51 protein-coding genes and 1 tRNA gene (1 of these 52 running past the window's edge) are annotated in these 57,671 nt (G+C 71.9%); 37 read left to right on the top strand and 15 right to left on the bottom strand.

The window, feature by feature from the left end; all coding sequences use genetic code 11:
* From ACFY3L_RS52160 to ACFY3L_RS52170, 3 genes are all read left to right on the top strand, one after another.
* Positions 1-1,089: dolichyl-phosphate-mannose--protein mannosyltransferase (locus tag ACFY3L_RS52160; RefSeq protein ID WP_389342610.1), on the top strand; the 1,089-nt coding region annotated here is incomplete at its 5' end.
* 156 nt (positions 1,090-1,245) lie between these two features.
* On the top strand, positions 1,246-2,373 hold the full coding sequence (locus ACFY3L_RS52165; RefSeq protein ID WP_389342613.1) for a PP2C family protein-serine/threonine phosphatase: 1,128 nt from the start codon (positions 1,246-1,248) through the stop codon (positions 2,371-2,373).
* 24 nt (positions 2,374-2,397) lie between these two features.
* The gene (locus tag ACFY3L_RS52170; RefSeq protein ID WP_389342616.1) at positions 2,398-2,889 is read left to right on the top strand and encodes a MarR family winged helix-turn-helix transcriptional regulator; all 492 of its coding nucleotides are present in this window, start codon (positions 2,398-2,400) and stop codon (positions 2,887-2,889) included.
* A gap of 475 nt (positions 2,890-3,364) precedes the next feature.
* Here the strand turns inward: ACFY3L_RS52170 and ACFY3L_RS52175 are convergent, their stop codons facing one another.
* Both ACFY3L_RS52175 and ACFY3L_RS52180 read right to left on the bottom strand, forming a co-directional pair.
* A complete protein-coding gene (locus ACFY3L_RS52175; protein WP_389342619.1) occupies positions 3,365-4,414 on the bottom strand; it encodes an IS30 family transposase in 1,050 nt (349 codons plus the stop codon).
* Between the two features lie 443 nt (positions 4,415-4,857).
* On the bottom strand, positions 4,858-6,054 hold the full coding sequence (locus tag ACFY3L_RS52180; RefSeq protein ID WP_389342622.1) for a hypothetical protein: 1,197 nt from the start codon (positions 6,052-6,054) through the stop codon (positions 4,858-4,860).
* Positions 6,055-6,228: 174 nt separating this feature from the next.
* Here ACFY3L_RS52180 and ACFY3L_RS52185 point away from each other — a divergent pair, with 174 nt between their 5' ends.
* Genes ACFY3L_RS52185 through ACFY3L_RS52205 form a run of 5 tightly spaced genes read left to right on the top strand, consistent with a single transcriptional unit; the run spans position 6,229 to position 11,144 of the window.
* Positions 6,229-7,026, top strand: coding sequence for a TatD family hydrolase (locus ACFY3L_RS52185; RefSeq protein ID WP_389342625.1), 798 nt, complete (start codon positions 6,229-6,231; stop codon positions 7,024-7,026).
* On the top strand, positions 7,023-7,877 hold the full coding sequence (gene rsmA, locus ACFY3L_RS52190; protein WP_389342628.1) for a 16S rRNA (adenine(1518)-N(6)/adenine(1519)-N(6))-dimethyltransferase RsmA: 855 nt from the start codon (positions 7,023-7,025) through the stop codon (positions 7,875-7,877). Before ACFY3L_RS52185 ends, rsmA begins: the two co-directional genes overlap by 4 nt.
* A gap of 10 nt (positions 7,878-7,887) precedes the next feature.
* Positions 7,888-8,841, top strand: coding sequence for a 4-(cytidine 5'-diphospho)-2-C-methyl-D-erythritol kinase (locus tag ACFY3L_RS52195; RefSeq protein WP_389342631.1), 954 nt, complete (start codon positions 7,888-7,890; stop codon positions 8,839-8,841).
* Positions 8,842-10,653, top strand: a complete 1,812-nt coding sequence (locus ACFY3L_RS52200) for an ABC-F family ATP-binding cassette domain-containing protein (protein ID WP_389342634.1) — start codon at positions 8,842-8,844, stop codon at positions 10,651-10,653.
* 20 nt (positions 10,654-10,673) lie between these two features.
* Positions 10,674-11,144, top strand: a complete 471-nt coding sequence (locus ACFY3L_RS52205; RefSeq protein ID WP_389342637.1) for a DUF4383 domain-containing protein — start codon at positions 10,674-10,676, stop codon at positions 11,142-11,144.
* Between the two features lie 50 nt (positions 11,145-11,194).
* Here the strand turns inward: ACFY3L_RS52205 and ACFY3L_RS52210 are convergent, their stop codons facing one another.
* Both ACFY3L_RS52210 and ACFY3L_RS52215 read right to left on the bottom strand, forming a co-directional pair.
* Positions 11,195-11,797 (bottom strand): TetR family transcriptional regulator, encoded by a 603-nt coding sequence (locus ACFY3L_RS52210; RefSeq protein ID WP_389342757.1) that lies wholly within the window; start codon positions 11,795-11,797, stop codon positions 11,195-11,197.
* A gap of 88 nt (positions 11,798-11,885) precedes the next feature.
* The gene (locus ACFY3L_RS52215) at positions 11,886-12,848 is read right to left on the bottom strand and encodes an acyl-CoA desaturase (protein WP_389342640.1); all 963 of its coding nucleotides are present in this window, start codon (positions 12,846-12,848) and stop codon (positions 11,886-11,888) included.
* Between the two features lie 207 nt (positions 12,849-13,055).
* Here ACFY3L_RS52215 and ACFY3L_RS52220 point away from each other — a divergent pair.
* The 9 genes from ACFY3L_RS52220 (at position 13,056) to cysN (ending at position 23,398) form a co-directional block, all read left to right on the top strand.
* Positions 13,056-13,130, top strand: a tRNA-Gln gene (locus ACFY3L_RS52220).
* Positions 13,131-13,174: 44 nt separating this feature from the next.
* Positions 13,175-14,644, top strand: coding sequence for a bifunctional UDP-N-acetylglucosamine diphosphorylase/glucosamine-1-phosphate N-acetyltransferase GlmU (glmU, locus tag ACFY3L_RS52225; protein ID WP_389342643.1), 1,470 nt, complete (start codon positions 13,175-13,177; stop codon positions 14,642-14,644).
* A gap of 35 nt (positions 14,645-14,679) precedes the next feature.
* Positions 14,680-15,660, top strand: coding sequence for a ribose-phosphate diphosphokinase (locus tag ACFY3L_RS52230; RefSeq protein ID WP_344503867.1), 981 nt, complete (start codon positions 14,680-14,682; stop codon positions 15,658-15,660).
* A gap of 336 nt (positions 15,661-15,996) precedes the next feature.
* On the top strand, positions 15,997-16,644 hold the full coding sequence (locus ACFY3L_RS52235) for a 50S ribosomal protein L25/general stress protein Ctc (protein ID WP_389342646.1): 648 nt from the start codon (positions 15,997-15,999) through the stop codon (positions 16,642-16,644).
* A gap of 817 nt (positions 16,645-17,461) precedes the next feature.
* Positions 17,462-18,049 carry an aminoacyl-tRNA hydrolase gene (gene pth / locus ACFY3L_RS52240; protein WP_389342649.1) on the top strand — a complete coding sequence of 196 codons (588 nt, stop codon included), beginning with the start codon at positions 17,462-17,464 and terminating at the stop codon, positions 18,047-18,049.
* 134 nt (positions 18,050-18,183) lie between these two features.
* Entirely contained in the window at positions 18,184-20,340 is a 2,157-nt protein-coding gene (locus tag ACFY3L_RS52245; protein WP_389342652.1) for an exopolysaccharide biosynthesis polyprenyl glycosylphosphotransferase, read from the top strand.
* Positions 20,340-21,179 carry an inositol monophosphatase family protein gene (locus tag ACFY3L_RS52250; RefSeq protein WP_389342655.1) on the top strand — a complete coding sequence of 280 codons (840 nt, stop codon included), beginning with the start codon at positions 20,340-20,342 and terminating at the stop codon, positions 21,177-21,179. Before ACFY3L_RS52245 ends, ACFY3L_RS52250 begins: the two co-directional genes overlap by 1 nt.
* 19 nt (positions 21,180-21,198) lie before the next feature.
* Positions 21,199-22,107: a sulfate adenylyltransferase subunit CysD gene (gene cysD, locus ACFY3L_RS52255; protein ID WP_389342658.1), complete on the top strand. Its 909-nt coding sequence runs from the start codon at positions 21,199-21,201 to the stop codon at positions 22,105-22,107.
* A 1-nt stretch (position 22,108) separates the two neighbouring features.
* Positions 22,109-23,398: a sulfate adenylyltransferase subunit CysN gene (cysN, locus tag ACFY3L_RS52260; RefSeq protein WP_389342661.1), complete on the top strand. Its 1,290-nt coding sequence runs from the start codon at positions 22,109-22,111 to the stop codon at positions 23,396-23,398.
* A 15-nt stretch (positions 23,399-23,413) separates the two neighbouring features.
* On the opposite strand, the gene ACFY3L_RS52265 is transcribed toward cysN, so the two are convergent.
* Positions 23,414-24,196, bottom strand: coding sequence for a hemolysin family protein (locus ACFY3L_RS52265; protein WP_389342664.1), 783 nt, complete (start codon positions 24,194-24,196; stop codon positions 23,414-23,416).
* Between the two features lie 85 nt (positions 24,197-24,281).
* On the opposite strand from ACFY3L_RS52265, the gene galE reads away from it, so the two are divergent.
* On the top strand, positions 24,282-25,253 hold the full coding sequence (gene galE, locus ACFY3L_RS52270) for a UDP-glucose 4-epimerase GalE (protein ID WP_389342666.1): 972 nt from the start codon (positions 24,282-24,284) through the stop codon (positions 25,251-25,253).
* A gap of 13 nt (positions 25,254-25,266) precedes the next feature.
* On the opposite strand, the gene ACFY3L_RS52275 is transcribed toward galE, so the two are convergent.
* The 4 genes from ACFY3L_RS52275 to ACFY3L_RS52290 form a co-directional block, all read right to left on the bottom strand.
* Positions 25,267-26,448, bottom strand: coding sequence for a hypothetical protein (locus ACFY3L_RS52275; protein ID WP_389342668.1), 1,182 nt, complete (start codon positions 26,446-26,448; stop codon positions 25,267-25,269).
* On the bottom strand, positions 26,441-27,001 hold the full coding sequence (locus ACFY3L_RS52280; RefSeq protein ID WP_389342671.1) for an RNA polymerase sigma factor: 561 nt from the start codon (positions 26,999-27,001) through the stop codon (positions 26,441-26,443). Before ACFY3L_RS52280 ends, ACFY3L_RS52275 begins: the two co-directional genes overlap by 8 nt.
* 65 nt (positions 27,002-27,066) lie before the next feature.
* Positions 27,067-28,341: a hypothetical protein gene (locus ACFY3L_RS52285; protein WP_389342674.1), complete on the bottom strand. Its 1,275-nt coding sequence runs from the start codon at positions 28,339-28,341 to the stop codon at positions 27,067-27,069.
* On the bottom strand, positions 28,331-29,011 hold the full coding sequence (locus ACFY3L_RS52290) for an RNA polymerase sigma factor (protein WP_389342677.1): 681 nt from the start codon (positions 29,009-29,011) through the stop codon (positions 28,331-28,333). Before ACFY3L_RS52290 ends, ACFY3L_RS52285 begins: the two co-directional genes overlap by 11 nt.
* On the opposite strand from ACFY3L_RS52290, the gene trpS reads away from it, so the two are divergent.
* Genes trpS through ACFY3L_RS52310 form a run of 4 tightly spaced genes read left to right on the top strand, consistent with a single transcriptional unit; the run spans position 29,001 to position 32,160 of the window.
* Positions 29,001-30,041, top strand: coding sequence for a tryptophan--tRNA ligase (gene trpS, locus ACFY3L_RS52295; protein ID WP_389342680.1), 1,041 nt, complete (start codon positions 29,001-29,003; stop codon positions 30,039-30,041). The genes ACFY3L_RS52290 and trpS overlap by 11 nt on opposite strands.
* Positions 30,028-30,597 carry a 2'-5' RNA ligase family protein gene (locus tag ACFY3L_RS52300; protein ID WP_389342684.1) on the top strand — a complete coding sequence of 190 codons (570 nt, stop codon included), beginning with the start codon at positions 30,028-30,030 and terminating at the stop codon, positions 30,595-30,597. The genes trpS and ACFY3L_RS52300 overlap by 14 nt, the downstream gene beginning before the upstream one ends.
* Positions 30,598-30,601: 4 nt before the next feature.
* Positions 30,602-31,720 carry a YhjD/YihY/BrkB family envelope integrity protein gene (locus ACFY3L_RS52305; RefSeq protein ID WP_389342687.1) on the top strand — a complete coding sequence of 373 codons (1,119 nt, stop codon included), beginning with the start codon at positions 30,602-30,604 and terminating at the stop codon, positions 31,718-31,720.
* Positions 31,721-31,728: 8 nt separating this feature from the next.
* Entirely contained in the window at positions 31,729-32,160 is a 432-nt protein-coding gene (locus ACFY3L_RS52310) for a hypothetical protein (protein ID WP_389342690.1), read from the top strand.
* Between the two features lie 162 nt (positions 32,161-32,322).
* Here the strand turns inward: ACFY3L_RS52310 and ACFY3L_RS52315 are convergent, their stop codons facing one another.
* Together ACFY3L_RS52315 and ACFY3L_RS52320 are read right to left on the bottom strand one after the other, a co-directional pair.
* Positions 32,323-33,744, bottom strand: coding sequence for a glycoside hydrolase family 13 protein (locus ACFY3L_RS52315; RefSeq protein WP_389342692.1), 1,422 nt, complete (start codon positions 33,742-33,744; stop codon positions 32,323-32,325).
* Between the two features lie 4 nt (positions 33,745-33,748).
* Positions 33,749-34,684: a MerR family transcriptional regulator gene (locus tag ACFY3L_RS52320; RefSeq protein WP_389342695.1), complete on the bottom strand. Its 936-nt coding sequence runs from the start codon at positions 34,682-34,684 to the stop codon at positions 33,749-33,751.
* Between the two features lie 57 nt (positions 34,685-34,741).
* On the opposite strand from ACFY3L_RS52320, the gene ACFY3L_RS52325 reads away from it, so the two are divergent.
* The 9 genes from ACFY3L_RS52325 (at position 34,742) to ACFY3L_RS52365 (ending at position 43,428) form a co-directional block, all read left to right on the top strand.
* Entirely contained in the window at positions 34,742-35,083 is a 342-nt protein-coding gene (locus tag ACFY3L_RS52325) for a hypothetical protein (protein ID WP_389342698.1), read from the top strand.
* Positions 35,084-35,276: 193 nt separating this feature from the next.
* A complete protein-coding gene (locus ACFY3L_RS52330) occupies positions 35,277-36,341 on the top strand; it encodes a BMP family protein (RefSeq protein WP_389342701.1) in 1,065 nt (354 codons plus the stop codon).
* A gap of 69 nt (positions 36,342-36,410) precedes the next feature.
* Positions 36,411-37,931: an ABC transporter ATP-binding protein gene (locus ACFY3L_RS52335; protein WP_389342704.1), complete on the top strand. Its 1,521-nt coding sequence runs from the start codon at positions 36,411-36,413 to the stop codon at positions 37,929-37,931.
* On the top strand, positions 37,928-39,073 hold the full coding sequence (locus ACFY3L_RS52340; protein ID WP_389342707.1) for an ABC transporter permease: 1,146 nt from the start codon (positions 37,928-37,930) through the stop codon (positions 39,071-39,073). Before ACFY3L_RS52335 ends, ACFY3L_RS52340 begins: the two co-directional genes overlap by 4 nt.
* Positions 39,070-40,320 carry an ABC transporter permease gene (locus ACFY3L_RS52345; RefSeq protein WP_389342710.1) on the top strand — a complete coding sequence of 417 codons (1,251 nt, stop codon included), beginning with the start codon at positions 39,070-39,072 and terminating at the stop codon, positions 40,318-40,320. The genes ACFY3L_RS52340 and ACFY3L_RS52345 overlap by 4 nt, the downstream gene beginning before the upstream one ends.
* Positions 40,321-40,322: 2 nt before the next feature.
* A complete protein-coding gene (locus tag ACFY3L_RS52350; protein WP_389342712.1) occupies positions 40,323-41,027 on the top strand; it encodes a cytidine deaminase in 705 nt (234 codons plus the stop codon).
* Positions 41,024-42,301: a thymidine phosphorylase gene (locus tag ACFY3L_RS52355; protein WP_389342715.1), complete on the top strand. Its 1,278-nt coding sequence runs from the start codon at positions 41,024-41,026 to the stop codon at positions 42,299-42,301. Before ACFY3L_RS52350 ends, ACFY3L_RS52355 begins: the two co-directional genes overlap by 4 nt.
* Entirely contained in the window at positions 42,301-42,669 is a 369-nt protein-coding gene (locus ACFY3L_RS52360) for a cupin domain-containing protein (RefSeq protein WP_389342718.1), read from the top strand. Before ACFY3L_RS52355 ends, ACFY3L_RS52360 begins: the two co-directional genes overlap by 1 nt.
* 78 nt (positions 42,670-42,747) lie before the next feature.
* Complete coding sequence (locus ACFY3L_RS52365; protein WP_389342721.1) at positions 42,748-43,428, top strand: DUF4272 domain-containing protein; 681 nt, start codon at positions 42,748-42,750, stop codon at positions 43,426-43,428.
* Here the strand turns inward: ACFY3L_RS52365 and ACFY3L_RS52370 are convergent.
* Positions 43,417-44,241, bottom strand: a complete 825-nt coding sequence (locus ACFY3L_RS52370) for a putative RNA methyltransferase (RefSeq protein ID WP_389342724.1) — start codon at positions 44,239-44,241, stop codon at positions 43,417-43,419. The genes ACFY3L_RS52365 and ACFY3L_RS52370 overlap by 12 nt on opposite strands.
* Before the next feature lie 17 nt (positions 44,242-44,258).
* Between ACFY3L_RS52370 and ACFY3L_RS52375 the strand changes: the two genes are divergently transcribed.
* The 6 genes from ACFY3L_RS52375 (at position 44,259) to ACFY3L_RS52400 (ending at position 52,121) form a co-directional block, all read left to right on the top strand.
* Positions 44,259-45,329 (top strand): adenosine deaminase, encoded by a 1,071-nt coding sequence (locus ACFY3L_RS52375; RefSeq protein WP_389342727.1) that lies wholly within the window; start codon positions 44,259-44,261, stop codon positions 45,327-45,329.
* A 246-nt stretch (positions 45,330-45,575) separates the two neighbouring features.
* Positions 45,576-49,082 (top strand): nitrate- and nitrite sensing domain-containing protein, encoded by a 3,507-nt coding sequence (locus ACFY3L_RS52380; protein ID WP_389342730.1) that lies wholly within the window; start codon positions 45,576-45,578, stop codon positions 49,080-49,082.
* On the top strand, positions 49,079-49,483 hold the full coding sequence (locus tag ACFY3L_RS52385) for a roadblock/LC7 domain-containing protein (RefSeq protein ID WP_389342733.1): 405 nt from the start codon (positions 49,079-49,081) through the stop codon (positions 49,481-49,483). The genes ACFY3L_RS52380 and ACFY3L_RS52385 overlap by 4 nt, the downstream gene beginning before the upstream one ends.
* A 92-nt stretch (positions 49,484-49,575) precedes the next feature.
* Entirely contained in the window at positions 49,576-49,953 is a 378-nt protein-coding gene (locus tag ACFY3L_RS52390) for a DUF742 domain-containing protein (RefSeq protein ID WP_033358337.1), read from the top strand.
* Positions 49,934-50,536 (top strand): ATP/GTP-binding protein, encoded by a 603-nt coding sequence (locus ACFY3L_RS52395; protein WP_203848113.1) that lies wholly within the window; start codon positions 49,934-49,936, stop codon positions 50,534-50,536. The genes ACFY3L_RS52390 and ACFY3L_RS52395 overlap by 20 nt, the downstream gene beginning before the upstream one ends.
* A 1,150-nt stretch (positions 50,537-51,686) precedes the next feature.
* Positions 51,687-52,121: a hypothetical protein gene (locus tag ACFY3L_RS52400; RefSeq protein WP_389342736.1), complete on the top strand. Its 435-nt coding sequence runs from the start codon at positions 51,687-51,689 to the stop codon at positions 52,119-52,121.
* 249 nt (positions 52,122-52,370) lie between these two features.
* Here the strand turns inward: ACFY3L_RS52400 and ACFY3L_RS52405 are convergent, their stop codons facing one another.
* The 3 genes from ACFY3L_RS52405 to ACFY3L_RS52415 form a co-directional block, all read right to left on the bottom strand.
* The gene (locus tag ACFY3L_RS52405) at positions 52,371-55,916 is read right to left on the bottom strand and encodes a hypothetical protein (protein WP_389342739.1); all 3,546 of its coding nucleotides are present in this window, start codon (positions 55,914-55,916) and stop codon (positions 52,371-52,373) included.
* 235 nt (positions 55,917-56,151) lie between these two features.
* The gene (locus ACFY3L_RS52410) at positions 56,152-57,345 is read right to left on the bottom strand and encodes a DNA primase (RefSeq protein ID WP_389342742.1); all 1,194 of its coding nucleotides are present in this window, start codon (positions 57,343-57,345) and stop codon (positions 56,152-56,154) included.
* Between the two features lie 91 nt (positions 57,346-57,436).
* A protein-coding gene (locus tag ACFY3L_RS52415) for an aldehyde dehydrogenase family protein (protein WP_389342745.1) crosses the window boundary here: on the bottom strand, positions 57,437-57,671 show its final stretch. Its footprint extends 641 nt past the window's final position; 235 of the gene's 876 nt are visible here — the last part of the coding sequence; its start codon lies beyond the right edge, outside the window — the gene reads right to left on this strand; it ends in the stop codon at positions 57,437-57,439.

The raw sequence follows: 57,671 nt of genomic DNA on the forward strand, positions 1-57,671 counted from the left end.
GACGGCATGCACTTCGTCCTCTCGCGGGCGGCGCTGCTGGACATCTTCCTCATGTTCTGGATCGTGGTCGCCTTCTACTTCCTGGTCCTGGACCGCGAGCAGCGGCGTGCCAAGTGGCTGGCGGCGCTGGAGCGCGGCGTCGACCCGAGCCGCCCCGGCCCGGCCGACCGGCCCCGCCTCGGCGTCCCCTGGTACCGGCTGGCCAGCGCCGTCTCGCTCGGCCTTGCCTGCGGCGTCAAGTGGAGCGCGCTGTGGTACGTGCTGCTCTTCGTCGCGCTGACGCTGATCTTCGACATCAGCGCCCGCCGCGCGGCCGGGTCGCGGCACAGCGTCCGGGACGGCATCCTCGACGACGGCCGCTGGATGGTCGTCATGGTGGCGCTCGCGCTGGTGACGTACCTCGCGACCTGGACCGGCTGGTTCCTGTCCGACGACGGCTACTTCCGGCACTGGTACGCGCAGGCGAACGGCCGCCCGAGCGACCGGCCGATCATCGACCCGCTGCTCAACCTGTGGCACTACCACCACGAGGCGTACAAGTTCCACACCGGGCTGAGCTCGAAGCACCAGTACCAGTCGTGGCCGTGGATGTGGCTGCTGCTCGGCCGCCCCGTGGCGTTCTACTGGAACACCGACGGCCCGTGCGACGGGAGCAGCTGCGCGTCGGAGATCCTGCTGCTCGGCACGCCGGTGCTGTGGTGGTCGTTCCTGCCGGCGCTGCTGGCGCTCGGCTGGCTGGCGATCGCCCGCCGCGACGGCCGCGCCTGGCTGATCATGGTCTGCGCCCTGGCCGGCATCGTGCCGTGGTTCCAGTCGATGCCCGAGCACCGCACGATGTTCTACTTCTACGCGCTGCCCGCCGAGCCCTTCCTGGTCCTCGCCGTGGTGTACGTGCTGGGCGCGATCATCGGGCCGCCGCGGCACGTCAAGCCCTCCAGCGACCACCGGCTGCTCGGTTCGATCGTCGCAGGTGCGTACGTACTGCTCGTCGCGGCATGTTTCGCCTACTTCTATCCGATCTACAGTGGAATGGACATCACGTACACCGAGTGGTTCTCCCGGATGTGGCTCGGATCTCGCTGGGTGTAACCCTCCCGGGAGCCTGGGTACCACCTCACTCGACGGACTGCCTTATATTATTTGCCGCACGGCAAGCAAAGGCTTCGGTCGCGGATGGTGAAGGGTCGCATGTCCGGCGTTGGCTCCATCGAGAAGGCTTTGCGCACCGCCCCACCGGATCGGTTGGTGGAGGTGCTCGACGCACACCTGAGCGCGTCACACGGGACGAAGAGCAGCACCGTGTGGCTCGCCGACTACCGCTCCACCTCGCTGTCCCCCAGCGGCATCGAGCCTGACGGCACCGACGACCTGCTGGCCTCGGCCACCAGGGCGTTCGCCAGTCAGACGGTCATCGTGGACGCCCGCGAGGGGCAATCGCTCGCCCGGCTGCACCTGCCGATCACGGCGTGGGGCGAGCGCGTCGGCGTGCTCAGCGTGGTGCTGGACGCCGACCGGGCGCAGCAGGCGCGGGAGGGGCTGCGCGAGCTTGCCGGGATCTTCGCCGTGGCGCTGCAGGCGGTGTACCGGCGGACCGACCGCTACCACCTGGACCGGCGCCGCAACGGCAGGCTGACGATGGCCGCCGAGATGCAGTGGGACCTCCTGCCCGCCCGCGGCTACGAGCAGCCCGGTGTGAAGCTCGCCGGCCAGCTGGAGCCGGCGTACGCCGTCGGCGGCGACCACTTCGACTGGTCCGTCAACGGCGACTGGCTCACCGTCACCGCCCTCAACGGAATGGGCACCGGCCTGGACGCCGCGCTGCTCACCACCCTCGCCGTCAACGCGATGCGCAACGCCCGGCGATCCATCCCCACCGGCCTCAGAGCCCCCGGCGGCCTCGCCGACCAGGCCGTCCTCGCCGCCGACGCGATCTTCTCGCAGTACGGCGGCACCCGTCACGTCGCGACCCTCCTGCTGTCGCTCAACCTCGCCACCGGCGACCTGCGCATCATCGACGCCGGCTCGCCCCGCATGCTCCTGGTCCGTGGGGGCCAGGTCCGCGACATGGTCCTCGATCCGCAGCTGCCGCTCGGCATGTTCGGCGACACCCGGTACGTCGAGGAGCAGGAGCGCCTCCAGCCCAGTGACCGGATTTTCATCGTGAGTGACGGGGTGCATGCCGCCACCCGGCCGAACGAGCCCGCGTACGGTGAGCGGGAGTTGAGCCGTGCCATACGATCGACCCGGTTGCAACCACCGGCCGAGGCGATCAGCAGCGTCATGCGGAGCCTTCGTGACTATCACGCAGGCGCCGAGTTCGCCGACGATGCGCTGATCGTCTGCCTCGACTGGTCGCCCAGAGCCGACCCGTGATCCCCGCGAACCTCGGAGGACGACGTGCGGACCCGACCTTCACCGCACCCGGCTGGCAGTGACGACGCGGCCTCGGCGGCCGCTGTTCTGGTCGACGCCGCGGGCCAGGCGCTGGTGCTCGCCACCAGCGCCGCCAACGACAACTCCGGCGTCTCCGCCGCCCAGCTCCGCGTCCTGGGCGTCGTCGACCAGGCCGGCTCGATCAACCTGACCCAGCTGGCGATCGCGCTGCACACCGCCCCGTCGTCCGCCAGCCGCCTCTGCGACCGCCTCGAGGCCGCCGACCTGCTGCGCCGCACCAACGACGACCGCGACCGGCGCGAGGTCTGGCTGGTGCTCACCCCCACGGCCCGCCGCCTGCTCGACGGCCTGGGCCGCCAGCGCCAGGAGACGATCGCCGCCGTCCTGCGCCGCATGCCCCCGGACGACCGGGCCGCCCTGGTCCAGGGCCTCCAGTCCTTCTCCCACGCCGCCGGCACCCCGGTCGCCGACTCCTCCAAGGCCCAGGCCAGCTAGCGCGCTGTAATACCCCCACCGCTTCGCGGCGGGGCCCCGGCGGGGATTCTCACCCGCACCCCAATGCGCCGCTCCGCGGCGCACAGCCCGCGCTTGCGCGCGTGGCTGGGATTGCGCGTGCGCGCCGCACCCGGTGGCCGGTCGTCGTGAGTGCCGGTCGTCGTGAGTGCCTGGCGCTTGATCCAAGGACGGATGTGGTCGTGTGGGCGGCCAGGGTTGTCCTTGGATCACGTGGTCGGGATCGGTGTTGGTGCGTGCACGTGTGGGGGTGGGGCTGTGCGCGTGCGGCGTCTGGTGGCCGGCCGTCGTGAGTGCCCGGCGCTTGATCCAAGGACGGATGTGGTCGTGCGGGCGGCCACGGCTGTCCTTGGATCATGCGGGGGTGAGTCCGGTGATGGCGCTGTCACCTGCTCCGGGTGCTGGTGCTGCGTCCGGCGCGGTGATCCAGGGACGGATGTGGTCGTGTGGGGCGGTTTCAAGATCTGGTTGCAACACCGCTGGTGAGGAGTTCTTCGAGTTTCTCTGCCGGGGTTCGCCAGTTGAGTGTTGCACGGGGTCGTCGGTTGAGTTGGGCGGCGGTGGCGTCCAGATCGGTCTGGGTGGTGCTGGCGAAGTTGTGGATGCCTTTGGGGTAGTACTCCCGCAGGAGTCCGTTGGTGTTCTCGTTGCTGCCTCGCTGCCATGGGCTGTGCGGGTCGCAGAAGAACACCGGGCAGCCGGTCGCGACCGTGAACCGCGGATGCTGGGCCATCTCAGCGCCCTGGTCCCAGGTCAGCGACCGGCGCAACTGTTCGGGCAGTTGGGTCATCTTCGCGGTCAGCTGCGCGATGACGTGCTCGGAGACGCGGCTGTCCGGTAGAGCGACGAGGATCACGAACCGGGTCGTGCGTTCCACCAGTGTCGCGATCGCGGTCGTGCCGTTGCGGCCGATGAGCAGGTCACCCTCCCAGTGCCCGGGCACGGCCCGGTCCGCGGCCTCGGCGGGTCGGTCACTGATGTTCAGGCCGAGCCACGGCCGGTTGGAACGCACCGCGCCGGCCTCGGCCGGGCGGGGCCGCCGGTTGACCCGCCCGGACCGCAGTGCTTTCTGCCTGGTCAGCTCCGCTCGCAGGTTCCCGCGTGCCTGCAGGTAGATCGCCTGGTAGATCGTCTCGTGTGACACCCACATCGTCCTGTCATCCGGGTGGTCCTGCCGCAACCGTAAAGCGATCTGCTGCGGGGAGTGCCGGTCCTGCAGCCGGGCGATCACCTCGGTCCGCAGCCGCGACGGCGCGGTGAGCTTCCCCGCCCTGGACCGGGCCCGGTACGCGTCCGAGGACGCCTGCGCCCGCACCGCCCGATACACCAGACCCGGCTGACCCGGCCCGGACAACCGATGGTTCGAATGGTTCACGATCTCCCGGGACACCGTCGACGGCGCACGACCCAACCGCGCCGCGATCACCCGCACCGACTCACCCCGCTCCAACCCGATCGCAATCTCTTCCCGCTCCGCCAACGACAACCGTGACGCCACTAGCCGCACACACCCATCTATCGATCATGACTCGGGTGTTGCAACCACCCCTTGAACCCGCCTGGGCGGCCAGGGTTGTCCTTGGATCATGCGGGGTGAGTCCGGTGATGGCTGTCGCCTGGTCCGGGTGCTGTGTCCGGCGCTGTGATCCAGGGATGGGCGGGGCTGTGCGCGTGCGGCGTCTGGTGGCTGGTGGTCGTGAGTGCCCGGCGCTTGATCCAAGGACGGATCTGGTCGTGCGGGCGGCCAGGGTTGTCCTTGGATCATGTGGTCGGGATCGGCGCTGGTGCGTGCACGTGCGACCCTGGCGACCGCGGCGGCCGGGCATCGAGATGCGGCGGCACGCTGCTGGCGCTGCCTCGTGCCTCGGTGCGGGCAGTGCGCCGCGGAGCGGCGCACTGGGGTGCGGGTGAGAAGCCCCGCCGGGCCCCGCCGCGCCGGTGGTGGGGGAATTACAGCAGGTCGAACCAGTGGTCTTCCTCGCGGGCGTCGGTGACCTCGGCGGCGGGGGCCCAGGCCTCGTAGAGGCCGCGCTCCACGCAGTGGGCGCCCAGGCGGGCCACCGCGTCGCCGTCGGGGCGGCTCAGGCGCAGGCGGAGCCAGTCGCCCTCCTCGCGGATGACGGTGCAGGGCGCGTCGCGCCAGGTGGCGGAGGGGATGCGACGGGCCAGGGCGTCCAGCGGGTAGCGGGCGGCGCGGGTCTTCGCCGCGACCCGGAACTCGCCCGGCGGGTCGACGATCGCCTCGTACACGTTGTCGCGGTAGCGGCCGACGTACCGGCTCAGGGGAGTGGTGGTCGGGAAGTACTCCTGGTCGGCGGCGATCGTGCCGGGCAGGAGGTGGCGCCACTGCGGGCCGTGCATGCGGCTCCACGCGCGCTGCTCCGGCAGGTACGTGTAGAGCGTCACCTCGGTGCCGTCGCCGGTGTAGGCGACCAGCGACGTGTTCGCCGGGACGGGCAGCTCGGCGAGGTCGCGGGTCACGAACTCGGGCACGATGTGCCGGCCGCTCGGGGTGAAGCCCGTGCCGATGACGGGGGAGCCGAGGCGGTCGTGCGGCGGCATGGCGACCAGGCCGCCGTACGTGTCGGCGAGGGGCACCTCGTAGTCCCACGGGTCCACGGCCCGCCAGCGGATGGCGAAGACGACGTCGTCGGGGGAGGAGGAAGAGCTGAGGATCGCCAGGTCCTGCGGGGTCCGCAGGTGGGCGACGTCGAAGGCGCGGTAGCAGAAGCCGCTGATCGGCCAGCCGCGCAGGTGGCCGCCGAGCTGGCGGCCCGTCAGGAACTTGATCATGCGGGTGCCGCGGCGGATCGCGGCGGTGCGGCGGATCGGGGCGACCCACGTGGCGGCGGACGGGGTCTGGGTGAGCTTGTGCAGGCCGGTCCAGTCCAGCGTGCGGGTGACGGGCATCAGCAGCGGCTCGTCCTCGAACGTGGGCAGGCCGCCGGCGACGACCTCCGTGACGTGCACGAAGCGGCGGAACGGCCAGCGGGCGCCCGGCCGCGGGTTGGGCAGGAAGCCGGGAGCGGGCTGCGTCGCGTACACCTCGAACGCCGCGCCCTGCGCGATCTCCTCGGCGGGGTACGTGGTCCCGTCGAGCGTCACGCTGTGGGTCGCGGACCCTGCCGTATGCCCGATGACTGTCACCTTCGCGACGCTACGACCGCGTGGTGAACGAATCGTGAACGCGCAACCCGAGGTGGCATGCTTATGGCCGATGAGTGAGCGAAACGAGCGAACGATGTGGCGGTGCCTCGCGCCGTGAGTGGGAGAAAACACAGCCGGCAGGGGGAGTTCCCCCCTGCGCCGGAGCCGTTGCCGGTGGCGGTGCCGGACAGCCACACCCACATCGACATCACGCTTGAGGGCGACGGGCAGAACGGGCCGTCGACGGTCGCGGACGCGCTGGACCGGGCGAAAGCCGCCGGCGTCGACCGCCTCGTGCAGGTGGGTGTCGACGTGGAGTCGTCGCGGTGGGGTGTACGGGTGGCCGAGGAGCACCCGGACGTGGTGGCGACCGTCGCGCTGCACCCCAACGACGCGCCGCGGCAGAGCGACCTGGACGGCGCGCTGCGGGAGATCGAGCGGCTCGCCGCCCACCCGAGGGTCCGCGGGATCGGCGAGACCGGGCTGGACTACTTCCGGACCGGCGACGAGGGGCGCAAGGCCCAGCACGAAAGTTTCCGGGCGCACATCAGCATCGCCAAGCGGTATGGCAAGACCCTCGTCATCCACGACCGCGACGCGCACGACGACATCCTGCGGGTCCTCGACGAGGAAGGCCCGCCCGACCAGGTCGTCCTGCACTGCTACTCCGGTGACGAGGTGTTCGCGCGGGAGTGCCTCGACCGGGGGTACCTGCTGAGCTTCGCCGGCACGGTCACCTTCGGCAACGCGAAGGACCTGCGCGCCGCGGCCGCGATCACGCCGCTGGACGGGCTGCTGGTGGAGACCGACGCGCCGTTCCTGACCCCGGTGCCGTTCCGCGGCCGGCCCAACGCCAGCTACCTGATCCCGCTGATCGTCCGGGCCCTGGCCGAGGTGGCCGGGCACGACCTGGACACGCTGTGCGCCGCGATCTCGGCCAACGGCACCCGGGCGTTCGGCGAGTGGCGATGACGCTGCTCGGCCCGGCGGAGATCCGGGAGCTGGCCGCGGAGCTCGGCGTGCGGCCGACCAAGCAGCTCGGGCAGAACTTCGTCCACGACCCCAACACCGTCCGGCGGATCGTGCGCGCCGCCGAGCTGAGCGCCGACGACGTCGCGCTGGAGGTCGGGCCGGGGCTCGGCTCCCTCACGCTCGGCCTGCTGGAGGTGGCGGACAAGGTCTGTGCGGTGGAGATCGACCCGGTGCTGGCCAAGGCGCTTCCGGCCACCGCGCAGAAGTTCGCTCCCGAGCAGGCCGGGCGGCTGCACGTGATCGAGGGCGACGCGCTGCGGGTCGACGTCGACGAGAAGCCGACCGCGCTGGTGGCGAACCTGCCGTACAACGTCGCCGTGCCGGTCGTGCTGCACCTGCTGGCCACGCTGCCGTCGCTGCGCAAGGGCCTGGTCATGGTGCAGAAGGAGGTCGCCGACCGGCTCGTCGCCGGCCCGGGCAGCCGCGTCTACGGCGTCCCGAGCGTGAAGCTCGCCTGGTACGCGACGGCGAAGCAGGCCGGCAAGGTCCCGCCGAGCGTCTTCTGGCCGGTGCCCAACGTCGACTCGGGTCTCGTCGCGTTCACCCGGCGGGAAGCCCTCGGGACGGGCGACGCCGACAGGAAGGCGACCTTCGCGGTCGTGGACGCCGCCTTCGCGCAGCGCCGCAAGACGCTGCGGGCCGCCCTGGCGGGTTGGGCCGGCGGGCCGGACGCCGCCGAGCGGATCCTGCGGGCCGCCGGCGTCGACCCAGGCGCGCGGGGAGAGCAGCTCACGGTGCACGACTTCATCCGGATCGCGAGCCAGCGGCAGGCACAGCCATCGCACGGGTAGGGTGCACCACGTGACCGAGCCGCTCTTCTCCGAAGACGACGACGAGGAGTTCGACCGGCCGCGCGTGGCCACGCACGGACCGGTCCGGGTCCGCGTACCCGCGAAGATCAACCTGCACCTGCATGTCGGTGCCGCGCGCCCGGACGGGTTCCATGAGCTGACGACCGTGTATCACGCGATCGGGCTGTACGACGAGATCACCGCCCGCCGGGGCGACACGCTGACGCTCACCATGGAGGGCGAGGGCACCGGCCAGCTGTCGCTCGGCGAGGACAACCTCGTCATCCGGGCGGCACGGGCCCTGGCCGCCGAGACGGGCCACGACCCGCACGCCAGGCTGCACCTGAAGAAGCAGATCCCGATCGCCGCGGGCCTGGCCGGCGGCAGCGCCGACGCGGCCGCCGCGCTGGTCGCCTGCGACCAGCTGTGGGGGACCGGGCTGTCCCGCGACGACCTGGCCGGCATCGCCGGCACGCTGGGCTCCGACATCCCGTTCCTGGTCCTGGGCGGCACCGCGCTGGGCACCGGCCGCGGCGAGCTGGTCAGCCCGATCCTGACCGGCGGGCACGCGTGGCACTGGGTGCTCGCCGTCGCCGAGGAGGGCCTGTCGACCCCGACGGTCTACAAGGCGTTCGACGAGCTGGGCGCGCAGAGTGAGGCCGGGACGCCCGACGGGTTGCTCGCCGCGCTGCGGCAGAAGGACCCCGACGTGCTCGCCGAGCACCTGGCCAATGACCTGCAGGCCGCCGCGCTGCACCTGCGGCCCGAGCTGCGGGGTGTGCTGGACGCGGGGCTCGACGCCGGCGCCCTGGCCGGGCTCGTGTCCGGCTCCGGCCCGACCGTGGTCTTCCTGGCCGAGGACGCCCGGCACGCCGCGCTGCTCGCGGCCGACCTGGAGGCCGCCAACTGCTGCCGCGCGGTGCGCACCGCCGTCGGTCCCGTGCCCGGAGCGAGAGTGCTGTAGATGGCCAACATCATCAACCTGGACAAGGTCGGCAAGACGTACCCGGCGGGGCGGATCTTCGATGAGGTGTCCCTCGGCGTCGACGACGCCGACCGCATCGGTGTCGTCGGGCTCAACGGGGCCGGCAAGACGACCCTGCTGCGGATGCTGACCAAGGCGGAGGAGCCCGACGAGGGCCGCGTCACGCACCGGCGCGACCTGCGGGTGTCGGCGCTGCCGCAGAATCTCGACCTGCCGCCGACCGCGACGGTCCGGGACGTCATCATCGGCACCGCCTGGCTGCCGGCCGCGTTCGCCGCGGAGCACGAGTGGGCCGGCGACGCAGGCGTCCGCACCGTCCTCAACGGGCTCGGCATGCCGCATCTCGGCCTGGACGCGCCCGTCGGGCCGATGTCCGGTGGTGAGCGGCGCCGCATCGCGATCGCCGCGCTGCTGGTGCGCCCCGCCGACCTGCTGATCCTCGACGAGCCCACCAACCACCTCGACGTCGCCGGCATCGCCTGGCTGGCGCGGCACCTGCTGCAGCGCCGCGGCGCGCTCATGGTCGTCACCCACGACCGGTGGTTCCTCGACGCGGTCTGCACGACCACGTGGGAGGTCGCCGACGCGACGGTCCGCGCCTACGAGGGCGGCTACGCGGCCTGGACCCTGGCCCGGGCCGAGCGGCTGCGGGTCGCCGCCGAGGCAGAGTCCCGCCGGCAGAACCTGCTCCGCAAGGAGATCGCCTGGCTGCGGCGGGGCCCGCCGGCCCGCACCAGCAAGCCGAAGTTCCGCATCGACGCGGCCAACGCGCTCATCGCCGACGTGCCGCCCGCCCGCGACACGGTGTCGCTGCAGCGGCTCGCCGTCACGCGGCTGGGCAAGCAGGTCTACGAACTGTCCAAGGTGGACCTGCGGGCCGGGGAGCGGACCCTGCTGTCCGATGTGGACTGGCTGGTCGGGCCGGGCGACCGGATCGCGATCCTCGGCGCCAACGGAGCCGGCAAGACGACCCTGTTGCGGGTGTTGGCGGGGGTACGAGACCCCGACGGCGGGCGGCTCCTGCGGGGCAGCACCGTGCGGGCCGCGTTCCTGTCGCAGGAGCTCAAGGAGCTGCCGTCGGGCCTGCGGCTGCTGGAGGCGGTCGAGGAGGTCGCGAAGCGGGTCAAGCTCGGCGACCGGGAGCTGACCGCGGCGCAGCTCGCCGAGGTCTTCGGCTTCAGCGGCGCCCGGGTCTGGACGCCGGTCGCGGACCTGTCCGGCGGTGAGCGGCGGCGCCTGCAGCTGCTGCGCCTGCTCGCCACGGAGCCCAACGTGCTGCTGCTCGACGAGCCCACCAACGACCTCGACATCGACACCCTGGCGGCGCTGGAGGACCTGCTGGACTCGTGGCCGGGCACGATCGTGGTCGCCAGCCACGACCGGTACCTGGTCGAGCGGGTCGCCGACGTGGTCTACGGCATGTTCGGCGACGGGAACCTCGTCCACCTGCCCGGCGGCGTCGACGAGTACCTGGAGCGCATCGTCGGGGCGGCGGAGGGCTTCGGCACCGGCACCGCCGCCGGTGCGGGGACGGGGGCGGCCGGCAAGGAGAAGGCTTCGGACCTGCGGGCGTCGGACAAGGACGCCCGGGCCGCGAAGAAGGAGCTGTCGAAGCTGGAGCGCAGCATGGACCGGCTCGCGCAGAAGGAGGCGGCGCTGCACGCCCAGCTGGCGGAGCACGCGACCGACTACACCAGGATCACCGCTCTGGACGCCGAGCTGCGCGCGGTACAGGAGGAGAAAGCGCTCATCGAGGAGCAATGGCTCGCCCTCGCCGAGATCGCGGGATGACCCCGCTTTAGAATCTCGTCATGGCCGCTCACTTTCCGATCAACCACCACCTCCGGCCCCTGTACCGGCTGCTCTGCGTCGTCGCCGGTCTCTACATGCTGGTCTTCGGCGTGGTCGGATTCATCCAGACGTCGGGCAACCAGTTCACCGGTCTGGCCGGGGCCGAGTGGGTCATGGGGCTGCGCACCAACCCCGCATTCTCACTGCTGTCGCTGGTCGCCGGGGTCGTCGTCCTCGGCGCGAACCTCGTCGGGCGCAATCTGGCGCATCACATCAACCAGCTCGCCGGCATCGTGCTGACCGTGGTCGGCATGGCGTCGCTCGGGCTGCTGCAGACCGACGCCAACATCTTCGCGTTCTCGATGGTCAACGTGATCGTCACGTTCATCCTCGGGGGCATCACCGGCACCGCCAGCCTCTACGACCGGGTCGGCAGCGTCTCGTCGGCCGAGGCCGGGGAGCAGCTCCGGCACGGTCCCCGCACCGCCTGACCTTCTGACAGCGGCGGCGCCCCGGACACCTCCGGGGCACCGCCGCTGTGTCATTTGCCCTGGCCGGTGCCGAGGGTGGGCTTGCCCTCCATGTTCGACAGCCCGTTCCACGCCAGGTTGACCAGGTGCGCAGCGACGACCTCCTTGCGCGGCTTGCGCACCTCCAGCCACCAGCGGCCGGTGAGCGCCACCATCCCGACGAGCGCCTGCGAGTAGAGCTCGGCGAGCTTCGGGTCGAAGCCGCGGCGCTTGAACTCCGAGCCGAGGATGTGCTCGGCCTGGTGCGCCACGTCGTTGAGGACGCTCATGAAGTTGCCGGTCGGCGACATCACCGGCGACTCACGGACCAGGACCCGGAAGCCGTCGGTCTCGTGCTCGATGTAGTCGAGCAGGGCGAGGGCCGCCTGCTCGAGCAGCTCGTGCGGGTGGCCGCCGGTCAGCGCGTTGGTGAGCCGGTCCAGCAGGTTGCGGACCTCGCGGTCCACGACCACCGCGTACAGGCCCTCCTTGCCGCCGAAGTGCTCGTAGACGACGGGTTTGGAGACCTTCGCGCGCGACGCCACCTCCTCGATGGAGGTGGCGTCGAACCCCCGCTCCGCGAACAGGGCCCGCCCGATGGCGATCAGCTGCTCGCGGCGCTGGGCGGCGGACATCCGCACCCGTGACTTCGGCAGGGCCGGCGGCGGTGGCGGGCTCTTGCGCTGGACGTGCGGGACTTCCTCCGGAAGGTCGGTCACCCGCTCATCGTGCCAGCCGCTTGGCGTCCAGCCGGTCCCGCTTCGGCCAGCGCACGTCCGTGGCCCAGCCGAGCTTCTCGAAGAGCCAGATGAGCCGGGCGTTGATGTCGATCTGGCCCTTGTCGACCCCGTGCCGGGCGCAGGTCGGGTCGGCGTGGTGCAGGTTGTGCCAGCTCTCGCCGAACGACAGGATCGCCAGGGGCCAGAAGTTGCTGGCCTTGTCGCCCTCGCGGGTCTCGAACGGGCGCTCGCCGTACACGTGGCAGATCGAGTTGATCGACCAGGTGACGTGGTGCAGCAGGCCGATCCGCACGATCCCGGCCCAGAAGAACGCCGACAGCGCGCCCTGCCACGACCAGGTGACGAGGCCGGCGACGATCGCGGGCAGCGTCGCGGACAGCACGACGATCACCGGGAAGAGCTTGTCGATGCGGCGGATGTCCTTGTCGGCCAGCAGGTCGGGGGCGAAGCGCTCCCGGTTGGACAGCTCGCGGTGGAACAGCCAGCCCACGTGGGCGTAGAAGAGGCCCTTGACCAGGCCGCCGAACGACTCCCCGAAGCGCCACGGCGAGTGCGGGTCACCCTCCCGGTCGGAGAACGCGTGGTGGCGGCGGTGGTCGGCGACCCACTGGGTCGGGTTGCCCTCGATCGCCGTGCTGCCGGCGATGGTCAGCGCGATCCGCAGCCCGCGGTTGGCCTTGAAGGCGCCGTGGGTGAGGTACCGGTGGAAGCCCGAGCCGATGCCGAGCCCGCCGATCACGTAGAAGGCCGTGCCGAGCGCGACGTCGAGCCAGGTGAGTCCCCATCCCCAGGCGACGGGGACGGCCGCCAGCAGGGCGGCGAACGGCAGGACGACGAAACCCCAGAGGGCGATCAGGATCCCGGCGCTCTGGCGCCCCTCGGTCAGGGCTCTTGGCCCGCGCTCAGGGGTCTGACCAGGGACGGGATCGAGCAGTACAGCGGACATGCTACCTCTCAGGGATCGACGCTACGCCTACGTCACCGTAACTTACGGAAGCGTAGGTTCGCTAGATTGGCTCTGTGTCAAGCCGATTACCCGCGGTTTTATGTGATCTTCGTCCGCGAACATCGGCTGACCCGCCGAGAGGGTGAGGGGAACCGGCCTCGATACGAGCCGGATCGACGCGACCGGTAGGCTGCACTGGCAGATCTTTGGGGTGTGGGGTAACGGCAGCCCGCAGGCCTTTGGAGCCTCGCAGTCCAGGTTCGAATCCTGGCACCCCAGCCACCTGACTACGATGAGGCGCACCGACACCGTCGAGGAGCGCGCCCGTGCGAAACGTGATCATCCTGGCCGCCGGCGAGGGAAAGCGGATGAAGTCCGCCCTGCCCAAGGTGCTGCACCCGCTGCTCGGCCGGACCCTGGTGGGCCACGTGCTCGCCGCCGCCGAGGAGGCGATCGGTGGCGCCGCCACCGTGGTCGTCGGCCACGGCGGTGAGCTGGTCCGGGCCCACCTGGAGCAGATCGCGCCGGCCGCCGTGCCGGTCACCCAGATCGAGCAGCGCGGCACCGGTCACGCGGTGCGCATCGCGCTGGACGAGACGCCCGACCTCACCGGCACCGTGGTCGTGCTCAACGGCGACATCCCGCTGCTGCGCGCGGAGACCCTCAGCGCGCTCGTGCACACGCACGAGAGCACCAGGGCCGCCGCGACCGTGCTGACCGCGGAGGTCGACGACCCCACCGGCCTCGGCCGCATCGTGCGCAACCGGGGTGGCGAGTTCGCGGCCATCGTCGAGGAGCGCGACGCCACGCCCGCGCAGCGCGGTATCCGCGAGATCAACTCCGGGGCCTACGTGTTCGACGCGGAGCGGCTGCGCGAGATGCTCGGCAAGCTCTCCACCGACAACGACCAGGGTGAGGAGTACCTCACCGACGTCATCGGCCTGCTCGTCGCGGCGGGCGCGCCGGTCGTCGCCCACCGCGCCCCGGACGCCACCGAGACCCTCGGCGCCAACGACCGCGCCGAGCTCGCCGGGCTCCGGGCGCTCATGCGGGACCGGATCAACGACGAGTGGATGCGCTCCGGCGTCGCGATCATCGACCCGGCGACCACGTGGATCGACGTCACCGTCACGCTGGACAGGGACGCGGTCGTCGAGCCCAACACGCACCTGCGCGGCGCGACCCGCATCGGCGAGGGCGCGGTCGTCGGCCCCGACACCTCGCTCATCGACGTGATCGTCGGCGAGGGCGCGGCCGTCGTGCGGACCCACGCCCTGTCCTCGGAGATCGGGCCGCAGGCGTCGGTCGGCCCGTTCGCCTACCTGCGCCCCGGCACGCGGCTCGGTCGCAAGTCGAAGGTCGGCACGTTCGTCGAGACCAAGGCCGCCGACATCGGCGACGGCGCGAAGGTGCCGCACCTGTCCTACGTCGGCGACGCCGAGATCGGCGAGGGCACCAACATCGGCGCCGCGACCGTCTTCGTCAACTACGACGGCGTGCAGAAGCGCCGGTCGGTGATCGGCGCGCACGCGCGGACCGGCGCCGACAACATGTTCGTCGCCCCGGTGCACGTCGGCGACGGCGCCTACACCGCCGCCGGCAGCGTGATCGTCAAGGACGTGCCGCCGGGCGCGCTCGGCGTCTCCCGGGCCCACCAGCGCAACATTGAAGGGTGGGTGGAGCGCAAACGGGCGGGCACAGCCGCCGCGCAGGCCGCACGCGACGCCCTCGCACGTGAAGAAAGCCACGTCGGGCCCGCCTCGGTGGCCGATGCGGGGCCATCCGACGAACAATGAGCCCAACCACGAGATCGGGAGCGGGCGAAACCCAAATGGCCAGCATCAGTTCGGAGAACCGCAAGAACCTCATGCTCTTCTCCGGCCGGGGGTTTCCCGCGCTCGCTGAGGAGATCGGGGCGGTCCTCGGCGTCGAGCCGACGCCGATGGACGCATACGACTTCGCCAGCGGTGAGATCTTCATCCGCTACCGGGAGTCGGTACGCGGCTCCGACGCGTTCGTCGTGCAGTCGATGGTCGCGCCGATCAACGACTGGCTCATGGAGAGCCTGATCATGGTGGACGCGCTCAAGCGCGGCTCGACCAAGCGGATCACGGTCGTCCTGCCGTTCTACCCGTACGCGCGGCAGGACAAGAAGCACCGCGGCCGTGAGCCGATCTCCGCCCGGCTCGTCGCCGACCTGCTCAAGACCGCCGGCGCCAACCGGATCCTCACCGTCGACCTGCACACCGCGCAGATCCAGGGCTTCTTCGACGGCCCCGTCGACCACCTCTTCGCGATGAACACCCTCGCCGACCACATCGACGCCAAGTACGCCGGCCGCCCGATCACCGTCGTCGCCCCCGACTCCGGCCGGGTGCGGGTCGCCGAGCGCTGGACCGACCGCCTCGGCGGCTGCCCGCTCGCGTTCATCCACAAGACCCGCGACCCGCTCAAGCCCAACCAGGTGGTCGCCAACCGGGTCGTCGGCGAGGTCGAGGGCCGGGTCTGCCTGATCGTCGACGACATGATCGACACCGGCGGCACCATCGTCAGCGCCGCCGACATCCTCTTCCAGGAGGGTGCCGCCGACGTGATCGTCGCCGCCACCCACGCCGTGCTGTCCGACCCTGCCTGCGAGCGCCTCGACGCCAGCCGGATCAGCGAGGTCGTGGTGACCAACACGCTGCCCCTCCCGAACGACAAGAAGGTCGACAAGATCACCCAGCTGTCGATCGCCCCGCTGCTCGCCCGCGCCATCCGCGAGGTGTTCGACGACGGGTCGGTCACGACCCTTTTCGGCGGTCTGTCCTGAGTCTTCCTGGACATTTCCAGGGCTCTGCGGCCCGTCCGGTTGACACGGGCGCGTGATCTGCACAACCGGACGGGTGCCGCGTGAAGGTGACCAGACGCCTCGGGTAAGCTAGTGCGGTTGCCACGGCGAGGGTGCTCCAAGGGCCGGGCGTGCGTTCCAGCGACCATCGCGGAAGCGGTCTTCGCGGGATCTGCATGACGGCCATCGGGCTCCGTGATCGACGCGGTGCTCCGGGCCTGTGCCCCGTGCGCCTCCTCGCCCGTGCGCCGCACACGACAACTGTTACCGGTCGCGCCGGCCGGTGCCCGCCGCACAACCGCATCAGGAGTTTTTGCCGTGTCCGAGGTAAAGATCAGCGCTGAGCCCCGCACCGAGTTCGGCAAGGGTGGTGCCCGCCGCACGCGCCGGGCCGGCAAGGTGCCCGCCGTGCTGTACGGCCACGGCGAAGCGCCCCGCCACATCGCCCTCCCCGCCCGCGAGTTCGCCGCCGCCATCCGGCACGGCGGCAAGAACCAGATCTTCAACATCGAGATCAACGGTGGCGGCACCGCGCTCGCCCTGCCGAAGGCGATCCAGCGCGACCCGATCAAAGACATCTACGAGCACGTCGACCTGCTCATCGTCCGCCGTGGCGAGAAGGTCACCGTCGAGGTCCCGGTCCACCTGACCGGCGAGGCCGCCCGCGACACCCTGGTCATGGTGGAGAGCACCACCCTGGCGATCCTGGCCGACGCGACCAAGCTGCCCGAGTTCCTCGAGGTCTCGATCGAGGGTCTGGAGGCCGGCAACCACGTCACCGCCGGCGACGTCAAGCTCCCCGCCGGTGCCGAGCTGGCCGCCGACCCGGAGTACATCGTCGCCGTCGTCAGCGTCGCCCCGACCGCCGAGGCGCTCGAGGGTGAGACCGCTGAGGCCGCCGCCGCCGAGCCGGCCGCCGAGGCCGAGGCTGAGGCCGAGGCGACCCCGGAGCCGGCCGAAGCCTGAGCCCTCCGCTCCAAGGCCGCGGGCGCCCAACGGGCACCCGCGGCCGCTGTCTGAGCGGACCCCACGCCGGCCGGACCAGCACAACCCGACCGGCGTGGACCGGGGCGCGAGCTGCGAACGCTCCCCCGACCCACCCGACCGGCATGCCACCCGGACCGAGCGACAGACCACGGACGCCCCCACGCCGGTGGCCTCGCGGTCCATCGACTCAAAGCCGGGCTGGGACCCTGACCGCGACTGCACTCGTCGGTCGCGACCGGCGCCTTGCGGATGCCGGGTCGTAGCTGCGAGATCTGGCCGTGGACGCTTCCGGCGCCCGCGACCGGCGTCTCGCCGAGGCCTGGCGTGGCTGCACTCGGCATCCGCGACCAGTGTCCTGCGGAGGCCTGGCCGTTGCTGCGAGTCCCGGCCCTGGCTGCAAGACTTGGCCGTGGCTGTACCTGGCGTTCGCGGCAGGCGCCTTGCGGCGGCTGGGCGCTGTGGCTGTGCGATCTGGTCGTGGACGCTTCCGGTGCCCGCGACCGGCGTCTCGCCGAGGCGTGGCCGTGGCTGCGCTTGGCGTTCGCGGCCGGCGCCTCGCGGCGGCCTGGCCGTGGCTGCGAGACTTGGCCGTGAACGCGCCGGCGTTCGCGACCGACATCTCGCTGCGACCGACGTGATGAAGGTAGCAGCGAGGTACGACAGTTCCTGCCGGCTCCGCCGCGACGCACGACGGGGTGTGGGCCGACGGCCGCTCGACCGGCACTTCGTGGAAGACCGGACACGAGGTCGCGGACGCCTGGTGGCGCTCGTGGCCTCGCCGCTGTGAGGGGACCTGATGACGGACACCGCGCCCTGGCTGGTCGTCGGGCTGGGTAACCCTGGCCCGGAGTACGCGCGCCACCGGCACAACGTCGGCTTCATGATCGCTGACCTGATCGGGCAGCGGGCCGGGTTGCGCTTCTCCAAGCATCGCCGGGTCGCCGCCGACGTGGCCGAGGGGCGCCTGCGCGTCGGTGGGCCCCGCATCGTGCTGGTGAAGCCGCTGACCTTCATGAACCTGTCCGGTGGCCCGGTGGCCGGCCTCGCCCAGTTCTACAAGGTGCCGGTCGCCCAGGTGATCGCCGTGCACGACGAGCTCGACGTGCCCTACGAGCAGCTGCGGCTCAAGCAGGGCGGCGGCGAGGGCGGCCACAACGGGCTGCGGTCCATGTCGTCCTCGCTCGGCAGCAAGGACTACGTGCGGGTCAGGTTCGGCATCGGCCGCCCGCCCGGCCGGCAGAACCCGGCCGACTTCGTCTTGTCGGACTTCTCCTCGGTCGAGCGCAAGGAGCTGGACTTCTTCATCGACCGGGCCGCCGACGCGGTGGAGATGGTAATCGAGCGCGGCCTGGAACCTGCGCAGAACCAGTATCACGCGTCGTAACGGACTGGATGCCCATCGTCCGTCCGGTCCGATCCTTCCGTGCCTGTCCGTGTGTCGCCGTGACGCATGTCCGAGTTGCACGTTGTACTCCAAGTCGCACCTTTTGCAAAGAAGGCGGACTCGAGGAGGCGTGCGTGGCGGTCGACAGCGGGCGAACGCGGGACGGCTTCCACCGCCCGGCACACCTCCGCCCCGAGGACCGGCCCGGCGGCCTGCGCCGCGAGGAGCGCGCGAACGCCCAGCGCCGCGAGGAGCGCGCGGGCACCGTGCAGCGTCGCGAGCACCGCGCCGTTCTGCGGTGGGAGGAGCGGGAGCGGCCGGGAGGTGTGCGCCAGGAGCGCTCCGGCGGCCTGCGGCGCCCCGAACGCCAGAGCAACGCCCTGCAATCCACGCAGCCGGCCACGGCCTCCGCGGCACCGGCACCCGCGGTGACACCCAAAGAGCCCGCCCAGCGCAGGGAGCCCGTCCAGCGCACGGAAGCCGCGCAGCGCATGGAGCCCGCGCAGCGCACGGAGTTCGTCCAGCGCACGGAGCCCGTCCAGCGCACGGAGCCCGTCCAGCGCACGGAGTTCGTCCAGCGCACGGAGCCCGTGCAGCGCACGGAGTTCGTCCAGCGCACGGAGCCCGTCGAGCGTCAGGTGGTCCGCCGCCGGCCCAGCCCCGTGGGCACCGCCGCCGGCCGCCGCGCCGGACACCCCGAGCGCCTTCCCTCCGCGGCCGCCCGCACCGCCGCCGCCCCCGTGTCGCCGGCCCCCGGCCCGCCGGTCCCGCCCGCCCTCGTCTCGGCGCAGCTCGAAGCCGCCGTCGAGGATGCCGTCGGAGGCGTGGCCACGTTCGTACCGGCGACGAAACCGCAGGAAGCGCACCCGGAGCCGGCCAGGACGCCGCGGCACCGGGCCCGCTGGGCGTGGGAGGGGCGCTACCTGCGGACCCTGCTGCTGATCGACTCGGTGATCGGGGTCCTCGCGGGCCTGGTCGCGTTCGAGGTCCGGTTCGGCTCGGTGCTGACGAACTACAACACCCGCTACGCGCTGCTGTCCGCGCTCCTGCCGGTCGCCTTCACCGCCACCCTCGCCGCCAACCGCGCCTACGAGAAGCGGTACCTCTTCGTCGGCACCGACGAGTACCAGCGGGTGCTGCGCGCCGGCCTGGGGCTGACCGCCGCGACCATCGTCGGCGCCTACGCCGCGGAGATCCAGATCGCCCGCGGCTGGTTCGTGGTCGCGCTGCCGCTGGTCACGTCCGGCTGCCTGGTGTCGCGGTTCGTGCTGCGGCAGCTGCTGCACCGGGCCCGCAAGACGCGCGGCGCCTGCATGCGGCGGGTCGTGGTGGTCGGGCACGGGCTGGCGGTCGAGGCGATGACCAGGCAACTGTGCCGGGAGCGGTACCACGGGCTCAAGGTCGTCGGCGCCTGCCTCGCCGAGGAGGGCAGCGTGCCGGGCGTGCCGGTGCTGGGCACGTTCGACGAGATCGCCGGGGCGGTGCGCCGGGCCCGGGCCGACACGGTGCTGGTGCTGTCCTGCCCCGAGCTGGACGGGCACGCCCTGCGCCGGCTCGCGTGGCGCCTGGAGCGCGACGACATCGACCTGATCGTGGCCAGCACGCTGATCGACGTGGCCGGCAGCCGGACGACGATCCGGCCCGTCGACGGCCTGCCGATGCTGCACGTCGAGCACCCCACGCTGACCGGCGTGCGACGCGTGCTGAAGGCGGTCGTGGACCGGGTCGGCGCCGTCCTCCTGCTCGTCGTGCTGAGTCCCCTTCTGGCTGGTCTGGCGCTTGCGGTTCGCGCGGAGTCCAAAGGGCCGGTACTGTTTCGTCAAGTACGGGTGGGAAAAGACGGTCGTGAGTTCGTGATCGTCAAGTTCCGCACCATGCACACGGACGCCGAAGCCCGCCTCGCCGAGCTCCGGCACCTCAACGAAGTCGACGGCGCGCTGTTCAAACTGCGCAACGACCCACGGGTCACCCGCGTCGGACGGTTTCTGCGCAAGTTTTCGCTCGACGAGCTGCCTCAGCTGCTCAATGTGCTCGGAGGCAGCATGTCACTGGTCGGGCCGCGCCCGCCGCTGCCGGAGGAGGTCGCCGTGTATCCGGACGACGCCCGGCGCAGGCTGGCCGTGCGGCCCGGGATGACCGGCCTCTGGCAGGTGTCCGGCCGGTCGGACCTATCGTGGGACGAAGCGGTCCGCCTCGACCTGCAGTATGTGGAGAACTGGTCGTTGTCGCTCGACCTGGTGATCATGCTGCGGACGTTGAGCGCGGTGACCCGAGGGGCTGGAGCGTACTGATGACCGACATGCCACCCGCCACCGACGGCGGGTTCGCGCGCTGGCTGGCCCAGCGCGCCGGCGACCTGCTGCTGAAGCTGCGCGAGGAGATGGGGTACGCCGACCCGGCGGCCCTGCGCAAGGCCGGCGACCGGCTGTCGCACGAGCTGCTCGTGGCGCACCTGGAGCGCTGGCGCCCCGCCGACGCGGTCCTGTCCGAGGAGGGCGCCGACAGCGCCACCCGGCTGAACGCCGACCGGGTGTGGATCGTCGACCCGCTCGACGGCACCCGCGAGTTCGGCGAGGAGGGCCGCGCCGACTGGGCGGTCCACGTCGCGCTGTGGGGCCGCACGTCCGCGCGGATCACCGAGTACGCCGGCGACGGCACCCCGCAGCCGCAGCGCGCCGCCGGCTGGGGCCGGCTCCTGGCCGGTGCGGTCGCCCTTCCGGCGCAGCACTGCGTGCTCGGCACCGACGTGCCGCCGCCCTTCCCGCCGATGCCAGGCGTGCAGGGCGAGCCGATCCGCCTCGCGGCCAGCCGCACCCGCCCGCCGGCGCTGCTGACCGCGCTCGCGGAGCGGCTGCCGATCGAGCTGGTGCCGATGGGCTCCGCCGGCGCGAAGATCGCCGCGGTGATCGACGGCGCCGTCGACGCCTATGTCCACGCCGGTGGCCAGTACGAGTGGGACTCCGCCGCGCCGGTTGCTGTGGCGGTCGCCACGGGACTGCACGCTTCCCGGATCGACGGGACTACGTTGGAATACAACCAGCCCGACCCACGGCTGCCTGACCTGGTGGTGTGTCGGAAGGCACTGGCGCCTCAGCTGCTGGCCGCGATCAGCGCGTCCGTCGCTTCCTAGGGAAAGGTTTCCGCCAACCATGAGCCGCGCGCCCTACCGCGTCTCGCACCTGGACGCTCTCGAGGCCGAGAGCCTGTTCATCATGCGTGAGGTGGTCGCCGAGTTCGAGCGACCGGTCCTGCTGTTCTCCGGCGGCAAGGACTCGATCGTCATGCTCCGCCTCGCGGAGAAGGCGTTCGCGCCGGGCCGGATCCCGTTCCCGGTCATGCACGTCGACACGGGGCACAACTTCCCCGAGGTCCTCGCATACCGGGACCGCCGCGTCGCCGATCTCAACGTGCAGCTCATCGTGGCGAGCGTCCAGGAGGCGATCGACAGCGGCCTGGTGCGCGAGTCCGGCGACGGCATGCGCAACCGGATCCAGACGCCGGTCCTGCTGGAGGCGGTCGAGAAGTACCGCTTCGACGCGCTGTTCGGCGGGGCCCGCCGCGACGAGGAGAAGGCCCGCGCCAAGGAGCGCGTCTTCAGCTTCCGCGACGACTTCGGCCAGTGGGACCCGCGCAACCAGCGGCCCGAGCTGTGGGCGCTCTACAACGCCCGCATCGCGCCCGGCGAGTCGATCCGTGTCTTCCCGCTCTCCAACTGGACCGAGCTGGACGTCTGGCACTACATCGCCCGCGAGCGCATCGCCCTGCCCGACATCTACTTCGCGCACGACCGCGAGGTCGTCGACCGCAACGGGATGCTCTACGCGATCAACGAGTTCCTGCCGCTGAAGTCCGGCGAGAAGCCGTTCGTGGAGCGGGTCCGCTACCGCACCGTCGGCGACGCCTCCTGCACCGCGGCGGTCCGCAGCGACGCGGACACGATCGACAAGGTGATCGACGAGGTCGCCGCGACCCGCATCACCGAGCGCGGCGCGACCCGCGGCGACGACAAGGTCAGCGAGGCGGCCATGGAAGACCGCAAGCGTGAGGGGTACTTCTAAGATGACCGCGGTTGTTGAGACGCCCGCCCAGCGGCAGATGGACCTGCTGCGCTTCGCGACGGCGGGCTCCGTCGACGACGGCAAGTCGACCCTGATCGGCCGGCTGCTCTACGACTCGAAGGCGATCTTCGAGGACCAGCTCGAGGCGGTCGAGGCGACGTCGCGCTCGCGCGGCGACGAGTACACCAACCTCGCGCTGCTCACCGACGGCCTGCGGGCCGAGCGCGAGCAGGGCATCACGATCGACGTGGCCTACCGGTACTTCGCGACGCCGCGGCGGAAGTTCATCATCGCCGACACGCCGGGGCACATCCAGTACACGCGCAACATGGTCACCGGTGCCTCCACCGCCGACCTGGCGCTGATCCTGGTCGACGCGCGCAAGGGCCTGGTCGAGCAGTCCCGGCGGCACGCCTTCCTGTGCTCGCTGCTGCGCGTGCCGCACCTGGTGCTGTGCGTGAACAAGATGGACCTCGTCGACTACTCGCAGGAGGTCTTCGAGCGGATCGCCGACGAGTTCACGTCGTTCGCGGCGAAGCTCGAGGCGCCCGACCTCACGGTCATCCCGATCTCGGCGCTGCACGGGGACAACCTCGTCACCCGGTCGGAGAACATGCCGTGGTACGAGGGGCCGTCGCTGCTGCACCACCTGGAGCACGTGCACATCGCCTCGGACCGCAACCTGGTCGACGTGCGCTTCCCGGTGCAGTACGTGATCCGCCCGCAGTCGACCACGGTCGCGGACTACCGCGGCTACGCCGGCCAGGTCGCCTCGGGCGTGCTGAAGCCCGGCGACGAGGTGATGGTCCTGCCGTCCGGCTTCACCACGAAGATCACGCACATCGAGACCGCCGACGGGGAGCTGCAGGAGGCATACCCGCCGATGTCGGTGACGATCCGGCTCGCGGACGAGATCGACATCGCCCGCGGCGACCTGATCTGCCGGCCCAACAACGCGCCGGCCGTCGCCCAGGACATCGAGGCGATGATCTGCTGGATGGACGAGAGCCGCCCGCTGACCGTCGGCGCCAAGTACTCGATCAAGCACACGACCCGCTCGGCCCGCACCGTGATCCGCGGCCTGCAGTACCGGCTGGACGTGAACACGCTGCACCGGGACGAGTCGGCGACGTCGCTCGGCCTCAACGAGATCGGCCGGGTCAAGCTGCGCACCACGGTGCCGCTGCTCGCCGACCAGTACCGGCGCAACCGCACCACCGGCGGCTTCATCATCATCGACGAGGCCACGAACCGCACCGTCGGCGCCGGCATGATCATCGAGGCCGGCTGAGCGGGCAGGCGCACCCTACGGTTGGCGCGGGCGGATCACCGACACCCGCGCCACCCGGCGGCCCTCTACCGTACTGACGTGCAGATGCCAGCCGTCGTGCCGCACCTCGTCGCCGGTGCGGGGGAGCCGCCCCAGCCGGGCCATGACGAAGCCGGCCACCGTCTCGTACGGGCCGGTGGGCAGCGTCAGGCCGGTCCGCTCCGCGAGGTCGGCGAGGTTGAGGCGGCCGTCCACCTCCTCCGCCGACGGCGGCGTCGGCGGCGTGTCGTACTCGTCGTGGATCTCGCCGACGAGCTCCTCGATCAGGTCCTCCAGGGTCACGATGCCCGCCGTGCCGCCGTACTCGTCGATGACGACCGCCAGGTGATGGCCCTCCCGGCGCATCTCCGACAGCGCCGCCAGGACCCGCTTGCTGGCCGGCAGCCGCTTCACCTCGCGGGTCAGCTCGCGCAGCCGCAGGCAGGGGTCGATCGCGGGCAGCAGGGTCAGGTCGCGCACGTGGACGAAGCCGAGCACGTCGTCCTGGTCGCCGTCGATCACCGGGAACCGGGAGTGCCGGGTGGCGCGCACGACGGTCACCGCCTCGGCTACCGTCAGGCCCGCGTCGAGGAACAGCACCTCGGTGCGCGGCACCATCACCTCACGGACATGGCCGGTGCCGGTGCCACCGGCGATCAGCGTCCGCAGCTCGGCCTCGCTGACGTCCGGGGGCCCGTCGCCCGCGTGCAGCCGAAGCGCCAAGCGGCTCAGCAGACCCGCCACAGCCTGTCGCAAGGTCCCGGCACCAAGCTGCGACATGCCCGAAATTGTAGGTGGCGGGCACTATGCCGTTCACCACAGACGTGTAAATTTGTTGGTTCCTGATGACTTTTGGAGGAAAGCCGTGAAACTGCTCGTCACCGGGGGCGCCGGCTACATCGGCAGCGTCGTCACCGCCCTGCTGCTCGACGCCGGTCACGACGTGACAGTGCTCGACGACCTCTCCACCGGTCACGAGTCGGCGGTGCCGCAGGGCGCCGTCTTCGTCCGCGGCCGGGTCCACGACGCGATCGGTGACGTGCTGACCCGCGACGCCGGGTTCGACGGCGTGCTGCACTTCGCCGCGTTCATCGCCGCCGGCGAAAGCGTACAGAAGCCGGAGAAGTACTGGGAGAACAACACCGTCGGCACGCTGCTGCTGCTGGACGCCATGCGCGCCGCCGGCACCCGCCGCCTCGTCTTCTCCTCCACGGCGAACGTCTACGGCGACCCCGACGTCGTCCCGATCCCGGAGACCGCCGCGGTGCGGCCGCCCAACCCGTACGCCACCTCGAAGCTCGCCGCCGACCACGCGCTCACCGGCGAGGCCGTCGGCCACGGCATCTCCGCGGTCAGCCTGCGCTACTTCAACGTCGCCGGCGCGCTGCGCCGCCCGGACGGCTCGATGATCGGCGAGCGGCACGACCCCGAGACGCACCTCATCCCGATCGCGCTGCAGGTCGCGCTCGGTCGCCGGGAGAAGCTGCAGCTCTTCGGCGACGACTACGACACCCCCGACGGCACCAACATCCGCGACTACATCCACGTCGGGGACCTGGGCGCCGCCCACCTCCTGGCGCTCGCGACCATGGACGGCCCCGGCCACCGCGTGTACAACCTGGGCAACGGCACCGGCTTCTCCAACCGGCAGGTCGTCGACGTGGTCCGCGAGGTCACCGGCCACCCGGTTCCGGTCGAGATGGCGCCCCGCCGCCCGGGCGACCCGGAGCGGCTCGTCGCCGCCTCCGACAAGGCGAAGCGGGAGCTGTCCTGGACGCCGCGGCACACCGAGCTGTCGACGATGGTCCAGGACGCCTGGGACCTGATGCGGGGCTGAGGCGGCCCGGGCGCTACTGGGCGTCGAGCTTCTGCCAGGTGGTGCCGTCGACCGAGTACGCGGTGTAGATCGTGGACATCTCGTAGGCGACCCAGCCGGTCTGCGTCCGGGCCAGCCGCCTGGTCGGGTGCAGGCCCTGGACCCGCTGCCAGGTGGCGCCCCGGTCGCTGGAGACGAGCCAGTGGCCGTCGCCGTCGACGATCATCAAGCGGTTGTCGAGCAGCGGGATCAGGTCGCCGCCGATCGTGGTGGCCGTGAGCGGGCGGGGCTGGCCGAAGCGGGCCCCGCCGTCCGAGGACGCGGCGACGCCCAGCAGGGTGGGCGGGTTGGTGGTGGGGTCCGTCAGCGCCGCGTAGACGTCCCGGCCGAGGAACGACACCTGCGCCGTGCCGGTGCCGGGGAACGTCGTGGGCGTCCAGGTGGCGCCGCCGTCGCGGGACACCGCCACCGCGGGGTGGCCGCCGTCGGTGCCGCCGGCCCACCAGGAGCCGTCGCCCGCCCGTACGGGAGCGACCCAGGCCAACCCGAACGGCGGCTGCGACGGCGGCTGGACCAGGGTCGTGCCGTCGTGTAGCAGCGCCGCGAGCCGTCCGTCCCGCAGGATGAGGCGGGCGTCGCCCGGCAGGGCGGCGACGGTGGTGGCCGGGCCCGCGGCGGTGTCCCACGTGGCCCCGTCGGTGCTGCTGGCCCGGGAGCCGTCCGCGCCGATCAGGGTGATCCGCGGCCCGGTGACCACCAGCGACGGCAGCGCGCCGCGCGAGGGCGAGCCGAACGCGCCGGGTGCCGGGGACGTGCTCCACGTCCGGCCGCCGTCGAGGCTGGTGTTGACCCATGCGGTACAGGCGGCGGCGCAGTCGACCGTGAGCAGGAACCCACGGTCGGCGTCGATGAACTCGGCGTCCTGGATCTTCCCGGGGAGGTCCCGGGGGAGGGCGGGCAGCCCGTTGACGGTGATCCCGCCGCCCGTGTAGACGGCGCCGGGCGCTGCGGACGGCGAGGAGGCCACCTGCGGCGGCGGCGCTTCGCGCGGGATCAGGAACGACGCGGCGACGAGCAGGCCCAGGGCGACCGCCCCCACCTGGGCGGCGCGCCGGCGGCGGCGCAGGACGCGGGCCCGGGCCGTGATCGCGGCCAGGGGCGGCTGGGTGAAGTCGAGCCGCTGGGCGCGGAGCAGGGTCTCGAGCTCGTCAGGCATGGCGCACCTCCGTCGAGGGCGACGTCGAAGAGGCCGTCGAGGGCGACGTCGAAGAGGGCGTCGAGGGCGACTTTGAAGAGGCATAGCCCGGAAGCCGTTCGGCGAGGGCGGCCCGCCCCCGCGACAGCCGCGACTTGACGGTCCCGCCGGGCACGCCGAGCGTGGCCGAGATCTCCTCGACGCTGAGGTCGGCGTAGTAGTGCAGCACGATGACCTCCCGGTACGTGCGAGGAATGGCGTCGAGGGCGTCGGTCAGGTCGGTGCGCTCCGGCGAGGGGCCGGCCTCGACGTGCCGCTGGGCGGCGCGCTCGCGGAGCATGATCAGGTCGAGCAGCTTCCGCCGGCGCCAGCGGCGGCGGACGACGTTGACCGCCACGGTGCGCAGCCACGCCTCGGGGTTGTCGATGCCGGTGAAGCCGCCGGGCCGGGCGGCGGCGCGGGCGAACGCCTCCTGGACCACGTCCTGCGCCTCGGTGAGGTCGGTCGTGAACGCGTAGAGTTGCGTCACCAGCCGCCGATAGCAGGCGTGGTAGACCCCCTCGAGCTCGCTCACACCGGCCACGATCCCCGGCCGCCTCCTTCGGTTCCCGGGAATCTCGCTTTCCAGGAACTCCGCGGTCAGCCGGGCAGGACGGTCGCCGACAGCGCGGCGGACTGCCAGGTGCGGCCGTCCGTGGAGAGCCTGGGCGGGTCGCCGAGCGAGGCGTAGCCGTTGCCGAGCGGGTCGAGCGGGCCGCCGGGTCCGGCGACGATCTCGAAGTGCTCCCCGTCGAGGCTCTGCAGGTAGGCGATCTCGGAGTCGCCCTGGACCCACAGCACCAGGGAGCGGTCGGGGCGCGCCAGCACGCCGAAGGCGCGGCCGTTGAGCGCACCGTCGTTGTTCAGCGGCGCCGGCAGCTCGATCTTGGTGGTCACCTCCTGCCAGGTGTGGCCGCCGTCGCGGGTACGGAAGTGCCGGATCCCCTTGCTGTAGCGGATGAACGCGTGGGCGGTGACGCCGTCGAGCGTGGCGAGCGTCGGCGCGTCGATGCCCACGGGTGCGTCGAGCGTGACGGCCTGCCAGTGCCTGCCCTGGTCGGTGCTGACCGCGACCGCGGGTGCGCCGGAGTGGATGTCCGCGCCGGTGACCCACCAGCCGGCCCCGACCGGCAGGTCGCCCACCAGGGTCCGGCGGGCCATCGGCGGCTGGTCGACGAGCAGGCTCAGCCCCCCGGTGTCCTGCCGGACGCCGAAGAGGTCGCCGTACTGGGCGAGCTGGAGCGCCCGGTCGGCGGGGCCGAGCGCCTCGCGGGTCTCGGGACCGACGACCGGCGTGGCGGGCTTGTCGTCGAGGCGGAACTTCACGCTGGTGCGGGAGCCGCCGCTGACCTCGCCGCTGAGCATGAACGTCTGCGGGGAGATCTCGAGCAGCTCGACGTGGTCGAGCTTGTCCAGCGGGCTCTGCCGCAGCGTGTCCATCAGGAACGGGCTGCGCCGCTGCACGGACTCGCCCCGCAGCACGACCACCTGGAGGTTGCACCGGCGGGCCTGGGGCACCTCGACGCAGACGTCCACGGCGGCGACCACGCCGTCGGGAAGGTCGCCGGCGGCCGCCCGGATCGTCCGGGTCGACTCGAACGCGCCGCTCGCCGGCGCCGACGCCGAGGGCTGCGGGGTCCAGGGGTCGCCGATGTCCGGGTTGGGGCCGAGGGCGGCCGGGGTCGGGCGGCCGAACACGCCGGCCAGGGCGACGGGCGCGAACACGGCGAGCGTGCCGACGAGGGCGCCGACGACGGACATCCGGTCGCGCATGCGGACCCGTCCGGCCCGGCGGGACAGCAGGCTGAAGTCGGGCATCCACGTCGCCGACTCGATCTGCGCGCGGAGGGTGCGGAAGTCCAGGTCAGGGCGCATCGCGCACCTCCTGGACGTCTCGTTGGGGCTGGGGCTGGGGCTGGGGCAGGGCCACGGGGCGGCGGCGCGGGCCGGTGGCGTCGGGGTCGGCGTCGCTGAGCAGGGCGGCGAGCATGGCGCGGCCCCGCGACAGGCGGGCCTTCACCGTGCCGACGGGCACGCCCAGCGCGTCGGCGACCTCGTGCACCGACATGTCGGCCAGGTGGTGCAGCACGATCGTCTCCCGCGTCGCCTGTGACAGCTGCTGCAGGGCGGCGACGAGCGCGACCCGGTTGGGGTCGACGCCGGGCACGCTTTCCACCGGACGGGCGACACGCCCGCTGCGGACCAGGGTGTCGAACAGCCGGCGGCGCCGCCAGCGGGTCCGGGCCAGGTTCATCGCGACGGTGCGTAACCACGCCTCCGGGTCGGCGACGTCGAGGAACTGCCGGGGGCGGGCCAGGGCGCGCGCGTAGGCCTCCTGGACCAGGTCCTGGGCCTCGGCGTGATCGCCGGTGAGCGCGTACAGGGCGGCGACCAGTCGCCGATAATGCGCCTCGTACGCGTCACGGACGGCTTCGCGCGCCTCGAGCTCTTCACCCACCCCGTCACCCCCTTCACCGTTGAAGACCGCTGTGTCCCGCTCCCGGTTGCGCCACCGCTGTGGTGGTGCTGACAGAATGACGCGCATGTCGTCGTCCGTCAGCACCGACCGTCCTCGGGTGCTCTCCGGGATCCAGCCCACCGCCGACTCGTTCCACCTGGGCAACTATCTCGGCGCGTTGCGTAACTGGGTGCCGATGCAGGACACGCACGACACCTTCTACTGCGTCGTCGACCTGCACGCGATCACCGCCGGCCACGACCCGGCGCTGCTGCGCAAGCGGACCCGGGTGAGCGCGGCGCAGCTGCTGGCGATCGGGCTCGACCCGGACCGGTGCACCCTCTTCGTGCAGAGCCACGTGCCCGAGCACGCGCAGCTCTGCTGGGTGATGGGCTGCATCACCGGCTTCGGCGAGGCCAGCCGGATGACGCAGTTCAAGGACAAGTCCCAGAAGCAGGGCGCCGACCGCTCCAGCGTCGGGCTGTTCACGTACCCGATCCTGCAGGCCGCCGACATCCTGCTCTACCAGGCCGACGCGGTGCCGGTCGGCGAGGACCAGCGCCAGCACCTGGAGCTGACCCGCGACCTCGCCCAGCGGTTCAACACCACCTTCGGCAAGACGTTCACCGTGCCGGCGCCCTACATCATCAAGGACACGGCGAAGATCACCGACCTGCAGGAGCCGACCGCGAAGATGTCGAAGTCGGCGTCGACCGCGTCCGGCCTGGTCGAGCTGCTCGAGGACCCGGCGAAGGCGGCGAAGAAGATCAAGTCGGCGGTCACCGACACCGGCCGCGAGATCATCTTCGACCAGGCCGCGAAGCCCGGCATCGCCAACCTGCTCACGATCTACTCGGCGCTGACCGGGCGGAGCATCGACGACCTCGTCGCCGCCTATGACGGCAAGGGCTACGGCGACCTGAAGAAGGACCTGGCCGAGGTCGTTGCGGAGTTCCTGCGCCCGATCCAGCAGCGCACCAACACCTACCTGGAGGACCCGGCGCAGCTGGACAAGCTGCTCGCGATCGGCGCCGAGAAGGCCCGCTCGGTCGCCGCTGCCACCCTGGGCACGGTCTATGACCGGATCGGGTTCCTCGCACCGGGTGCTGCGCACTGACGTGGCCCGCGAGGAGACCACCATCGGCGTCGCGATCGACCTGCCCGACCCGTGGGGCGGCGAGCTCACCGCCGCCCGGCTCGCCGCGGGCGACCCCGCCGCCGCGCACGTGCCCGCGCACGTGACCCTGCTCGGCCCCACCGTCGTGGCCGCCGCCGACCTGCCCGCGATCGACCGGCACCTCGCGGAGGTCGCGGCGCGGCACGCGGCGTTCACCGTGCGGCTGCGCGGGACCGGCACGTTCCGGCCGCTGACGCAGGTCGTCTTCGTGGCGGTCGCCGCCGGCATCAGCGAGTGCGAGCGGCTGCACGAGGCGGTGCTGGGGGCGGCCGCGATCGAGGCGGTGTCGTCGTACCCGTACCACCCGCACGTGACGGTCGCGCACAACGTGGCGCCGGAGCGGCTCGACGCGGCCTTCGCCGACCTCGCCGGCTATGAGGCCGTCTTCGACGTGGACGGGTTCGCGCTCTTCGAGCACGACGAGAGCGGTCGATGGCAGCCGTACGCGCAGTACCGCCTGTCGTCGCGCCGGTCCGCGGTTGATCAGCGACGATAGGAAGGTGGGCCTCCTCGACCGGCTGGAAGCCGGCTTCGACCGTGCGGTGGCCGCCGGCCGCCGTCGCTGGAGCGTGTTCGACCACGTGTGGCGGGCTCAGGAGCGGTACTTCGACGTCGACGCGGCCCGCCTCGCCGCCGCCACCGCCTACTACGGCTTCTTCGCCGTCTTCGCGATGGTGGTGGTGGCGTTCTTCATCCTCGGCCGGGTGCTCGGCGGCAACGACGCCGTGGTCGCGCGGGTCCAGGCATACCTGACGGTCAACCTGCCGCAGCTGCACTCCGACCAGATCTTCGCTGGCAGCCAGCAGATCGGGCTGATCGCGATGATCGGCCTGATCATCGCCGGGGTCGGCTGGGTGGAGAACCTGCGCTCGTCGCAGCGCGCCCTGTGGCACCTGCAGGAGCACCCGGGCAACTATTTCGTGCGGTGGCTCGTCGACCTCGCCGTCCTGGTGGCGCTCGGCCTGCTGCTGATCGTGTCGATCGGCATCTTCGCCGGTGTCCAGGAGCTGCTGTACTGGCTGGCCGGCGACTTCGAGCAGGACCCGGTCAGGGTGGCGCTGCGGGGCACGTCGACGCTGCTGTCCGGGATCGTCGACCTGGTGCTGGGCATGGCGCTGCTGGCCGGCGTGCCGCGGCTGCGGATGTCGCTGCGCCGCCTGCTGCCTGCGGCGGCGCTCTTCGCGGTCGGGCTCGGGCTGCTCAAGACGCTCGGGAAGCTCTACATCACCCGGATCGAGGACAACCCGGCCTACCAGCTGGTCGCCGGCACGATCGGGCTGCTGCTCTACATGTACCTGCTGCACCAGCTGCTGCTCTTCGCCGCGGCGCTGGCCGCCACCGACACGCACGGGCGGGCGAAGGACCTGGCCGGCGGCGAGCCGCGCAGCGACGTGAAGGCGGCGCTGCGGGCGGCCGAGCTGGTGGAGCAGGCGGCGGAGACCACCCAGAAGGCCGCCGCCGAGGTGCGCGCCGACCACCCGCCGGCGGCCGGCGCGGCGGATCCGCCCTCCACCGCCGGGACGGCCGATCCTCAGTCGGTGGCGGCGGCCGCGGACATGGCGCGCCGGATGCGCCCGTCCGGCGGTTCAGCGCCATCGGAGCCGCGCGACGCGTCATGATGGGCGCCGTGGGTGCACTTGTGACTTTGGACCTGCCGGCCGACGCGCCGGCGCTGACCCTGCCGTGGATCATCACCTTCGGCCCGTTGAACGAAGACGAGGAGTGGGAGCCCGTCGTGTGCGGGCCCTACGAGCGGGCGCACGCGCTCGCCCTCGCCGAGGCCGTCGTGGCCGACGAGGAGCTGATGGCGGTGGTCGAGCCGCTCCAGCCGCACGTCACCGCCGAGCAGATCCTCGGTGACATCGCCGCCTCCCGCCTCGCCGCCGAGAACGAGGACCTGGAGACGGCGGCGCTCGACGAGGAGCTCGCCGACTACGACGACGACCACGGCCACCACCACGACCATGACCACGACGACCCGGACCACACGCACGAAGCCCCGTCGATCGAGGAGATCCGCGCCGGTTTCGCCCGGATCGCGGCCAAGCTGACGGCTTAGGGCCTGTTTCATAAGGGGGGTCGAGGCGAGGCGAGGTCCAGGCGTCGATCTGGGGCCGCGCCGGGCGCGCCCGGATACCGGTGTTGTATCCGGGTGTGACCGGCGTGGGTCCAGGCGGCGTCTGGGCCCGCCGCAGCCCGGCCATCCCTTATGAAGCAGGTCCTAAACGTTCCACCAGGCGGTCGTGTCGCCTGGCAGCCAGCCGGCCATCTCGCTGCTGCTCAGCAGCGGGGCGGCCGGCTCTTCGATCTTCACCGGCTCCGCCGTCAGGTTGGCGGCGACCCGCATGGTCCCGGTCTCGAAGCGCAGCACCCCGTCGGGCGCGTCCAGCCAGCGCAGCGTCGTCGACGGGCGGCGCAGCCGCAGCGCGTCCCGGTAGAGCGACAGGGTCGACCGCGGGTCCCCGTGCTGCTTCTCCACGGTCAGGCCGGCCCAGTCCGCCGGCTGCGGCAGCCAGGAGCCGCCCGGCCCGAAGCCGAACGGCGGCGCGTCACCCGACCACGGCAGCGGCACGCGGCAGCCGTCGCGGCCGAGCTCGGCGCCGCCGGAGCGGATCCACTGAGGGTCGGTGCGCACCTCGTCCGGCAGGTCGAGCACCTCCGGCAGGCCGAGCTCCTCGCCCTGGTACAGGTAGGCGCTGCCGGGCAGGCCCAGCATGAGCAGCGTGGCGGCGCGGGCCCGCCGGACGCCACCGAAGCGGGTCACGTGCCGGCGCCGGTCGTGGTTGGACAGCACCCAGGTGGGCGGCGCGCCGACCTGCGCCGCGGCGGCGAGCGACGCGTCGATGATCCGGCGCAGGACGGCCGGGTCCCAGGGCGCCTCCAGGAAGTCGAAGTTGAACGCCTGGTGCAGCTCGCCCACCGACACGTAGCGCGCCACGCGGTCCGGCGTGGTGTCGAACACCTCGGCGACGGCCATCCGGTCGCCCGGGTAGCTGTCGAGGATCTTGCGCCAGTCGCGGTGGATCTCGTGGACGTCCTCGTGGTCGAAGAGCATCACGCCGGCCAGGTCCTTGATCATGCCGTGGGCGACGTCGACCCGGAAGCCGTCGACGCCCCGGTCCAGCCAGAAGCGCAGGATGTCGGCGAACTCGGCCCGCACCTCCGGGTTGTGCCAGTTGAGGTCGGGCTGCTCGGGCGCGAACAGGTGCAGGTACCACTGCCCGTCCGCGACCTGCGTCCAGGCCGGCCCGCCGAAGAGCGACTGCCACCCGTTCGGCGTGTCGCGGAAGATGTACCGGTCGCGCCGGTCCTCCACGAACCAGGGGTGCCGCGACGACGTGTGGTTGGGCACGATGTCGACGATCACCCGCAGCCCGAGCCGGTGCGCCTCCGCGAGCAGGGCGTCGAAGTCGGCGAGCGTGCCGAAGACCGGGTCGACGTCGCGGTAGTCGCTGACGTCGTACCCGCCGTCGACCATGGGGGAGCGGTAGAACGGCGACAGCCACAGCGCGTCCACCCCGAGGTCGGCGAGGTGGCCGAGCCGGCCGGTGATGCCGGGCAGGTCGCCCACGCCGTCGCCGTCGCTGTCGGCGAAGCTGCGTGGGTAGACCTGATAGATGACCGCGTGTCGCCACCACTCCACAGAGTCACGCTAACGGGCCGCGGCCCGCACGGAGGGCGTTCAGGAACCACTCCCACCTGTGCATCGTCGCCGGGATCGGCGGCCATCCATTGATTACGGCCATGAGCTGCCAGTACCGCTCGGCGCGCGGGTCGACGGCGAGGGTGAGTTGATCGATGAGGGTGTCGCGGTCGTCCTCGGCGACGCCCCACCGCTCCAGCACCGCGGCGACGACCGGCACCGCCCCCGGGTCGCCGGGCGCCAGCCCCGCGTCCATGCCGGCGGCGATGTGGCCGGTGAACCACGATATTTCTGACATGTCGGTCGGGGCCAGGCGGCGCTCGCCCGGGGCGAAGCTCCGCTTGCTCATCTCCCGCAGCCGGGCCCGGAAGTCCTGCTCGCGCAGCATCCCGGCGAGCTCGATCCAGGCATCGACCTGCGCGTCGGTGGGGTCGTCGGGCAGGTCGGGGGAGACGCTGCGCATCCTGGCGCTGAACCGCGCGGCCTCCGGCGACTCCGCCGCCCTGGGCAGCTCCGCGAAGATGCTGTCGAAGAACTCGTCCACGATCCGGCGGCGCTCGTCGGTGCTGGCCTGCGCGATCCGGGCCATCCGGTCCAGCTCGGCGGGGGTCGGGCCGCCCGGTGCCGGGTGCAGCGCCACCGCGCGCAACGCCGCCCGGCGCAGCCGCAGCACCCGGATCTGCACGCCGATCGCCTCCGCGTGCGCGGCGGCCACCGCGCCCAGGTCCTCGCCCCGGTCCAGGACCCGCTTGATGGTCGCGATGTCCAGCCCGAGCTCCCGCAGGGTGCGCACGAACTCCAGCCGGACCAGCGAGTCGTGGTCGTAGCGCCGGTAGCCCGCGTGCGAGCGCTCCGCCTCCGGGACGAGCCCGACGTCGGAGTAGTAGCGGATCGTCTTGACCGGCAGGCCGGACAGCCTGGACAGCTCGCCGATGTTCATGCGGCCATCGTGGACCCTCCAGCTGCTGGAGAGTCAAGGAGGCGCTACCTTGCGCCTGTGGAACCTTTGCGGCTCATCCTCCTCTATGCCCACCTGATCGGCTTCGCGCTGCTGCTGGGTGGGTCGATCACCCAGTACCTCACCGGCCGGCTCCGGATCAACAGCGCGATGCTGTGGGGTGCGATCGTCCAGGTGGTGACCGGCGTCGCGCTGTCCGCGCCGTTGCGTGACGGCCACGAGCCGCCCACCGCCAAGCTGGCCGTCAAGGCGCTCATCGGCGTGGCGATCTTCGCCATGACCTTCTTCTCGCGCAAGCGCGAGGAGGTCAACCGTGGGCATTTTCTGGCTTTGGTGGGGCTAACGCTCGTTAACGCCGCCGTTGCCGTCTTTTGGAAGTAAACCGGGCCATACAAGATCGATCTCGGTACGCTGGAGGGACCTCTGGCACGTCACGGCCCTATAACGCACTCCTCCCAACCCGGCAGCAAACTGCGGAACTGTCGTTCGGAGGGCGTACGCTCCCGCCGTTGGGATTCACCGCGTTGGGGCGGTGCATTGGTGAAGGGAGACCGTCTTGCGCCGAGTGCGTGGGATGAAGGTTCTCGCGGCCGCCGCGGTGGCGATTGTCGCGTTGGGTGCCATGACCGCTTGCGGTGACGACAAGAGCGACGAGCCGGGCGGCTCGAGCAGCGGTGGCACCACGGCGAAGAAGAGCGTGAAGGTCGGCCTCGCGTTCGACATCGGCGGCCGTGGCGACAAGTCGTTCAACGACTCCGCCGCAGCCGGCCTCGACCGGGTCAAGAGCGAGCTCAACCTTGAGGTCAAGGACCTGGCAGCGGTCGCCGGCGAGAGCGAGAACGACAAGTACGCGCGACTGAAGCTGCTCTGCACGACGGGTTACAACCCGGTCATCGCGGTCGGCTTCGTCTACGACGGCGCGGACGCCAAGAACGGCCCGCTCGCGCGCGCCGCGAAGGACTGCCCGAACACCAAGTTCGCCATCGTCGACGGCGGCACCACCGCTGACAACGTGGCCGACCTCGTCTTCGCCGAGGAGCAGGGCTCCTTCCTGGTCGGCGCGGCCGCCGCGCTGAAGTCGAAGACCGGCACGGTCGGCTTCATCGGTGGCTGCCAGGTCGACCTGATCAAGAAGTTCGAGGCGGGCTTCGCCGCCGGCGCCAAGGCAGCCAAGGCTGACATCAAGGTGCTGACCAACTACCTGTCGACCCCGGCCGAGGCCTGCAAGGGCTTCAACGATCCCGCGGGTGGCAAGACCGCCGCGACCGGTATGTACGACCAGAAGGCCGACATCATCTACGCGGCCGCGGGCGGCTCCGGCACCGGCGTCTTCGAGGCCGCCAAGGCCAAGAACGCCCTGGCCATCGGCGTCGACTCGGACCAGTACAACACCGTGACCGACGCCTCGCTCAAGACGGTCATCATGACCTCGATGCTCAAGCGCGTCGACAACGCGGTGTTCAACTTCGTCAAGGACTTCGGCGAGGACAAGTTCAAGGCCGGCCCGACGGTCTTCGACCTCAAGGTCGACGGCGTCGGCTACGCCACCTCCGGTGGCCAGGTCGACGACATCAAGACCAAGCTGGACGAGTTCAAGGCGGACATCGTCTCCGGCAAGATCACGGTGCCGACCAAGTAATCCAGAGCTGGACGTGAGGCGGGGGACTGTGATCCGGTCCCCCGCCATCACTCGTTGAAGGAGCATCTCGTGACCGCGGACCCACCCGCCGTCGAGCTGAAGGGGATCACCAAGCGGTTCCCCGGCGTCGTGGCGAACTCGGACGTCAACCTCACCGTCCGCAAGGGCACGATCCACGCGATCGTCGGTGAGAACGGGGCCGGTAAGTCGACCCTCATGAAGATCCTCTACGGGATGCAGCCACCGGACGAGGGCGAGATCCTCATCGAGGGCAGCCCGGTGAAGTTCTCCTCGCCCCAGCGTGCGATCGAGGCCGGCATCGGCATGGTGCACCAGCACTTCATGCTGGCCGACAACTTCACGGTCACGGAGAACGTGGTCCTCGGCGCCGAGAAGCTGCACGGCATCGGCGCCAAGGCGAAGCAGAAGATCAGCGAGATCTCCCAGCGCTACGGGCTGGACGTCGACCCCGACGCGCTGGTCGAGGACCTCGGCGTCGGCGACCGCCAGCGGGTCGAGATCCTCAAGGTGCTCTACCGGGGCGCCCGCATCCTCATCCTCGACGAGCCGACCGCGGTGCTGGTCCCGCAGGAGGTCGACGAGCTCTTCGGCAACCTGCGCGAGCTCATCCGCGAAGGCCTGACCGTGCTGTTCATCTCGCACAAGCTGGACGAGGTCCGCGGCGTCGCCGACGACATCACCGTCATCCGGCGCGGCACGACCGTCGCGTCCGTCAAGCCCGACCAGGTCACGGCCCGCCAGCTGGCGACCCTCATGGTCGGCAGTGAGCTGCCCAGCCCCGAGGCCCGCGAGTCGACCGTCACCGACGTGCCCGTCCTGGTCGTCAAGGGGCTCACGGTCCGCGCCGCCGACGGGCGGCCGATCGTCGACAACGCCTCGTTCACGATCCACAAGGGCGAGGTCGTCGGCATCGCCGGCGTCGAGGGCAACGGCCAGGCCGAGCTCGCCGAGGCGATCATGGGCATGCGCGCCACGACCGGCACCGTCACCCTCGACGGCGACGACATCTCCGCCTGGCCCACCCGCCGGCGCCGCGAGGCGGGCATCGGCTACATCCCGGAGGACCGGCACCGGCAGGGCCTGCTGCTCGACGCGCCGCTGTGGGAGAACCGCATCCTCGGCCACCAGACCGAGCGGCCCAACGCGAGCGGCTTCCTCATCAGCGTCGGCGGCGCCCGCCGCGACACCACCCGCATCGTCGCCGAGTACGACGTGCGCACGCCCGGCATCGACGTCGCCGCGGTCGCGCTCTCCGGCGGCAACCAGCAGAAGCTCATCGTCGGCCGGGAGATGAGCCACCAGCCGAAGGTGCTCATCGCCGCCCACCCGACCCGCGGGGTCGACGTCGGCGCCCAGGCCGCGATCTGGGACCACATCCGCAACGCCCGGATCGCCGGCATGGGCGTGCTGCTCATCTCCGCCGATCTCGACGAGCTGATCGGTCTGTCCGACGCGCTGAAGGTGATCTACGGTGGTCGGCTGGTGGCCGACGCCGACCCGTCGACCGTCACCCCCGAGCAGCTCGGCGTCGCCATGACCGGCGCCACAGGTGAGGAGACCCCTTCATGAGTACCGCCGCCGGCGCCCGGCGCATCGATGTCGGCAAGCTGCTGCCGCAGCTGATCGCGCCGGTCGCAGCGCTGGTCATCGCCGCCGCGATCTCGTCGGTCGCCCTGCTGATCAGCGACAAGGACCCCCTGCTGGCGTTCCAGCACATGTACGAGTTCGGCATGCTGCCCGACACGAAGGTGGAGATCCTCAACAAGGCCAGCGAGCTGTACATCGCCGCGGTCGCGGTCGCGTTCGGCTTCAAGATGGGCCTGTTCAACATCGGCGTCGAGGGCCAGTCGAAGGTCGGCGCGTTCTTCGCCGGCGCCCTGGCCAGCGCGTCGTTCATGGACTGGATGCCGGGCAGCCTGCGCATCGTGCTCATCATCGTGGTCGCGATGATCGTCGGCGCGGCGTGGGCGTCGATCGCCGCGCTGCTCAAGACCCAGCGCGGGGTCAGCGAGGTCATCTCCACGCTGATGCTCAACGCGATCGGCGGCCTGGTCATCACCTGGCTGCTCAACGACCACTGGGGCGTCACCGAGCCCGGCGCGCAGATCAAGACCACCGGCATCCTGAGCAAGGACTCGTGGATGCCCGGCCTGCCGATCATCTCCGGGACCGAACAGAAGGTACTCGGCTTCTTCGCGGTCGCGGTGGTCCTCGGCGCCGCGTACTGGTTCGTGATCAACCGCACCCGCTTCGGCTTCGACCTGCGGGCCACCGGCTACAACCCGTTCGCGGCGGTCGCCAGCGGCGTCAACGCCAAGCGCATGGTGATCACCGCGATGCTGATCTCCGGCGCGATCGCCGGCCTGGTCAACCTGCCCCGCATGCTGGGCGAGAGCCACACCTACACCGAGGGCTTCGGCGGCATCGGCTTCGCCGGCCTCGCGGTGGCGCTGCTCGGCCGCAACCACCCGATCGGCATGGCGCTCGCCGCGATCCTGTGGGGCTTCCTGGCCAGTTCGCAGATCATCCTCGACATCGACAGCATCCCGAAGGAGATCGTCCTGATCATGCAGGGCGTCACGGTCCTGTCGGTCGTCATCGCCTACGAGCTGGCCGCCCGCATCGGCCGCCGGGCCCAGCAGCGCCGGGTCGGCGTGGCCACCGCCACTGCCACCGCCGCCCCCGTTCCGGCAGTGGAGGAGTCGAAGTGAGCACCGACACGATGCTCTCGGAGGCGGCGGCGCAGCCCCCGGCCAAGACCAGGGGCCGGCGGATGTCGAGCTGGATGATCATGCTCGTCATCTCCGGTGCGCTGATCGGCCTGTCGCTGGTCCACCAGCTCGCCAACGCCCCGGACGTCACCTCGTCGGGCGCCATCCAGGCCGCCCTGCAGGCGGCGGTGCCGCTCGGGCTCGCCGGCCTCGGCGGGCTGTGGGCGGAGCGCGCCGGCGTGGTCAACATCGGCCTCGAGGGCCAGATGATCCTCGGCACCTGGTTCGGCGCGTGGGGCAGCCTGGAGTTCGGCCCATGGGTCGGGCTGCTCATCGGCATCCTCGGCGGCGCCGTCGGCGGCCTCATCCACGCCGTCGCCACGGTCACCTTCGGCGTCGACCACATCATCTCCGGCGTCGCGATCACGATCCTGGCGCCGGGTGTCGTGCGCTACCTGTCCTACATCACCTGGGGCAGCGCCGGCGCCACGCAGTCTCCGCAGGTGCCCCACATCCCCAGGGTCTCGGTGCCCGGCATCAACGGTCTCAAGGGGCTCGAGGAGCACGAGTGGTTCCTGGTGAGCGACGTCGCGGGGGTACTGCGCGGCCTGCTCTACGAGGTGTCGCTGGTGACCATCCTCGCCGTGCTGCTGATCCCGCTGACCTGGTGGCTGCTCTGGCGCACCGCGTTCGGCCTGCGGGTGCGCTCCGTCGGTGAGGACCCGCACGCGGCGGAGAGCCTCGGCCTCAACGTCTACCGCTACAAGTACTACGGTGTCGTCATCTCCGGCGCGATGGCCGGCCTCGGCGGCATGTACCTGTCCACCGTCACCTCCGCGATCTACCGCGAGGGGCAGACCGGTGGCCGCGGGTACATCGGCCTCGCCGCGATGATCTTCGGCAACTGGCGGCCCGGCGGCCTCGCCGTCGGCGCCTCCCTGTTCGGCTACACCGACGCGCTGCAGCTGCGGCGCGGCAGCGAGTCCGTGCACGCCCTGCTCATCCTGGTCGGTGCGCTGCTGCTCGCCCTCGCGGTGTGGGAGTTCATCCGGCGCAACCGGCTCGTGGCGGTCGCTTCCGCCGTCCTCGGCGTTCTTTCCTACGTATTGTTCTTCTCCGTGGACAAGATCCCTACCCCGTTGGTGCAGGCGGCGCCCTACATCACGGTGCTGGTCGTGCTCGCGCTCGCGGCGCAACGACTCAGGCCACCGGCCGCGGACGGCAAACCGTTCCGGCGGGGAGGCTGAGCGTGGCGGACGTCGACTGGGTGGCGCTGCGGCAGGCGGCGGTCACCGTGATGGCGCGCGCTTACGCGCCCTACTCGAAGTTTCCGGTGGGCGCGGCGGCGCTCGTCGACGACGGCAGGATCGTCGTCGGCTGCAACGTCGAGAACGCCTCCTACGGCCTCGGCCTGTGCGCCGAGTGCGGCCTGGTCTCCAACCTGCAGGTCACCGGCGGTGGCCGGCTGGTCGCCCTGGCGTGCGTCGACGGCGAGGGGCGGCCGCTCATGCCGTGCGGCCGGTGCCGGCAGCTGCTGTGGGAGCACGGCGGGCCGGACTGCCTCATCGACCACGCCTCCGGGCCGCTGCCGATGACCGCGCTGCTGCCGCACGCCTTCGACGACACCGACCTGGGGCGGATCGCCCCGGCCGGTCCTTCCGTCCCGGCCGCGCTCGCGCTGAAGGTCGGCTCCGGGACGGTGTTCGTACACCCCGACATCGCCGACGGGAAGCAGGTGTGGACGGCCTACTGGGAGCGTTCGTCCGGCGCCGCCGAGGGCGAGCCGGCGGGCATCCTGGAGGAGGGCCCGACCTGGGCCACCGCCGACGAGGGTGTCGCCTGGGGCCGGGTCCGCACGCCACGGGTGGTCGTGGTGGACGCGCAGGGTGATCCCAGGTGGGCCGGGGAGGCTCCCCGCCCGGCCGGCATCGAGCAGGACTGGAGTGCGGCATGAGCTTTGCTGCCGTGGACGTCATCCGCGCCAAGCGGGACAAGGGTGTCCTCAGCGACGAGCAGATCGACTGGGTGGTCGACGCCTACACGAAGGGCGTCGTCGCCGACGAGCAGATGTCGGCCCTGGCGATGGCGATCCTGCTCAACGGCATGACCGCCGGCGAGATCGCCCGCTGGACCGCCGCCATGATCGCGTCGGGGGAGCGGCTGGACCTGTCCGGGGTCGGCCGCCCGACCGTCGACAAGCACTCCACGGGCGGCGTAGGCGACAAGATCACGCTGCCGCTGACCCCGCTCGTCGCGGCGTGCGGCGCGGCGGTGCCGCAGTTGTCCGGCCGCGGGCTGGGCCACACCGGCGGCACCCTCGACAAGCTCGAGGCGGTCGCCGGGTTCGGCACCAAGCTGTCCAACGAGGCGTTCGTCGAGCAGCTGCGCACCGTCGGCGCCGCGATCTGCGCCGCGGGGGAGGGCCTCGCGCCCGCCGACCGGAAGCTGTACGCGCTGCGCGACGTCACCGGCACCGTCGAGGCGATCCCGCTGATCGCCAGCTCGATCATGAGCAAGAAGATCGCGGAGGGCACCGGCGCGCTGGTCCTGGACGTGAAGTTCGGCTCCGGCGCCTTCATGCGCGACGTCGCCGACGCCCGCGAGCTGGCCCGCACCATGGTCGAGCTGGGCAAGGCCCACGGCGTGACCACCGTCGCGCTGCTCACCGACATGGAGGTGCCGCTCGGCCGGACCGTCGGGCACTCCGTGGAGGTCGAGGAGTCCCTGGAGGTGCTCGCCGGCGGCGGCCCGCAGGACGTGGTCGCGCTGACCCTGGCGCTCGCCCGGGAGATGCTGGACGCGGCGGGCCTCAGTGACGCCGACCCGCAGGCCGCGATCGCCGACGGGCGGGCCATGGACTCCTGGCGTGCCCTCGTGCGGGCCCAGGGCGGCGACCCGGACGCGCCGCTGCCCGTGGCGCACGAGGTCGAGACGATCGCCGCCGCCGCCGACGGATTCGTCGCCACCATGGACGCCTACGCCGTCGGCGTGGCCGCCTGGCGCCTCGGCGCGGGCCGCGCCCGCAAGGAGGACCCGGTCAGCGCGTCGGCCGGCATCATTCTGCACCGCAAGCCCGGCGAGGCGGTCCGGGCCGGCGACGTGATCATGGAGCTGCGGGCCGAGGACGCCGGCAGGCTGCCGGCGGCGCTGGCCGTGGCCCGTGACGCGGTCACGCTGTCGGACACGCCGCCACCCTCCCGACCGCTGATTCTCGACAGGATCTCCTGATGCCCGAACTGATCAAGGCCCCCACCCAGATCCCCGTCCCCGGCGGCAAGATCATCGACGAGTACGTCGGCCGGGTCAACTCCGGCGAGTCCGCGGCGTCGATCGCCAAGATGATCGCCCCGGGCGGCTGGACCGAGCCGTTCCAGACGCCGGAGTTCGACGAGTTCACGATCGTGCTCCGCGGCACCGTCAGGGTCGAGCACGACGGCGGCCACTTCGACGTCACCGCAGGCCAGGCGATCGTCACCCGGGCGGGGGAACGCATCAGGTACACCACCCCCACCGCGGACGGCGCCGAGTACGTCGCGGTCTGCCTGCCCGCCTTCGCCCCGGACCTGGCGCGCCGCGACCCGGACGGCGACTCCTAGCGACGCTGCCGGATCCGGCGGCCGATCCAGGGGGCCACTCCTGGAGACACTGCTGGATCCGGCGGCTACAGTGCCCGGGTGACCGTGACGGCGCCGGATCCGCAGCGGGTGCGGGAGGCGAGCCTCGAAGAGCTGCACCGCCTGCGGCTCCCATTGCCACCGCCCAACTTCCCGCTCGCTTGGGAGCCGGGCGACCTGGTGGAGCTGCGCCCCGGCGACGAGATCGAGGAGCGCGCGGCGGTCCTCAACGTCGTGCTCGCCCGGGCCGCCGGGATGCCGCCGGAGCTCGCGACGCACTGGCTGGACCGGGCGGGGCTGCAGGACCGGCTGACCGGGCCGGAGTGGCAGTTCGTGGCCGAGGGCGACGGCGACGAGCGGTCCTTCGCGCTGCACCTGGAGGCGCTCTTCGCGCTGTCCTGGCTGCTGGGCATCGCCATGGACCTCGACCCGCTGCTGCCCTCCGCCGCCGGGCTCATGGAGCGGCTGCCCAACCTGTCGCAGGGCGAGACCTTCGCGGCGTGGCGGCAGCGCACCCTGGCCGCACCGCGCGGCGCGGGCGACGCCGCGACGCAGCTCGACCTCTATTACTGCCTGGACTGGTCCTACCTGGAGGCGGAGCGGCGGCGGCTGCCGGTGCCCGGGCAGCTCGACTCCAACGCCGTCGGCCAGCGCCGCTGGGCGCTCGAATGGGCGGTGGTCTTCACCGGCCCGTACCACGGCGACCCGCCCGGATGGGAAGAGGTGGACCTATCCACCTGAGCGCCAGACGCTCAGCCGCACCTCCAGCGTCGCGGTGATCGGCTCGGGCATCCTCGCCAGGGTCGCGGCCACCTCGGCCGGGTCGGTGTGCCAGGCGCTCGGGCCCATTCCGACCAGGGCCGCCGCGGCCGCGCGGTCCAGCGTCAGGGGGGCGCGCAGCGGCACGTCGTCCACCTGCGTGAGGTGCGGGCGCAGGCTCGCCGCGAGCCGTTCCGGCTTCGCCGGGTCGACGCCGACCATGCCCAGTGCCGCCACCAGCTCGGCGAGGTGCCCGGGCGCCGGGGTGACCACCACGGCGACGCCGCCGGGGCGCAGGACGCGGGCGAACTCCGCCCCCGACCTCGGCGCGAAGACGTCGAGGATCACGTCGGCGGCCGCGTCGCGGACCGGCAGGCCCTGCCACACGTCGGCGCGCACCGCACCGATGCGGGGGTCGGCCCGGGCCGCGCGGCGCAGCGCCGCCTTCGACACGTCCACGGCGAGGCCGACCCGGTCCGGACCGAGGGCCCGCGCCAGGTAGCGGCCGGTCCCGGCGCCGACTTCGACGATCAGGCCCGCTCCCGGTACATCTGCCGCCGCCGCGACCGCGTCGGACACGACGTCGAAGTGCCCCGCCTCCAGCAGGGCCTCCCGGGCGGTCACCATCTCGGCGCTGTCGCCGGTGTGCACGGACCGGCCCGCGGTCAGGTCGACGTAACCCTGCCGCGCGATGTCGAACGAGTGGCCCGCGGCGCAGCGAAGTGTCCGATGGGCGGCCGTGAGCGGCCCGGCGCAGACCGGACACCGCAGATGTGTGATGACGGAGGCGTGCACCCTACTAGTGTCGTTCCATGGTTGCACCCACCTACGACGAGATCCGTCGCGCGCCGAAAGCCCTTCTCCACGACCACCTCGACGGCGGCCTGCGCCCCGCCACCATCCTCGACCTCGCCGCCGGAATCGGCCACGAGCTGCCGGCCGCGACCCCCGAGGGCCTGGCGGAGTGGTTCGTCGCGGCGGCCGACTCCGGTTCGCTGGAGCGCTATCTGGAGACCTTCGCCCACACGGTCGCCGTGATGCAGACCCGGGAGTCCCTGGTCAGGGTCGCCCGGGAGTGTGCCCTGGATCTCGCCGCCGACGGCGTGGTCTATGCCGAGGTGCGCTTCGCGCCGGAGCAGCACCTCGCCCAGGGGCTCGCCCTGGCCGAGGTGGTGGAGGCGGTCCTCGACGGCTTCCGCGAGGGCTCCGCCGAGGCGGCGGCCGCCGGCACGCCGATCCGGGTCGGCACGCTGCTGACCGCGATGCGGCACGCCGCCCGCTCGATGGAGATCGCCGAGCTGTCGGTGCAGTACCGCGACGCGGGCGTGGTCGGCTTCGACATCGCCGGTGCGGAGGCCGGGTTCCCGCCCACCCGGCACCTGGACGCCTTCGAATACCTCCAGCGCGAGAACTCGCATTTCACCATCCACGCCGGCGAGGCGTTCGGGCTGCCGTCGATCTGGCAGGCGATCCAGTGGTGCGGCGCCGACCGGCTCGGGCACGGGGTGCGCATCGTCGACGACGTCGCAGCCGACAACTCCCTCGGCCGGCTCGCGGCGTACGTGCGGGACAAGCGCATCCCGCTCGAGCTCTGCCCGTCGTCCAACGTCCAGACCGGCGCCGCCGCCTCGATCCGGGAGCACCCGATCGGGCTGCTGCGCGACCTGCGCTTCAGGGTCACGGTCAACACCGACAACCGGCTGATGAGCGGCACCTCGATGAGCCGCGAGATGGCGCTGCTGGTCGAGGCCTTCGGCTACGGGTGGTCCGAATTGCAGTGGTTCACGGTGAATGCGATGAAGAGTGCCTTCATTCCGTTTGACGAGCGACTGGCGTTGATCAACGACGTGATCAAGCCCGCTTACGCGAAGTTGATGTCGTAGTTTCGTCCATATTTGTCAGCCGTCATCATCTGCGTGCATCGGGTAAATCGCCCAGCGTAAGGGGATGATCGGCTGAACCTGCCGTCAAACGGACTTTTTTCTTCATGCGGAACATAACGGCTAGCGGGAGGCCTGGGCTTTCTTCTTGCGACGGGACATGGTGGAATCTCGGAGGTTCGGCCCAGTAGGGTCGGCCGGTCGCGGGTGCCTGCTGATTCACAAGGCCCCGGTTCGGAGGGCGGTGAAGTGAGCAAACGGCCAACGACGCGGGAGCCGGTCTCGTCGCGTCTGCGTCTCCCGGTGGGCCGGCTCCGAGACCTGCCGATCTGGTCCAAGCTCGGCCTGATCATGATCGTCCCGATCATCGCGACGATCGTGGTCGGCACCAACGGTCTTGTCGACAACATCGGTGACGCCAACGACGCCGACCGCGCCCGCACCCTGTCGGGGCTGTCGGCCAAGGCCTCGTCGCTCGTGCACGAGCTGCAGAGCGAGCGCGCCAACGCCGCACTGCTGCTCGGCGTGCTCGACAAGGACGGCAACGTCGCGGCCCGCGCCACCTTCGAACGCCAGATCCAGAAGACCGAGGACGCGAGCAAGGACTACCGGCTCACCCGGTCCGGCCTCGCCGACCCGCCCGAGGACTTCCGCAAGCAGCTCGCCTCGATCGACACCCAGCTGCTCGACCTGCCGGGGATGCGAAAGCAGATCACCGACGGCGGCAAGGACATCCTCGCCAGCACCGTCGTCAGCCGGTACCGGACGCTGATCGACGACCTGCTGAGCATCCGCGACTCCGCGGCCGAACTGTCCAACAACCCGACCCTCGGCGCCGACATGCGCGCCGCCGCCGCGATCTCCGAGATGAAGGAGCAGGTCTCCCTCGAGCGGGTCGTCGTGCTGCGGGTCCTGACGAGCAGGGCGTTCACGCCGCAGCTGCGCAAGGAGTTCGAGGCCGCGCTCAACGGTCAGGAGCAGGCCGAGGAGCAGTTCCGGGTCGTCTCCGAGGCGTGGCACCGCGACCTCTTCGACAAGAAGATCGCCGGCTCCGACCTGCGTGAGGCCGCGAAGTTCGAGGGCCAGCTCACCCCGCTCACCACCGAGACCCTGCCGGCCGATCTGTTCGACACCGCGGCGTGGGACAACTCGATGGTCAACAAGGCCAACCTGCTGCGCGGCATCGAGGTCGAGTTCGACGAGCACAACATCGAGGACGCCACCGCGCACCGCAACGACCTGCAGCGCCAGGTGCTCGTCACCGCCGGTGCCCTGCTCGGCATGCTGCTGCTGGCCATCCTCTTCGCCTGGATCGTGGCCCGGTCCATGGCCCGCTCGCTGCGGGAGCTGCGCCACGGCGCGCTGACCGTCGCGCAGTACGGGCTGCCCCAGGCCGTGCAGCGGCTGCGCGACCCGGCCCTGGCCGGTCAGATGTCGCCGCACCAGCTGGCCCTGCAGATCGCCGAGCCACTACCGGTCCGCAGCCGCGACGAGTTCGGCCAGGTGGCCGAGGCGTTCAACGCCGTCCACCTCGAAGCCGTCCGCACCGCCGCCGAGCAGGCCGCGCTGCGGGCCAGCGTCGCGACGATGTTCGTCAACCTCGCCCGCCGCTCCCAGATCCTGGTCGACCGGCTCATCGGTCACCTCGACCGGCTGGAGCGCGGCGAGGAGGACCCGGACCGGCTGGCCGAGCTCTTCCAGCTCGACCACCTCGCCACCCGGATGCGCCGTAACGACGAGAACCTCCTGGTCCTCGCCGGTGCCGACTCGACCCGTATCCAGCGCGAGCCCGCGCCGCTCATGGACGTGCTCCGCGCCGCGCAGTCCGAGGTCGAGCACTACACGCGCATCGAGTTCGGCATGATCGACCGGGACATCGAGATCGCGGCCCACTCGGTCAACGACATGGTCCACCTGGTCGCCGAGCTGCTCGACAACGCGACCGCCTTCTCCCCGCCGGACTCCGCGGTCATCGTGGAGGCCCGCCGCGTCGGCGACCGCGCCGTCCTGCTGGTCGAGGACCACGGCATCGGCGTCTCGCCCGAGCAGCTCAACGAGCTCAACGACCGCCTCGCCAACCCTCCGATGGTCGACGTCGCCGTCTCCCGGATGATGGGCCTCGTCGTGGTCGCCCGGCTGGCCGCCCGGCACGGCGTCAAGGTCGAGCTGCGGGCCGCGCGCGAGCGCGGCACCATCGCCGACATGACGCTGCCCGCCGGCGTCCTCGTGCCGCGGGCCCTGTCCGGCCGCGCCAACGCAGGCATGCCGACCGCCGGCATGCCTGCCGTCGGCCCCAACGACATGGTCCAGGCCCGGCCGATCCCGTCGACGCCCGCGCCGCGCTCCCCGCTCGCCTCGCCGCTCGCCCTGGAGAGCGGGCCGGCGGCCGTGGGCGGCCCGGGCGGCGGCAACGGCGGCGGTCCGCGCTTCGGCACGCTCACCAGCAGCGGCCTCTTCGGCTCCGGCCCGCACACCGGTGAGCGGCCGACGGTCAACGGCTTCGCCAACGGCGCCGCGCCGCGCCGCGAGACGCCTCCCGCCGCGTTCCACGACGGCTTCGGTGGTGCGAACGCCGCCGGCCCGCCCCCGCGTGACAGCTTCGCCGGCGGTCCCAGCGGCGCCTTCCCCCGCATCGACCCGCGCGATCCCGGTCCGCGTGACGGTGGCTTCGGCCCCCGCCCGCCGGCCCAGCAGGGCCCCGGTGCCGGTCGCAGCCTGCCCGCCTGGTCGGACCTGACCGGTGTGGGTGGCGGGCAGGCCGAGGAGAGCCGGACGCCCGGCGACCTCAGCCCGCTGCCGCAGCGCCGCGCCAACGAGAACTGGACCGTCGAGGGCGAGGTCGCTGAGGAAGAGCCCAGCGGCCAGATCCCGCGGCAGCGCCCCGAGGCGCCGGGCCCGCACGGCTACGAGGCCCCCGCGGCGTACGCCGCCGGTGGCCCGCCGCCCCCGGCCGCGGCGGCACCGCCCGCCTGGCCGCCGGTCTCGTCGGCGCCTCAGCAGCAGTCCGATCGGTTCGCCGCGCAGCCGCCCGCTCCGGCGCCCGCCGCTGCCGCTGCTCCTTCCGCTTCCGCTGAGCCGTACGCGCCGGTGGACATGACGGCGGAGATCCCGCGGGTCCGGCTCGACTGGGACCCGGCGACCTCCGACGGCGACGCCGTCGACTCCCGCCAGCGCTTCGTCGACGAGACGATGGAGCTGCCGATCTTCCGCGAGCTGGAGTCGGCCTGGTTCCAGAGCACCAGCAAGCGCCCGACCTTCGACGACGAGCCCGTCGCCGCCGCTCCGGCCGCCCCTGTCGCGCCGCCGGCTCCGGCGTCCAGCGGCGCTTCGACGCGGCCGGTCGAGGTGACCTACAGCGACACGGCATACGTGCCTCCGCAGCGATTTGAAACCCGGGTTCCGGGTGAAGCTTCGCGAGGTTCGGCCGACCGGGCATCCGGCGGTTCGGCGGTAAACTGGCAGACTGCGGCAGACGAAGGATGGCAGGCGGCCGCCGCACTCGCCCAGGAGCAGGAATTTGCGAAGACCGACACGGGTTTGCCAAAACGCGTGCCGCAAGCGCAACTGGTCCCGGGCGGGGTGGAAAAGAACCCCGCCACGGTCCACCGGCGCACGCCGGAGTCCGTGCGTGGTCTGTTGTCCGCGTACCACCGAGGCGTTCAGCGCGGCCGCACCCGGTCCGACGACTCGAAAACCCCGGAGCCCACTTCGGCCGGGCCTCAAAACTCGCAGGTTGGCAAGGAGCAAGAGGCATGACATCTACGCAGGATCTCGGTTGGCTACTTGCCAATTTCGCAGACCGGGTGCCAGGCGTCGCCCACGCGGTAGCCGTCTCGGCGGACGGTCTGCTGCTGGCCGCCTCTCGTGACCTGCCGCGCGACCGTGGCGACCAGCTCGCCGCGATCGCTTCCGGTTTGGTGAGCCTCACGCAGGGCGCCTCCCGCTGCTTCGAGGGCGGGGCGGTGCTGCAGACCGTCGTCGAGATGGACAACGGCTTCCTTTTCCTCATGTCGATCTCCGACGGCTCCTCGTTCGCGGTCCTCGCGGCCCGGGCGTGCGACGTCGGTCAGGTCGGCTACGAAATGGCGCTGCTGGTCGACCGGGTCGGTGACGCATTGACGCCGCCACCCCGGCCGGCAGCATCGATGCTCGGCTGAAACTGAACTAGGTGCTTTCCGCTTTAGCGCATGACGCAATAACTGTTGACGCTGTTGACGAGGCCCGACGAGTGAGGAGGTGAACGGCGACCATGGCCGAACGCGATGAACCAACCGGCGCGTTGGTCAGGCCGTACGCCGTCACCCGAGGTCGCACCCGGCCCAAGCTGGACATCGCGATCGAGGCGCTGGTCGAGACCACCGTGCGAGGTCGCGCGGCCAACTCTCGGCCGGGCGGCGCTCACGGACAAGAACAGCAATACATTTCAACGCTTTGCGACGGTCGCTTGCAGTCTCTCGCTGAGATCGCGGCGCGCATGCAGCTTCCGCTGGGTGTCGCGCGGGTCATCGTGGCGGACATGGCTGCCGACGGTCTCGTCGCGGTGTACGAGCCGACCTCGCTCGACGAAAACGAGTCGGTGGGCACAGAACTGCTTGAGAGGGTGCTGAGTGGACTTCGGAGGCTCTGACGTGGCAGTCCGCCCAGGGCGGGTCACGTCAGCGAAGATCGTCATCGCCGGAGGGTTCGGCGTGGGCAAGACCACACTGGTCGGCTCGGTCTCGGAGATCACGCCGCTGACCACCGAGGCCATCATGACGTCCGCCGGCGTCGGTGTGGATGACACCCGCAATGTCCCCGGCAAGACGACGACCACGGTCGCGATGGACTTCGGTCGTATCTCGATCGACCGTGATCTGATCCTGTACCTGTTCGGCACCCCGGGCCAGACCCGCTTCTGGTTCATGTGGGACGAACTGGTCCGGGGCGCCATCGGCGCTGTCGTCATGGTGGACACCCGGCGCCTCGCCGACTGTTTCGCCGCGATCGACTTCTTCGAGCACCGGCGCCTGCCGTACCTCGTCGCGATCAACTGCTTCGACGGCGTGCAGTACCACAACGCCGACGACGTCCGCGAGGCGCTCGCCATCTCCAGCGACGTCCCGGTCGTCTCGTGCGACGCCCGCTCGCGCGAGTCGACGAAGAACGTCCTCATCTCTCTCGTCGAATACGTCCTCTCGATGCGCCGCACCCGGGCCACCGCCCCCGCGTAACGCACCACCCCCTCTCTCGCACCTCGCCGCGCACCGTCGCCGCCTCCTCAGCAGGGCGGCCACGGTGCGCGCGCCATTTTCCGGCCAGCTCACGCCCCCGGTAGCCGGACCACGCGAGCAGTGACTCCGCCGCCCACCCGCGATGGCTGAGCGAGCCTGGCGGACAGGTCACGTGACGACCGGATGGACGGGCCGTGTGCCAACTCGGCTCGCGCGGCGCCCCGATGACTTGGTGGGCGGGTCGCGTGACGGCCTGGCGGCAGGGCTCGCGCGGTGGCTCGGTGGATTGGTGGGCGGGGTCGTGCGGTTGCTGGGTTGCTCGGTGGTCGAGCTTGCGGGTGGCTGAGCGGCCTGGCGAGCTGGGGCCCGGTCGCCTGGTCGTGCGGTAGCTGGGCGGTGTCGTGGGCAGGCCGGGCGGTGGCTGGTCGGCTTGGTAGGCGGGTCACGTGATGGCCTGGTCGGCGGGTCGTGTGGCGGCTCGGTCGGGCAGCGACACGACGGCTTGGTGGACAGGCCGCACGACGGCCTGGTGGGCGGGGTCATGTGGTGCTCGGTCGTGCGGTGGCTCGGCCGCCTGGTCGTACGGTCGCCGGGCGGCTTGGTGGACGGAGTCGTGTGCGGCTGGCGGTTTGGCAGACGGTCGTCTGGTGACGCGGCGGCTCGGTGGCCGGGCCGGGTTGTCGCCCGGTCGCGCGGCAACTTGGGACCCGGTGGCGGGGTTGTGTGGTGGCTCGGTGGACGGGCGAGTGCAGGGCTCGATGGACAGGGGAGTGCAGGGGCTCGATGGCACGGGGGAGTGCAGGGGCTCGATGGCACGGGGGAGTGCAGGGGCTCGATGGCACGGGGACGAGGTGCGGTGGTCCGGTCGACGAGCGACGCCGCGCCCATGCCGGTGCGCACAGACGACGCCGCGGCATCGGCCTGGATCGCAGCCTGGACGGGGCCGCGCGGGACCGGTCGACGGCCGCGGTCCCACCGTCGCGTCACCGGACGCTGTATCCCATGGCAGGTGTCCGTCCGCCCGGTGACCGAACGACCGGGGTCGTGATGGCGGCCGGGTCCGTCCCGTTGGTCGTTGAGGGCAGGGTTCAAGAAGCCCTCCAGCGGTGTGACGGCGGACGGCCCGGGTCGGGAACCGGGGTCGCCGGCGGTGGGCATGCTGATCGGTGCGTTGGTGACGGTGGAGGGGTTGCGGCGGGCCGGGCGGAGTTCGCTGCCGGTGGCAGAGGTCCGGACCGCCGTCGGCGGCGTCGCGGTGCAGTGGGCCGGGGCGGCCGGCGCGGCGGCGGGGTCCTATCACGCGGCCGGCGCGGCGGCGGGGGCCTATGACGTGGAGTGGGAGGTTGACGCTCCGCTCACCTGGCTCGGCAACGTCAGGCCCGCCGAGGTGCCGGCGGCGATCGGTGATGGGGACCACGTCATCCTGCGGGGCCTCCTCCTCCGAGAGGTCGACGGTGCGTCGTTCCTGGACCTGGGGGGCACCCTCATCCAACTCGATCTCACGGGCGGACCCGACGAGGACGGCCTCTGGGTGCAGTCGCGCGTGCCCCGCGCACAGGTCGCCCTCTATCCCTCCGATCAGTGACCCGCCGTAAGACGGCCCTGACGGGTCCTGGAGCGTCCGCACGCCCGCAAGTCATACCCGAACCTCCCTGGCGGAGATCGAAGGCTCACCTTCGATCTGAGACCCCCTCATTCTCCCGGCAGTCCGCGACCCGGCGCCACCGGCACCCCGCGAAGTCGACGTTCAGCAGTCGTCGCGTCACGTACAGCGACCAACGCGGGCAAAGCAAAGGGCCGCCCCAAAAGGGACGGCCCCAATTGCCTGGAAGGGTCAGCGGCGGGCCGAGCGGTACTCGAACTCGCGGTCCTGGTAGTCGCGGCCGGCCTCGCGTTCGCGGCTGAAGTCCCAGCCGCCGGCCGCCTCGCGGCCCGGGCGGCCGCCGACGGAGAAGCCGCCGACCTCCTGGCCCCGGCGCCACCCGCGGAAGTAGCCGGTCGTGTGCGCCGCGATCTGCGCCGCGTCGCGGACGATGCGGAGCGGGCGCTCCGGGGCGTTGACGGGAGAGCCGGGCACCAGGTTCTGCTGCGGCACGCGCCGCGGCAGCCCCGTGGAGGTCTCGTCGCCGAGCTTCGGCTGGCTGGCCAGCTCGGCGGCGCGCCAGGCGGAGTCGTTCTGGTTCTCCCAGCTGACCGCGGGGCGCTCGGCCGGGGTCTCCGACTCGCTGTCGGCGTCCCAGTCGGTGAACCACGCGGAGCGAGCCGCGGCGAATATCAACAGGTCACCGTCCGCCTCGTCGGACTTCGAGGTCGAGGTCGCGGCCGAACTCGAAGCCAGCGCGGACGCCTCGGCGGCCGCGGCGCGGCGGCTACGGCCGGCGCCGGTGCCGCTGCTGCGAGCCGTGGCCCGCTCGGCGGGCCGGTCCTCGACGAGGCGCAGCGCGGGCGGCTCGAAGCGGAACTCTCCGCTGTACTCCCCGCTGAGCTCGTCGGAGTAGCCGGTGAGCGCCGGGTCCGGCACGGGGGCCGGCTCGACCAGGCGGAGCCCGGCAGGCTCGGCCGGCAGGTCGCCGGTCTGCCACGGGGGCGGGACGCGACCCTCGCGCTGACGGGGCAGCTCGACGGGGCGTTCGGCCCGGGAGCGCTCGCTGCGGGGGATCTCGGTGCGGGCCCGCTCGGACCGCGGGATCTCGGTCCGCGCCCGTTCCGACCTGGGGATCTCCGTGCGGGAAGCGCGAGGCGTGGCCGCGGCGGCCTCCTCGGCCCGTGCCGACCTGCGGCCTTCCGACCTTCCAGTGGCCGTTGCGTCGTCGGTACGACTGGCGCGCCGCCCACGCGTCGGCTCCGCCGCGGTCTCGGCCTCGACGTCCGAAGAGGCCGACAGGTCGGAGCGGTTGAGCGGGTCCCGGTCGGAGCGGTTGCGGTCGGCGCGGTTGCGCTCGGACCGGCTCAGCTCCGAGCGGTTCAGCAGCTCGGAGTGCTCGGACCGCTCGGCGCGCGACCCGCGGGAGGAGCGCGAGGAACGGGAGCCGAAGTCGTCCTCGGCCTCCAGCTCGGCCGGCGGCTTCGGGATGTCGCTCAGCCGCGGCAGGCTGCTCAGATCGGAGGAGAAGGACGACGGGGAAGGCGTGCTCTCCGTCGCGAACGCCGACGTCGTCATGTTCAGCGGATCGCCGTCGAACGCGTCGCTGGTGTCCGGGCCGCCCAGCGGCCAGCCGCTCCGCGAACCGGGCGCGGGCGTGCCGGGGTCCAGCGTCGGCGGCTCGCCGAGCGCGCTGAGGTCGCTGAGCCGGATCGAGCCGCTGTCGCTCTCCTGAGCGGCCGCCGCCGGCGGCGCGGAGGAGGGGCGGGTGAAGTCGAAGCCTGTGTCGGCCAGCAGCGGGGCGATGTCCGGCGGTGGCGTCGGCATGAGCGACGCGAACGTGGGCTGCTCGCTCGCGGCCGGCGGCGGGATCACCGGGGCCGGGGCGACCGGCGGCGGTGCGACCGGGGCGGGCGCGACGGGCAGGGGCGCGACCGGCACGGGCTGCGGCGGCGCCGGCTGCAGCGGGACCGGGATCGACTGCATCGACGCCGGGACCGGCTGCTGCTGGAACGTCGGGGGGATCGGCGGCGCGGGCGCGTAGGTCGGCGTCGGCGGCTGGTAGGCGGCCGGCTGGAACGGCGGCGTCGGCGCTGCGTTGCCCGGGCCCTCGAACGCGCCCGGGAAGGTCGGCGTGTAGCCGGGCGGCGCGGCCGGCGGCTGGTACCCGGGCGGCGTCGACGCGACCCCGTACGCCGGTGGCGTGGAGGTGACCCCGTACGCGGGCGGCGTCGAGGTGACCCCGGACGACGGTGGCGTCGACGGGACCCCGTACGCGGGCGGCGTCGACGACACGCCGTACGCGGGAGGAGTGGACGGCACCCCGTACGCGGGCGGCGTCGACGTGACCCCCTGCGGCGGCGCGACGCTGAAGCCGGGCGGCGTGGAGGTGACGGGCTGCCCGTAGGCCGGCGGGGCCGACGCGACCTGCTGGCTGAAGCCGGGCGGCGTCGAGGTCACCGACGGCGGGGCCGACGGCACCGGCTGCCCGAAGGAGGCGACCGCGGGCTGATACCCGGGAACCGACGGCGGGGCGGAGGGCACTGACGCGGCCGGCGGCGCGGAGACGGCCGGCGGCTGGGCCTGCGCGGGTGCGGCCTGGGCGCGGCGGCGGCCACCGGTCGCCTGTGCGGCGTTGGTGCGACCGGTCGTCGCCGGCTGGGCGCCGAACGCGGCCGGCGCGGCCTTGGCGGCGCTCGACTCGGCGGCGCGGGCGGCCTCGGCGGCCCGGGCGGCGACCCGGCTGCGGGTCGGCGCGGCGTCCTGCCCGACAGCGGCGACGGCGCCGTGCGAGCCGGGAGCGGAGACCGGCCCCGCGGCAGGTGCGGCCGGCGCGGTGCGCAGCGGCACGACCGGGGTCAGCGGCGAACCGGTGCGCTGGCGGCCGGGCAGGCGCGACGGGCTCATCTTGTCGGCGAGGACGCCGACGAGCGAGGCGGCCGCGGCGTCGCAGGCACGGACGGCGGCGACCGACTGACGGATGGTCTCGGCGACCGCGGCGGTGAGTGCCCGGTTGACACCGGTGCGGCGGGGGGTCTCGGCGATCGCGACCCGCAGCGCGGTGATGGCCTCGCCGAGCGTGTCGGCGTCGGCCACGCCGCTCGCGGCGAGCTCGTTGGCGACCTGGGCGTCGCGGGTACGGCCGGCGGCGCCACCGCCGAGGATGCCGGGCTCCGGCAGCGCGTCGAGGATCGCCAGCGGGATGGCCTCGGCGGGGTCCGGGTAGGCGCGCAGCGCGGCCGGGTACAGCTCGCGGAGCACCTCGCGCAGCGTCGCCGCGGCGCTCTGGCGGCCGGACACGACCGCGGCGTGCGCGGCGAGGACCGGCTTGAGCGGCAGCATGTCGCGCGGCGGGGACTGCCCGACGGCGGAGAGGACACCGGCCTGCAGCGCGCGGGCGAGGCCCACGGCGCGGCGCTCGGCGGCGTTGGACTGGATCTCCTCCGGCGACTCGTCGTCGGCGAAGCGCTCGGCGTAGTCGTCGGCCGAGTCGTCGTCGGTGAAGGCGAGGTTGCGCCCGGCGGCGGTGAGCAGCTGGGTGACGACGTGGTCGTCGCTCTCGGCCGCGACCGCGACGGCGGACTGCCCGCCGGAGCGCTGTGCGAGCAGCGCGCTGAGCTCGGCGTAGCCGCCGGCGTCGTCGCTCACCTCGCAGATGTCGATGAGTCGGCCGGCGTCGTCGACGACCGCGACGGTCAACCAGATGTCGGAGCCTGACTGCGGCTCGGCGAGATCAGCCGACGCCAGACCGCAGTACACCCGAACGAGCGCCACCGCGTCGTCCTCCTCTCGGGACATCAGTTGAGCTTTCACCACGTCGGCGGGGACGTGTCCCGGCGCCCCGCCGTGTGTTGCCGCAGGTCAAACTGAACGACCTCTACTAAACAGGTTGCGGGCGGGTGACGCGATCAGCCGTTTCGGTTGAATGCCGCTCTCGGCTGATCGTCGCGCACCGCTGCCACCCGTCCGGTCAAAGGTCGGGTCTTGCCCGCCGTGCCAAAATGCCCACGGCTTAGATCCTGTCGGTCACAAATCAATCACGCCAGTCCGTGGCGGCAGAAATCTTGCCAATAATGGTCCGCCAGCCGAGCGCTGCCTGTTGTGCCCCGATTTTCTTGAGCCGCCGCTTGGCGAAGAAGCCGCTGACGCCGCCACCCTCGGCCGCGCGCAGCGCCTCGTCGAGGTCGTCGAGCGGGGAGCCGGGGGCGAGGGCGGTGCGGACCGGCTCGAGCCGCAGCGAGTACGCGAGGTCACGGGCCACCTCGCCGGCCGCGATCAGCAGGTCGGCGTCCCACGCGTCCTGGCCGCCGCGGAGGTTCTCCACGACGAGGTCCAGCTCGTAGCGGTCCTCGTCCTTCGGCACCACCGACGACGCGGTGATCCGGGTCTTCAGGCTGCTCCAGGTGTCGAGCTGGCACAGGTCGTGCTCCGCGTCGGACTTCACGAACTCGACGAGCCCTTCGACACTGCGGAAGAGCAGCAGCTTGCCGCGGTGGCCGAGGAACGCGGGAACCTCCTCGGGCTCCTCCTCGTCCTCGTCCTCCTCCTCGGAGGCCTCGTCGGCGATGACGTCGGCCTCGCCGGCCTCGTCCTCGTCCTCGTCTTCGTCCGAATCCTCGTCCGAATCGTCGGACTTGTCCTTGGCGAGGACGTCGTCCTCGTCGTCGGAGTCCGAATCGCCCTTGGCCTTCTTCTTGTCGAGCTTCTTGTCGAGCGCGGCCGGCGCGGGCTCCTCCTCGGCGAACAGCTCCGCGTGCTCGTCGAGGATGATCACCTCGTCCTCGTCGACGTCCGCCTCGCGACGGTGGAGGATCGCGAAGTCGTCCTCCTCCTCGTCCACCTCGGTCGGCGTCAGCTCGGTCGACAGCCGGTAGGCCCGCAGCGTGTAGCCCACGCCCTTGGGCAGCGCGATCTCGACGGGCTGGACGTTGACGTCCTCCCACATCGCGTCGGCCTGCGCGGAGCGCTCCTTGCCGCCCTCCTCCTCGTCGAGGTCGGCGTCGGACTCGTCGAGGTCGTCGGCCTCGTCGGACAGCGCCTCGACCTCGTCGTCCTCAGCGGCCTCAAGCGCCTCGACCGCGTCGGCGTCGTCGATGACGTCGGCCGTCTCGGTCGTGTCCGCGACCTCAGGCTCGGTGACGGCGGGTGCCGGCGTGCTCTTCTTCGCTGCCGCTGGGCGCGACGACGCCGGACGTGATGAGGACGGACGGGAAGACTGGCGGGCCACTGTGACCTCCGTAGTCGGCTCGGCGTGCGGGCACACTGCTCACTGAGATGGCCTCGCGCACAAACACCCTAGTGTGCCCGGTTGGCGACGGTCAGACCCCCTTGGGGTGCCAGACCGTCTTGATCTCCAGTAGGGCCACCATGCGGGACACCCCCGGATCGGCCGTCCAGTCCGGGTCCGCAGGTCGGATCACTCGTTTGAGGTTCTCCGCCGCCGCTACTTCCAATTCTTGCGCGAGCGTGGCGTCCGTCACACCCGTGAGATCGACGGCGTTGACGTCCATGTGGGCCGCCAGCCACGGCGCGATCTCCGCGACCTTCCCGGTG

This window comes from Dactylosporangium sp. NPDC000521, assembly GCF_042898305.1.
In the GTDB taxonomy this organism is placed as follows: domain Bacteria; phylum Actinomycetota; class Actinomycetes; order Mycobacteriales; family Micromonosporaceae; genus Dactylosporangium.

Excerpts from the sequence above, each read along its gene's own strand:
- trpS (WP_389342680.1), top strand. The coding sequence starts at position 29,001 with ATGACGCGCATGTCGTCGTCCGTCAGCACCGACCGTCCTCGGGTGCTC.
- ACFY3L_RS52330 (WP_389342701.1), top strand. The coding sequence starts at position 35,277 with ATGAAGGTTCTCGCGGCCGCCGCGGTGGCGATTGTCGCGTTGGGTGCC.
- ACFY3L_RS52385 (WP_389342733.1), top strand. The coding sequence starts at position 49,079 with ATGACATCTACGCAGGATCTCGGTTGGCTACTTGCCAATTTCGCAGAC.
- ACFY3L_RS52200 (WP_389342634.1), top strand. The coding sequence starts at position 8,842 with ATGGCCAACATCATCAACCTGGACAAGGTCGGCAAGACGTACCCGGCG.
- ACFY3L_RS52390 (WP_033358337.1), top strand. The coding sequence starts at position 49,576 with ATGGCCGAACGCGATGAACCAACCGGCGCGTTGGTCAGGCCGTACGCC.
- pth (WP_389342649.1), top strand. The coding sequence starts at position 17,462 with ATGACGGACACCGCGCCCTGGCTGGTCGTCGGGCTGGGTAACCCTGGC.
- ACFY3L_RS52265 (WP_389342664.1), bottom strand. The coding sequence starts at position 24,196 with ATGTCGCAGCTTGGTGCCGGGACCTTGCGACAGGCTGTGGCGGGTCTG.
- rsmA (WP_389342628.1), top strand. The coding sequence starts at position 7,023 with ATGACGCTGCTCGGCCCGGCGGAGATCCGGGAGCTGGCCGCGGAGCTC.
- ACFY3L_RS52210 (WP_389342757.1), bottom strand. The coding sequence starts at position 11,797 with ATGTCCGCCGCCCAGCGCCGCGAGCAGCTGATCGCCATCGGGCGGGCC.
- ACFY3L_RS52375 (WP_389342727.1), top strand. The coding sequence starts at position 44,259 with ATGGTTGCACCCACCTACGACGAGATCCGTCGCGCGCCGAAAGCCCTT.
- ACFY3L_RS52360 (WP_389342718.1), top strand. The coding sequence starts at position 42,301 with ATGCCCGAACTGATCAAGGCCCCCACCCAGATCCCCGTCCCCGGCGGC.
- ACFY3L_RS52230 (WP_344503867.1), top strand. The coding sequence starts at position 14,680 with ATGGCCAGCATCAGTTCGGAGAACCGCAAGAACCTCATGCTCTTCTCC.
- ACFY3L_RS52405 (WP_389342739.1), bottom strand. The coding sequence starts at position 55,916 with ATGTCCCGAGAGGAGGACGACGCGGTGGCGCTCGTTCGGGTGTACTGC.
- ACFY3L_RS52285 (WP_389342674.1), bottom strand. The coding sequence starts at position 28,341 with ATGCGCCCTGACCTGGACTTCCGCACCCTCCGCGCGCAGATCGAGTCG.
- ACFY3L_RS52355 (WP_389342715.1), top strand. The coding sequence starts at position 41,024 with ATGAGCTTTGCTGCCGTGGACGTCATCCGCGCCAAGCGGGACAAGGGT.
- ACFY3L_RS52205 (WP_389342637.1), top strand. The coding sequence starts at position 10,674 with ATGGCCGCTCACTTTCCGATCAACCACCACCTCCGGCCCCTGTACCGG.
- ACFY3L_RS52340 (WP_389342707.1), top strand. The coding sequence starts at position 37,928 with ATGAGTACCGCCGCCGGCGCCCGGCGCATCGATGTCGGCAAGCTGCTG.
- cysD (WP_389342658.1), top strand. The coding sequence starts at position 21,199 with ATGAGCCGCGCGCCCTACCGCGTCTCGCACCTGGACGCTCTCGAGGCC.
- ACFY3L_RS52290 (WP_389342677.1), bottom strand. The coding sequence starts at position 29,011 with ATGCGCGTCATTCTGTCAGCACCACCACAGCGGTGGCGCAACCGGGAG.
- ACFY3L_RS52275 (WP_389342668.1), bottom strand. The coding sequence starts at position 26,448 with ATGCCTGACGAGCTCGAGACCCTGCTCCGCGCCCAGCGGCTCGACTTC.
- ACFY3L_RS52320 (WP_389342695.1), bottom strand. The coding sequence starts at position 34,684 with ATGAACATCGGCGAGCTGTCCAGGCTGTCCGGCCTGCCGGTCAAGACG.
- cysN (WP_389342661.1), top strand. The coding sequence starts at position 22,109 with ATGACCGCGGTTGTTGAGACGCCCGCCCAGCGGCAGATGGACCTGCTG.
- ACFY3L_RS52215 (WP_389342640.1), bottom strand. The coding sequence starts at position 12,848 with ATGTCCGCTGTACTGCTCGATCCCGTCCCTGGTCAGACCCCTGAGCGC.
- ACFY3L_RS52250 (WP_389342655.1), top strand. The coding sequence starts at position 20,340 with ATGACCGACATGCCACCCGCCACCGACGGCGGGTTCGCGCGCTGGCTG.